General features: G+C 63.2%; 61 protein-coding genes and 6 pseudogenes (2 of these 67 cut by a window edge). 39 read left to right on the top strand and 28 right to left on the bottom strand.

Translation table 11 applies throughout. The features are described from left to right. Positions 1-421, top strand: partial view of an aldehyde dehydrogenase family protein gene (locus ACLLJI_RS11585; RefSeq protein ID WP_434612415.1) — the final stretch only. 1040 nt of this gene lie to the left of the window's left edge; the window shows 421 of its 1461 coding nt (coding positions 1041-1461); the start codon falls outside the window, past its left edge; it ends in the stop codon at positions 419-421. On the opposite strand, the gene ACLLJI_RS11580 is transcribed toward ACLLJI_RS11585, so the two are convergent. After that, a complete protein-coding gene (locus ACLLJI_RS11580) occupies positions 333-1253 on the bottom strand; it encodes a LysR family transcriptional regulator (protein WP_283559277.1) in 921 nt (306 codons plus the stop codon). The two genes, ACLLJI_RS11585 and ACLLJI_RS11580, sit on opposite strands and share 89 nt — an antisense overlap. 527 nt (positions 1254-1780) lie before the next feature. Here ACLLJI_RS11580 and nrdH point away from each other — a divergent pair. The 6 genes from nrdH to ACLLJI_RS11550 all read left to right on the top strand — a co-directional run bounded on the left by nrdH (position 1781) and on the right by ACLLJI_RS11550 (position 6777). After that, positions 1781-2026 (top strand): glutaredoxin-like protein NrdH, encoded by a 246-nt coding sequence (gene nrdH / locus ACLLJI_RS11575; RefSeq protein WP_283559278.1) that lies wholly within the window; start codon positions 1781-1783, stop codon positions 2024-2026. A gap of 91 nt (positions 2027-2117) precedes the next feature. Beyond that, a complete protein-coding gene (gene nrdI, locus ACLLJI_RS11570; protein ID WP_434612412.1) occupies positions 2118-2627 on the top strand; it encodes a class Ib ribonucleoside-diphosphate reductase assembly flavoprotein NrdI in 510 nt (169 codons plus the stop codon). A 47-nt stretch (positions 2628-2674) separates the two neighbouring features. After that, positions 2675-4795 carry a class 1b ribonucleoside-diphosphate reductase subunit alpha gene (gene nrdE / locus ACLLJI_RS11565; RefSeq protein WP_434621476.1) on the top strand — a complete coding sequence of 707 codons (2121 nt, stop codon included), beginning with the start codon at positions 2675-2677 and terminating at the stop codon, positions 4793-4795. Positions 4796-4904: 109 nt separating this feature from the next. Further along, entirely contained in the window at positions 4905-5879 is a 975-nt protein-coding gene (gene nrdF, locus ACLLJI_RS11560) for a class 1b ribonucleoside-diphosphate reductase subunit beta (protein WP_434612410.1), read from the top strand. Between the two features lie 103 nt (positions 5880-5982). Then, positions 5983-6438: a prevent-host-death protein gene (locus ACLLJI_RS11555; protein WP_434612408.1), complete on the top strand. Its 456-nt coding sequence runs from the start codon at positions 5983-5985 to the stop codon at positions 6436-6438. A gap of 3 nt (positions 6439-6441) precedes the next feature. After that, positions 6442-6777, top strand: a complete 336-nt coding sequence (locus ACLLJI_RS11550; RefSeq protein ID WP_434612406.1) for a hypothetical protein — start codon at positions 6442-6444, stop codon at positions 6775-6777. A gap of 92 nt (positions 6778-6869) precedes the next feature. Here ACLLJI_RS11550 and ACLLJI_RS11545 read toward each other — a convergent pair. Beyond that, positions 6870-7031, bottom strand: a pseudogene (locus ACLLJI_RS11545) (IS1380 family transposase); the annotation flags it as partial. A 72-nt stretch (positions 7032-7103) separates the two neighbouring features. Continuing rightward, complete coding sequence (locus tag ACLLJI_RS11540) at positions 7104-7262, bottom strand: hypothetical protein (RefSeq protein WP_434612404.1); 159 nt, start codon at positions 7260-7262, stop codon at positions 7104-7106. On the opposite strand from ACLLJI_RS11540, the gene ACLLJI_RS11535 reads away from it, so the two are divergent. From ACLLJI_RS11535 to ACLLJI_RS11520, 4 genes are all read left to right on the top strand, one after another. Further along, positions 7261-7752, top strand: coding sequence for an alpha/beta fold hydrolase (locus ACLLJI_RS11535; RefSeq protein ID WP_434612402.1), 492 nt, complete (start codon positions 7261-7263; stop codon positions 7750-7752). The genes ACLLJI_RS11540 and ACLLJI_RS11535 overlap by 2 nt on opposite strands. Further along, positions 7638-8030 carry a hypothetical protein gene (locus ACLLJI_RS11530; RefSeq protein WP_434621750.1) on the top strand — a complete coding sequence of 131 codons (393 nt, stop codon included), beginning with the start codon at positions 7638-7640 and terminating at the stop codon, positions 8028-8030. Before ACLLJI_RS11535 ends, ACLLJI_RS11530 begins: the two co-directional genes overlap by 115 nt. Positions 8031-8251: 221 nt before the next feature. Beyond that, positions 8252-8470, top strand: coding sequence for a type II toxin-antitoxin system VapB family antitoxin (gene vapB, locus ACLLJI_RS11525; protein ID WP_434612400.1), 219 nt, complete (start codon positions 8252-8254; stop codon positions 8468-8470). Then, complete coding sequence (locus tag ACLLJI_RS11520) at positions 8461-8871, top strand: PIN domain nuclease (protein ID WP_434612398.1); 411 nt, start codon at positions 8461-8463, stop codon at positions 8869-8871. The genes vapB and ACLLJI_RS11520 overlap by 10 nt, the downstream gene beginning before the upstream one ends. Positions 8872-8971: 100 nt before the next feature. Here ACLLJI_RS11520 and arfB read toward each other — a convergent pair whose 3' ends face one another. Genes arfB through ACLLJI_RS11505 form a run of 3 tightly spaced genes read right to left on the bottom strand, consistent with a single transcriptional unit; the run spans position 8972 to position 10992 of the window. Next, positions 8972-9394 (bottom strand): alternative ribosome rescue aminoacyl-tRNA hydrolase ArfB, encoded by a 423-nt coding sequence (gene arfB, locus ACLLJI_RS11515; RefSeq protein WP_434612396.1) that lies wholly within the window; start codon positions 9392-9394, stop codon positions 8972-8974. Positions 9395-9404: 10 nt separating this feature from the next. After that, entirely contained in the window at positions 9405-10310 is a 906-nt protein-coding gene (locus tag ACLLJI_RS11510; protein ID WP_434612394.1) for a ribonuclease Z, read from the bottom strand. A 10-nt stretch (positions 10311-10320) separates the two neighbouring features. Further along, positions 10321-10992 (bottom strand): endonuclease/exonuclease/phosphatase family protein, encoded by a 672-nt coding sequence (locus ACLLJI_RS11505; RefSeq protein WP_434621474.1) that lies wholly within the window; start codon positions 10990-10992, stop codon positions 10321-10323. A 132-nt stretch (positions 10993-11124) separates the two neighbouring features. Here ACLLJI_RS11505 and ACLLJI_RS11500 point away from each other — a divergent pair, with 132 nt between their 5' ends. From ACLLJI_RS11500 to ACLLJI_RS11490, 3 genes are all read left to right on the top strand, one after another. Continuing rightward, positions 11125-11688 (top strand): 3-hydroxyacyl-CoA dehydrogenase NAD-binding domain-containing protein, encoded by a 564-nt coding sequence (locus ACLLJI_RS11500; RefSeq protein WP_434612392.1) that lies wholly within the window; start codon positions 11125-11127, stop codon positions 11686-11688. A gap of 13 nt (positions 11689-11701) precedes the next feature. After that, the gene (locus ACLLJI_RS11495; RefSeq protein WP_434612390.1) at positions 11702-11830 is read left to right on the top strand and encodes a hypothetical protein; all 129 of its coding nucleotides are present in this window, start codon (positions 11702-11704) and stop codon (positions 11828-11830) included. A gap of 376 nt (positions 11831-12206) precedes the next feature. Further along, entirely contained in the window at positions 12207-12383 is a 177-nt protein-coding gene (locus tag ACLLJI_RS11490) for an AMP-binding protein (protein ID WP_434621471.1), read from the top strand. 758 nt (positions 12384-13141) lie between these two features. Here the strand turns inward: ACLLJI_RS11490 and ACLLJI_RS11485 are convergent. The 3 genes and pseudogenes from ACLLJI_RS11485 to ACLLJI_RS11475 all read right to left on the bottom strand — a co-directional run. Next, positions 13142-16308 (bottom strand): annotated as a pseudogene (locus ACLLJI_RS11485) (type I restriction endonuclease subunit R); the annotation flags it as partial. An 80-nt stretch (positions 16309-16388) separates the two neighbouring features. Further along, on the bottom strand, positions 16389-16658 hold the full coding sequence (locus ACLLJI_RS11480) for a PDDEXK nuclease domain-containing protein (protein ID WP_434612388.1): 270 nt from the start codon (positions 16656-16658) through the stop codon (positions 16389-16391). Next, positions 16582-16887 carry a DUF1016 N-terminal domain-containing protein gene (locus ACLLJI_RS11475; protein WP_434612386.1) on the bottom strand — a complete coding sequence of 102 codons (306 nt, stop codon included), beginning with the start codon at positions 16885-16887 and terminating at the stop codon, positions 16582-16584. The genes ACLLJI_RS11480 and ACLLJI_RS11475 overlap by 77 nt, the downstream gene beginning before the upstream one ends. Before the next feature lie 170 nt (positions 16888-17057). Here ACLLJI_RS11475 and ACLLJI_RS11470 point away from each other — a divergent pair, with 170 nt between their 5' ends. Continuing rightward, the gene (locus ACLLJI_RS11470; protein WP_434621468.1) at positions 17058-18368 is read left to right on the top strand and encodes an ISL3 family transposase; all 1311 of its coding nucleotides are present in this window, start codon (positions 17058-17060) and stop codon (positions 18366-18368) included. Here ACLLJI_RS11470 and ACLLJI_RS11465 read toward each other — a convergent pair. The 3 genes from ACLLJI_RS11465 to ACLLJI_RS11455 all read right to left on the bottom strand — a co-directional run bounded on the left by ACLLJI_RS11465 (position 18365) and on the right by ACLLJI_RS11455 (position 19068). Then, positions 18365-18622: a DUF1016 N-terminal domain-containing protein gene (locus ACLLJI_RS11465; RefSeq protein WP_434612384.1), complete on the bottom strand. Its 258-nt coding sequence runs from the start codon at positions 18620-18622 to the stop codon at positions 18365-18367. The genes ACLLJI_RS11470 and ACLLJI_RS11465 overlap by 4 nt on opposite strands. Before the next feature lie 62 nt (positions 18623-18684). Next, positions 18685-18810 (bottom strand): hypothetical protein, encoded by a 126-nt coding sequence (locus tag ACLLJI_RS11460; protein WP_434612382.1) that lies wholly within the window; start codon positions 18808-18810, stop codon positions 18685-18687. Between the two features lie 114 nt (positions 18811-18924). Continuing rightward, positions 18925-19068 (bottom strand): hypothetical protein, encoded by a 144-nt coding sequence (locus ACLLJI_RS11455; RefSeq protein ID WP_434612380.1) that lies wholly within the window; start codon positions 19066-19068, stop codon positions 18925-18927. Positions 19069-19200: 132 nt separating this feature from the next. On the opposite strand from ACLLJI_RS11455, the gene ACLLJI_RS11450 reads away from it, so the two are divergent. Together ACLLJI_RS11450 and ACLLJI_RS11445 are read left to right on the top strand one after the other, a co-directional pair. Further along, positions 19201-19356 (top strand): hypothetical protein, encoded by a 156-nt coding sequence (locus tag ACLLJI_RS11450; protein WP_434612378.1) that lies wholly within the window; start codon positions 19201-19203, stop codon positions 19354-19356. A 110-nt stretch (positions 19357-19466) separates the two neighbouring features. Then, positions 19467-20174, top strand: coding sequence for a DUF998 domain-containing protein (locus tag ACLLJI_RS11445; RefSeq protein WP_434612376.1), 708 nt, complete (start codon positions 19467-19469; stop codon positions 20172-20174). On the opposite strand, the gene ACLLJI_RS11440 is transcribed toward ACLLJI_RS11445, so the two are convergent. Both ACLLJI_RS11440 and ACLLJI_RS11435 read right to left on the bottom strand, forming a co-directional pair. Next, positions 20139-21386, bottom strand: coding sequence for a CynX/NimT family MFS transporter (locus ACLLJI_RS11440; RefSeq protein WP_434612374.1), 1248 nt, complete (start codon positions 21384-21386; stop codon positions 20139-20141). The genes ACLLJI_RS11445 and ACLLJI_RS11440 overlap by 36 nt on opposite strands. Before the next feature lie 10 nt (positions 21387-21396). Beyond that, positions 21397-22230, bottom strand: a complete 834-nt coding sequence (locus tag ACLLJI_RS11435) for a formate/nitrite transporter family protein (protein ID WP_434612372.1) — start codon at positions 22228-22230, stop codon at positions 21397-21399. Positions 22231-22378: 148 nt separating this feature from the next. Between ACLLJI_RS11435 and ACLLJI_RS11430 the strand changes: the two genes are divergently transcribed. Further along, on the top strand, positions 22379-24262 hold the full coding sequence (locus ACLLJI_RS11430; RefSeq protein WP_434612370.1) for a plasmid pRiA4b ORF-3 family protein: 1884 nt from the start codon (positions 22379-22381) through the stop codon (positions 24260-24262). A gap of 713 nt (positions 24263-24975) precedes the next feature. Here ACLLJI_RS11430 and ACLLJI_RS11425 read toward each other — a convergent pair. Then, positions 24976-25311 (bottom strand): annotated as a pseudogene (locus tag ACLLJI_RS11425) (AAA family ATPase); the annotation flags it as partial. 89 nt (positions 25312-25400) lie between these two features. Beyond that, complete coding sequence (locus ACLLJI_RS11420; protein ID WP_434612368.1) at positions 25401-25856, bottom strand: hypothetical protein; 456 nt, start codon at positions 25854-25856, stop codon at positions 25401-25403. A gap of 489 nt (positions 25857-26345) precedes the next feature. On the opposite strand from ACLLJI_RS11420, the pseudogene ACLLJI_RS11415 reads away from it, so the two are divergent. Then, a pseudogene (locus ACLLJI_RS11415) lies at positions 26346-26850 on the top strand (L-histidine N(alpha)-methyltransferase). 395 nt (positions 26851-27245) lie between these two features. Here ACLLJI_RS11415 and ACLLJI_RS11410 read toward each other — a convergent pair. Further along, positions 27246-27413 carry a hypothetical protein gene (locus ACLLJI_RS11410; RefSeq protein ID WP_434612366.1) on the bottom strand — a complete coding sequence of 56 codons (168 nt, stop codon included), beginning with the start codon at positions 27411-27413 and terminating at the stop codon, positions 27246-27248. A 906-nt stretch (positions 27414-28319) separates the two neighbouring features. On the opposite strand from ACLLJI_RS11410, the gene ACLLJI_RS11405 reads away from it, so the two are divergent. Continuing rightward, positions 28320-28790 (top strand): trehalase-like domain-containing protein, encoded by a 471-nt coding sequence (locus ACLLJI_RS11405; protein ID WP_434612364.1) that lies wholly within the window; start codon positions 28320-28322, stop codon positions 28788-28790. After that, positions 28691-29521: a glycoside hydrolase family 15 protein gene (locus ACLLJI_RS11400; RefSeq protein WP_434612362.1), complete on the top strand. Its 831-nt coding sequence runs from the start codon at positions 28691-28693 to the stop codon at positions 29519-29521. Before ACLLJI_RS11405 ends, ACLLJI_RS11400 begins: the two co-directional genes overlap by 100 nt. Here ACLLJI_RS11400 and ACLLJI_RS11395 read toward each other — a convergent pair. Both ACLLJI_RS11395 and ACLLJI_RS11390 read right to left on the bottom strand, forming a co-directional pair. Beyond that, positions 29462-30543 (bottom strand): annotated as a pseudogene (locus ACLLJI_RS11395) (IS630 family transposase). The gene ACLLJI_RS11400 and the pseudogene ACLLJI_RS11395 overlap by 60 nt on opposite strands. A gap of 73 nt (positions 30544-30616) precedes the next feature. Next, positions 30617-31540 (bottom strand): IS982 family transposase, encoded by a 924-nt coding sequence (locus ACLLJI_RS11390; RefSeq protein WP_434612360.1) that lies wholly within the window; start codon positions 31538-31540, stop codon positions 30617-30619. Positions 31541-31590: 50 nt separating this feature from the next. On the opposite strand from ACLLJI_RS11390, the gene ACLLJI_RS11385 reads away from it, so the two are divergent. After that, positions 31591-32358 carry a glycoside hydrolase family 15 protein gene (locus ACLLJI_RS11385; protein ID WP_434612358.1) on the top strand — a complete coding sequence of 256 codons (768 nt, stop codon included), beginning with the start codon at positions 31591-31593 and terminating at the stop codon, positions 32356-32358. 42 nt (positions 32359-32400) lie between these two features. Next, positions 32401-32748: pseudogene (locus ACLLJI_RS11380) on the top strand (SDR family NAD(P)-dependent oxidoreductase); the annotation flags it as partial. Positions 32749-32782: 34 nt separating this feature from the next. Here ACLLJI_RS11380 and ACLLJI_RS11375 read toward each other — a convergent pair. From ACLLJI_RS11375 to ACLLJI_RS11360, 4 genes are all read right to left on the bottom strand, one after another. Further along, on the bottom strand, positions 32783-33079 hold the full coding sequence (locus ACLLJI_RS11375) for a cytochrome c oxidase assembly protein (protein WP_434612356.1): 297 nt from the start codon (positions 33077-33079) through the stop codon (positions 32783-32785). 68 nt (positions 33080-33147) lie between these two features. Then, positions 33148-33609 carry a DUF2243 domain-containing protein gene (locus ACLLJI_RS11370; protein ID WP_434612354.1) on the bottom strand — a complete coding sequence of 154 codons (462 nt, stop codon included), beginning with the start codon at positions 33607-33609 and terminating at the stop codon, positions 33148-33150. Between the two features lie 216 nt (positions 33610-33825). Then, positions 33826-34083 (bottom strand): hypothetical protein, encoded by a 258-nt coding sequence (locus tag ACLLJI_RS11365; RefSeq protein WP_434612352.1) that lies wholly within the window; start codon positions 34081-34083, stop codon positions 33826-33828. 30 nt (positions 34084-34113) lie between these two features. Further along, entirely contained in the window at positions 34114-34545 is a 432-nt protein-coding gene (locus tag ACLLJI_RS11360) for a hypothetical protein (RefSeq protein WP_434612350.1), read from the bottom strand. 253 nt (positions 34546-34798) lie between these two features. Here ACLLJI_RS11360 and ACLLJI_RS11355 point away from each other — a divergent pair, with 253 nt between their 5' ends. The 6 genes from ACLLJI_RS11355 to ACLLJI_RS11330 all read left to right on the top strand — a co-directional run bounded on the left by ACLLJI_RS11355 (position 34799) and on the right by ACLLJI_RS11330 (position 38777). Next, complete coding sequence (locus ACLLJI_RS11355; protein ID WP_434612348.1) at positions 34799-35290, top strand: hypothetical protein; 492 nt, start codon at positions 34799-34801, stop codon at positions 35288-35290. A gap of 79 nt (positions 35291-35369) precedes the next feature. Further along, positions 35370-36044, top strand: coding sequence for a DUF4352 domain-containing protein (locus ACLLJI_RS11350; RefSeq protein WP_434612346.1), 675 nt, complete (start codon positions 35370-35372; stop codon positions 36042-36044). Between the two features lie 23 nt (positions 36045-36067). Continuing rightward, on the top strand, positions 36068-36310 hold the full coding sequence (locus tag ACLLJI_RS11345) for a DUF898 family protein (protein ID WP_434612344.1): 243 nt from the start codon (positions 36068-36070) through the stop codon (positions 36308-36310). 145 nt (positions 36311-36455) lie between these two features. After that, the gene (locus ACLLJI_RS11340) at positions 36456-36815 is read left to right on the top strand and encodes an SPW repeat domain-containing protein (protein ID WP_434612342.1); all 360 of its coding nucleotides are present in this window, start codon (positions 36456-36458) and stop codon (positions 36813-36815) included. A gap of 381 nt (positions 36816-37196) precedes the next feature. Further along, positions 37197-38021 carry a thioesterase family protein gene (locus ACLLJI_RS11335; protein WP_434621465.1) on the top strand — a complete coding sequence of 275 codons (825 nt, stop codon included), beginning with the start codon at positions 37197-37199 and terminating at the stop codon, positions 38019-38021. After that, positions 38022-38777: a lipoate--protein ligase family protein gene (locus ACLLJI_RS11330; RefSeq protein ID WP_434612340.1), complete on the top strand. Its 756-nt coding sequence runs from the start codon at positions 38022-38024 to the stop codon at positions 38775-38777. An 88-nt stretch (positions 38778-38865) separates the two neighbouring features. On the opposite strand, the gene ACLLJI_RS11325 is transcribed toward ACLLJI_RS11330, so the two are convergent. The 3 genes from ACLLJI_RS11325 to ACLLJI_RS11315 form a co-directional block, all read right to left on the bottom strand. Beyond that, positions 38866-39495 carry an MBL fold metallo-hydrolase gene (locus ACLLJI_RS11325; protein ID WP_434612338.1) on the bottom strand — a complete coding sequence of 210 codons (630 nt, stop codon included), beginning with the start codon at positions 39493-39495 and terminating at the stop codon, positions 38866-38868. Beyond that, positions 39495-40580, bottom strand: a complete 1086-nt coding sequence (locus ACLLJI_RS11320; RefSeq protein WP_434612336.1) for an S-(hydroxymethyl)mycothiol dehydrogenase — start codon at positions 40578-40580, stop codon at positions 39495-39497. Before ACLLJI_RS11320 ends, ACLLJI_RS11325 begins: the two co-directional genes overlap by 1 nt. 252 nt (positions 40581-40832) lie before the next feature. Beyond that, the gene (locus tag ACLLJI_RS11315) at positions 40833-41090 is read right to left on the bottom strand and encodes a mycoredoxin (protein ID WP_283559320.1); all 258 of its coding nucleotides are present in this window, start codon (positions 41088-41090) and stop codon (positions 40833-40835) included. A 450-nt stretch (positions 41091-41540) separates the two neighbouring features. On the opposite strand from ACLLJI_RS11315, the gene ACLLJI_RS11310 reads away from it, so the two are divergent. Next, positions 41541-41798, top strand: coding sequence for a hypothetical protein (locus tag ACLLJI_RS11310; RefSeq protein ID WP_434612334.1), 258 nt, complete (start codon positions 41541-41543; stop codon positions 41796-41798). Positions 41799-42307: 509 nt separating this feature from the next. Here ACLLJI_RS11310 and ACLLJI_RS11305 read toward each other — a convergent pair. Then, positions 42308-43024, bottom strand: coding sequence for an SOS response-associated peptidase (locus ACLLJI_RS11305; RefSeq protein ID WP_283559391.1), 717 nt, complete (start codon positions 43022-43024; stop codon positions 42308-42310). A gap of 163 nt (positions 43025-43187) precedes the next feature. On the opposite strand from ACLLJI_RS11305, the gene ACLLJI_RS11300 reads away from it, so the two are divergent. The 3 genes from ACLLJI_RS11300 to ACLLJI_RS11290 all read left to right on the top strand — a co-directional run bounded on the left by ACLLJI_RS11300 (position 43188) and on the right by ACLLJI_RS11290 (position 45157). Beyond that, positions 43188-43751 (top strand): dihydrofolate reductase family protein, encoded by a 564-nt coding sequence (locus ACLLJI_RS11300; protein ID WP_434612331.1) that lies wholly within the window; start codon positions 43188-43190, stop codon positions 43749-43751. Positions 43752-44072: 321 nt separating this feature from the next. After that, positions 44073-44744 (top strand): DNA-3-methyladenine glycosylase I, encoded by a 672-nt coding sequence (locus tag ACLLJI_RS11295; protein WP_434612329.1) that lies wholly within the window; start codon positions 44073-44075, stop codon positions 44742-44744. 107 nt (positions 44745-44851) lie between these two features. Beyond that, a complete protein-coding gene (locus ACLLJI_RS11290) occupies positions 44852-45157 on the top strand; it encodes a chorismate mutase (RefSeq protein WP_283559322.1) in 306 nt (101 codons plus the stop codon). 53 nt (positions 45158-45210) lie between these two features. Here ACLLJI_RS11290 and ACLLJI_RS11285 read toward each other — a convergent pair whose 3' ends face one another. Then, a complete protein-coding gene (locus tag ACLLJI_RS11285) occupies positions 45211-45783 on the bottom strand; it encodes a GNAT family N-acetyltransferase (RefSeq protein WP_434612326.1) in 573 nt (190 codons plus the stop codon). A 302-nt stretch (positions 45784-46085) separates the two neighbouring features. On the opposite strand from ACLLJI_RS11285, the gene ACLLJI_RS11280 reads away from it, so the two are divergent. From ACLLJI_RS11280 to pdxS, 6 genes are all read left to right on the top strand, one after another. Then, complete coding sequence (locus ACLLJI_RS11280; RefSeq protein WP_434621462.1) at positions 46086-46400, top strand: DUF6504 family protein; 315 nt, start codon at positions 46086-46088, stop codon at positions 46398-46400. Between the two features lie 104 nt (positions 46401-46504). Beyond that, complete coding sequence (locus ACLLJI_RS11275) at positions 46505-50203, top strand: DNA polymerase III subunit alpha (protein ID WP_434612324.1); 3699 nt, start codon at positions 46505-46507, stop codon at positions 50201-50203. 176 nt (positions 50204-50379) lie between these two features. After that, the gene (gene thrS, locus ACLLJI_RS11270) at positions 50380-52413 is read left to right on the top strand and encodes a threonine--tRNA ligase (protein ID WP_434612322.1); all 2034 of its coding nucleotides are present in this window, start codon (positions 50380-50382) and stop codon (positions 52411-52413) included. Positions 52414-52484: 71 nt separating this feature from the next. Next, positions 52485-53033 carry an HIT family protein gene (locus tag ACLLJI_RS11265; RefSeq protein ID WP_434621459.1) on the top strand — a complete coding sequence of 183 codons (549 nt, stop codon included), beginning with the start codon at positions 52485-52487 and terminating at the stop codon, positions 53031-53033. After that, complete coding sequence (gene pgsA, locus ACLLJI_RS11260; RefSeq protein WP_434612320.1) at positions 53023-53697, top strand: phosphatidylinositol phosphate synthase; 675 nt, start codon at positions 53023-53025, stop codon at positions 53695-53697. Before ACLLJI_RS11265 ends, pgsA begins: the two co-directional genes overlap by 11 nt. A gap of 223 nt (positions 53698-53920) precedes the next feature. After that, positions 53921-54665: the 5' portion of a pyridoxal 5'-phosphate synthase lyase subunit PdxS gene (gene pdxS, locus ACLLJI_RS11255; protein WP_434621456.1), read on the top strand. Its footprint extends 170 nt past the window's final position; the window shows 745 of its 915 coding nt (coding positions 1-745); its start codon is at positions 53921-53923; its stop codon lies off the right edge, out of view.

Below are 54665 nucleotides of genomic sequence, written 5' to 3'. Positions count from 1 at the left end.
GGATGAGGCCATCCGCTTCATCAATGAGCGGGACAAACCGCTCTCCCTCTATGTCTTCACCGAACGCGCGGAGATCAAGGTCCGGTTCACGGAGCAGACGTCATCGGGCGCGCTCTGTTTCGGCATTCCCGCGGCGCATCTGCTGGTGCCCGGACTGCCGTTTGGCGGCATCGGGGCCAGCGGAATGGGCGGTTATCACGGGCGCTTCTCCGTGGATACGTTTTCGCACCGGAAGGCCGTCCTGGATAAGCCGCTGAAGCCGGACACGATGAGGCTTGTCTACCCGCCGTTCAATGCGCTGAAGAATTTGGCCATCCGGAAAGTCGTCGCGCCTAATGCTGCGGTATGCGGCCCAGCCGGTGCAAAATTCCGGAGAGCAGATCCACGAAAACCCCGACCTGAGCGGTCTGCTTCTCGTTGATCAGCAGCGCAAAGATGTTCCGGGCGAGCCGGATTTCCGGAACATCCAGCACAACGATGCCCGGCGGCCGCTCACGCAGGGCCAACTCCGGCACCAGCGCAGCACCGAGACCGGCCGCGGCGAGCTCAAGGCTGGCATTGAAGTCGTCGCTGTACACCGCCACCGTGGGGTACAGATTGCAGCTGGCAAAGAGCCGTTCGATCACCGATGCGTCGCTGGTCCCCGGATGGTGCATGATCCAGGGCATATCTGAAAGCTGCGCCGCGGCAACGACCGCCCCGGTTCGGATTCCCCAGGCTTTGGGAAGCACCACGCGGAAGTTGTCGTCGCCGATCCATTGCCGGTTGACCGTGTGCGGCCAGGCGAGACCGCCCTGGCCCACCTGGTAGATCAACGCGACATCGAGTTCGCCCCCGGTCCGCAGCCCGGCGATGGTCTGCGCCGGCTCGGCCACCGATACCTTCAGGTTGATGCCTAGATCGTGCCAGGCAGGGTCCGCCAGCAGCTTGGGCAGGACGTGACTCGCCAGCGAAGGGAAGATGCCTAACCGCAGTTCCTGGGTGGTGGTCGCATGCGTTCGGGCGGTAGCCGCCAGCAGCGCGTCGATGTCGGTTAGTACCTTGGCCGCGTGCCTGGTCATGACGATGGCGGCTTCGGTGGGAAGGACGCTCCGGGCGGAGCGTTCAAACAATATGACGCCGGTATCCCGTTCCAGGGCCGACATCTGCTGCGATACCGCCGACGCGGTGTACCCCAGCCGTCCGGCCGCGGCGGCGAACGAGCCCAGGCGCGTGACCTCGAGAAGAGTCCGGAGGTGAATCGGATTGACCATAAGAGTTCCCTTTCTCGGAGCGTCGCCAGCGCCAGCAAGACTACACCACGCCGACGGGGTGAATCGTCCGCGTTCTGCTGACGCAGGACATCGCTACCCATCATTCAAGGCGCCCCCGACACGCCGACCCGCGCAACACGCCCGTGGATTTATGTGGCTAACTACTCCACAGGCTGTGGATAGCGGGGCCTTTATCGGCGGGATTCCGCTGATTTTCCGGGCCGGTCCTGTGGACTACCGGTGCATAAAATGACATACTTGTAATACATCATGTTGGGGTCACTTCCAGCGGCGCGCACTACATGTAGTATTGAAGTACAGAATCAAGCACCCCGGGTTTAAGCTACCGGGACGCTGGCGAGACCGATCTTCAGTCCTCACCGCCGCACCGGCTGCCGCCGGCGAACTGCATCAGGCAGGCAGTGGAAACGGACGGATTGGGCCCGTCATCAGAGGGTTTGCCGGAAACGGTCAGGCCGCTACATCAGGTACCGAGAGGTGCCGCCAAGTAATAAGGGGACAGGGAAATGACCGTTACGGTCTACACCAAGCCGGCCTGCGTTCAGTGCAACGCCACCTACCGGGCATTGGATAAAAAGGGAATCACCTACCAGAGCGTCGATATCTCCCAGGACCCGGACGCACTGGAGCGCCTTCGTGCTCTGGGCTACCTCCAGGCCCCTGTCGTGGTCACCGATCAGGACCACTGGTCCGGCTTCCGCCCGGACAAGATCGCCGAGCTGGCGCTGGCGACCGCTTCGGTGGCCTCCTAATACTTTGCGGATGGCAGTCCGGACGGGCCGCCCGGCGCGGATGGACTGCCGGGACCAACGACCGGGGAACAATGGAGCACGAGGCGGCGCAATGCAGGCTCTGGCACTAGCACAGACAAAGCGTTCGACGACGGCGGAACTGACGGCGCCGCCGTCGTCCGCCTCAGCCGGCGCGGGCAGCACCGCCAGCAACGTCATCTACTTTTCGTCCGTCTCGGATAACACGCACAGGTTTGTCCGGAAGCTCGACGTGGATTCGGCCCGGCTTCCGCTCTACACTTCCGAAGAGACGTTGCTTGCGCTGAAGCCCTTTGTGCTGATTTTGCCCACTTACGGCGGCGAAACAGGTCACGGGGCGGTGCCCAAGCAGGTCATTAAGTTTTTGAATGTCGGGCAGAACCGGGCACTCATCCGCGGCGTGATCGGCGCCGGGAACACAAACTTCGGCGAAACCTACTGCCTTGCCGGCGATGTCATCGCCGCCAAATGCAGGGTTCCGCTTCTTTACCGCTTCGAGCTCATGGGGACGTCCGTGGACGTTGACCGGGTTAATCAAGGATTGGATACGTTTTGGACACGACTGTTGCAGCACCGGCCGTAACCGGCACCCACACGGGAACCAAGGACACGGCCACCAAGGACGCGGGCATGCCGGCCGCCTATAAGGGGCTCGGCTATCACGAGCTCAACGCCATGCTGAACCTGTATGGTCCCAACGGCGAGATCCAGTTTGACGCGGACCGCGAGGCGGCCCACCAGTACTTCCTGCAGCACGTGAACAACAACACCGTGTTCTTCCACGACCTGGAGGAGAAGCTGGATTACCTGGTCAAGAACGAGTACTACGAGCGCGAGACGCTTGACCAGTACACGATGAACTTCATCCGCGAGCTGTATCAGCGCGCCTACAAAAAGAAGTTCCGCTTCGAGACGTTTCTCGGCGCCTTCAAGTTCTACACCTCCTATACGCTCAAAACCTTCGACGGCAAGCGGTTCCTGGAGCGCTACGAGGACCGGGTCTGCATGGTTGCCCTGCACCTGGCCCGCGGCGACGAAGAGCTGGCCACCAAGCTGATGGACGAGATCATCGAAGGCCGGTTCCAGCCCGCCACCCCGACCTTCCTCAACGCCGGCAAGGCCCAGCGCGGCGAGCTGGTCTCCTGCTTCCTGCTGCGCATCGAAGACAACATGGAGTCGATCGGCAGGTCCATCAACTCCGCCCTGCAGCTGTCTAAGCGCGGCGGCGGCGTGGCCTTCGCGCTGACCAACATCCGCGAGGTGGGCGCACCGATCAAGCAGATCGAGAACCAGTCCTCCGGCGTTATCCCCGTGATGAAGCTGCTCGAGGACAGCTTCTCCTACGCCAACCAGCTGGGCGCCCGGCAGGGTGCCGGTGCGGTCTACCTGCACGCCCACCACCCGGACATTAACCGTTTCTTGGACACCAAGCGCGAGAACGCCGATGAGAAGATCCGGATCAAGACGCTCTCCCTGGGTGTGGTGGTCCCGGATATCACCTTCGAGCTGGCCAAGCGCGACGAGGACATGTACCTGTTCTCCCCGTACGACGTCGAAAACGTCTACGGCATGCCCTTCTCCGACATTAACGTCACCGAGAAGTACTACGAAATGGTCGATGACGCCCGGATCAAGAAGACCAAGATCAAGGCCCGCGAATTCTTCCAGACCCTCGCCGAGATCCAGTTCGAGTCCGGATACCCGTACATCATGTTCGAGGACACGGTGAACCGGGCCAACCCGATCGACGGCAAGATCATCATGAGCAACCTCTGCTCCGAGATCCTGCAGGTCTCCGCTCCCACGGTTTACAACGATGACCTCTCCTACGCCGAGACCGGCAAGGACATCTCCTGCAACCTCGGCTCGCTGAACATCGCCAAAACCATGGACTCCCCGGACTTCGGCAGCACCATCGAAACCTCCATTCGGGCCCTGTCCGCCGTGTCCGTAATGTCCAACATCACCTCCGTGCCGTCCATCGCCAAGGGCAACGAGCAGTCCCACGCCATCGGCCTGGGCCAGATGAACCTGCACGGCTACCTGGCCCGGGAGCGCGTGCACTACGGCTCCGCAGAAGGCCTGGACTTCACCAACATCTACTTCTACACCGTGGTCTACCACGCCATCCGCGCCTCCAACCTGCTGGCCATCGAAACCGGCGAGACCTTCGGCGGCTTCGAGAGGTCCAAGTACGCCTCCGGGGAATTCTTCGACAAATACGTCAACGAGGAATGGGTGCCGAAGACGGCCCGCGTGGCCGAACTCTTCGACGGCACCCACATCCCCACCCAGGATGACTGGCGCGAGCTGAAGGCCTCCGTGATGGCGCACGGCATCTTCAACCAGAACCTGCAGGCCGTCCCGCCCACCGGGTCGATCAGCTACATCAACAACTCCACCTCCTCGATCCACCCGGTGGCCTCCAAGATCGAGATCCGCAAGGAAGGCAAGATCGGCCGCGTCTACTACCCGGCTCCTTACCTGACCAACGACAACCTGGAGTACTACCAGGACGCCTACGAACTCGGCTATGAGAAGATCGTCGATACCTACGCCGCCGCCACCCAGCACGTGGATCAGGGCCTGTCGCTGACGTTGTTCTTCAAGGACACCGCCACCACCCGCGACATCAATAAGGCGCAGATCTACGCTTGGCGCAAGGGCATCAAGACCATCTACTACATCCGTCTGCGCCAGCTGGCCCTCGAAGGGACTGAGGTGGAGGGCTGTGTTTCATGTGCCCTATGACAGCCGATATAGGTTGATTTAGTAACACTGGGATGAACGACGACGGCGGCACCTGACTGCCGTCGTCGTCCTCCTTGCATGAACCAAAAGTTTGTAGAGAGAAGGAACGATGACGGACAAGCTCAAGCTGCTCAGCCATGTTGAGGCGATCAACTGGAACCGGATTCAGGACGATAAGGACGTTGAAGTCTGGAACCGCCTGACCAACAACTTCTGGCTGCCGGAGAAGGTGCCGCTGTCCAACGACATCCAGTCCTGGGCCACCCTGACGCCGGACGAGCAGCAGCTCACCATGCGCGTGTTCACCGGGCTGACCCTGCTGGACACCATCCAGGGCACAGTGGGCGCAGTCAGCCTGATTCCGGATGCGATCACCCCGCACGAGGAAGCCGTCTACACGAACATCGCGTTCATGGAATCCGTACACGCCAAGAGCTATTCGTCCATCTTCTCCACGCTCTGCTCCACCAAAGAAATTGACGACGCCTTCCGTTGGTCCACCGAGAATGAGTACCTGCAGAAGAAGGCTCACATCGTCATGGATTACTACGCAGGAGATGACCCGCTCAAACGCAAGGTGGCCAGCACCCTGCTGGAATCCTTTTTGTTCTACTCCGGCTTCTACCTGCCGATGTACTGGTCCTCCCGGGCCAAGCTGACCAACACCGCGGACATGATCCGGCTGATCATCCGCGACGAGGCCGTGCACGGGTACTACATCGGCTACAAGTTCCAGCGCGGGCTGGAGAAGGTCTCCGCGGAGAAGCGTCAGGAGCTCAAGGATTACACGTTCGAGCTGATGTACGAGCTGTACGAAAACGAAGTCCACTACACGCACGATCTGTATGACGCGGTGGGCCTGGCCGAGGACGTCAAGAAGTTCCTGCATTACAACGCCAATAAGGCGCTGATGAACCTGGGTTACGAGGCCATGTTCCCGGCCGCTGTCACCGACGTGAACCCGGCGATCCTCTCCGCGCTGTCCCCGAATGCGGACGAGAACCACGACTTCTTCTCCGGGTCCGGATCCTCCTACGTGATCGGCAAGGCAGTGAACACCGAGGACGACGACTGGGACTTCTAAGTGCGCTGTGCCGTTGATGGGGCGCGGTGGGGGAGCAATAACCCTCGTGCAGCAGAACATTAGGGGCTGGAACTCAGAACATAGTCTGAAGTAAAATGTCAGTATGTCCACCATCCTTCCCCGCCGCGTCTTCCAGTCGTCAGAACTCTCCCGGCAGCCTGCGCCGCTGTTCAGCGCTGCTGAAGAGTCGCCGATCGAGGTGACTCGGCGCGACGGTGATGCCCTTGTGCTCATGTCGGTCAAGGAAAATGATGCGCGCGACCGACTCCTCGAGCTTGCAGCTCAGATCATCGCCATTACCGTCGACGATGCCGGCCGCTCGCTCGGCGACCGGTTCGCTGACCGATTCGATTGGATGCTGGCCCTCGACGCTCAGGATCGCGAAGTTTGTGCACGCGATCTACTTCGGTCGGCCCGCGCATCATTCTCTACCGGTAGAGCCCACCTTGCAATAACGGAGATGGCCATGTGGCGCTCCACGGCCACAGCGATCGCCGAAGGGCTCCACTCGAGCGAACTGACGTGGTTTGACCAGCCGGTCCCGATCTCTCGTCCTTAACTCATGCCGAAGGGAAAACGCGTCGAGCGGCCCGTCAAATCGACGGAGTACGCGATTCAATTTGGAACCTGCGAAGCCGAGCGCGGTTGGGGTGACCTTCTGGCCGTGCAGCGTAATGTGTTGACGGCAGCGTGGGACGCTCTCGCGCGTGATCCGAACGAGGTCACGCCGACTATGCACCCGCTCAAGGGGAAGCTCGCGACGTTCACGCACGATGGCGGCGTTCGAGAGCGCTGGCAATACGAGCTGTCCGGTGGGGCTCGAATCTGGTATTACGTTTCGGGCCGAACGGTGGTGCTGGAGCAAGTGCACACCCGCCATCCGAACCAGACGAAGTGACCCGACGCTTTTCTTACGGACCAATAATGTGGCCATCTCCCCCCGCTCGGCACAAGCAAACTCAATCCGGGCGGGGAAGCCTCTGCGGGACCCGCGGCATAGCGGTGCCCGTCGATGTCGGTGATCGGCAGCTGCGCCCCAACGTGCGGGACTCCCCTGCGGACAATGACCCTCCTCCCGGCCGGCCACGACGAGAGATCCAGCATTCCGGTGAAGTCGGCGACCCCGGCGCCATCGCGCTCAAACCCGGCACTGGCGTGGACGTTGGGGTGCGCCATAGCCGCAGGGCTTCTTGGCTATCAGGTCGTGCACTCCTAAGACATCGGCTACACGTTCCAGCGCGGGCTGAAAAAGTTCACGCCGTGGGCCTGGCCGCGGACGTTAAGAATTTCCTGGTACCCCTTGAAGATCCGGCCACTTGCGGGTAAAAGTGGATTGGCCAGGTCGCAGTGCCAGGCCGCGCCAATCACACTGGAGAACTTCATGGTCGAAAAGGTCCAATCCACTGACGGGACAACTATTGCCTACGAGACAGCCGGGAGCGGCCCCCCGCTCATTCTGGTCGGCGGGGCGCTGAACACCCGTAAGTCGCCCGGGGGCCTGGTGCCGCTGCTCGTGGAAGATTTCACTGTCGTCACCTACGACCGCCGCGGCCGCGGCGAGAGTACGGATACGCCGCCGTACGCCGTCGAGCGTGAGGTCGAGGATTTCAGCGCACTGGTGGCAGCCGTTGGCGGGTCTGCGGGGGTGTACGGCCATTCGTCCGGCGGCATCCTGGCTCTTGAGGCGGCCGCCGCCGGGGTGGGGATCAGCAGGCTGGCCGCGTATGAGCGCCCTATCTCACGACCCCGGGAGGAGACGTGCTCTGGCAGGTTTTTGTTGACAAGGTGCAGGCGCTGGTGGACGAGGGACATCCGGATCTGGCGGTGGAGGAATTCATCCGGCACACGGGTGCCGACTTCGATGCGGGAATGAAGCAATCGCCTTGGTGGCCGTCGCTGGTGGCTCTGGCGCGGACCCTGCCCTACGATCTGACGCTCACCGGGGACAATATTGTTCCCGTGCAGCGGCTGGGCCGCATTTCCGCACCGACTTTGGCGTTGTACGGCGGTGCGAGCGCTGCATGGGCTCAGGCTTCTGCGTCGGCAGTGGCGATGGCGGTCCAGAACGGGAGGCAGGACGTCATCGAAGGGCAGGAGCATGCGGTGGCGCCGGAGACGGTGGCGCCGACGCTGTTGGAATTCTTCCGCTGAGATTAGCAGAACCGCTGGGTGCAGGAGTTTAGGAACGGCGCCCAGCAGGGCCAGAAAGAGATCCGCGGTTGCAAGGCCCGGGATTTCAACACCGTTCTATGCGTCTTGCTGGTTAGCGTATCGCTGGCGGCACACTTCTTCTCGAGGTGTAGAACTACCGGGGAAATGTCCCTCCGCATCCGCTCTTCCGTACGATATCGTGGGATACCAGGGAGGTGCATATGAGCGATATTTTGATCCGGGATGTCCCAGGGCCAGTACTGGCTGCCATCGACATAAGAGCGACGCGAATGGGCCTTTCGCGCACCGAGTATCTACGTCGACGGCTGGCGCAGGACGCTGTTAGTGGGGACACTGTGTCGGCCACGCAGCTGGAGGTCTTCGGCAAATTGTATGCTGACTTGAGTAACGACGCGGTCATGACCGGTGCTTGGGATTGACGTCGTGGCTGGTAGACAAGTCTGCTCTCGTTAGACTCGGCACTAGCCCCGACGTTGAGGAGTGGGCCGCCCGGATAGAGCGCGGTTTGATGCGGATTAGCACTGTCACCCGCTTGGAAGTGGGCTTCTCGGCGCGATCTGGAGACCAAGCCAGGAACGCGTTTCGAGGAGTGCCCCTCAGGCTTGTTCCAGTTGAGTATCTGACGCCGTTAATAGAGGACCGAGCGCTCGCTATTCAACTACTTCTTGCCGACCGTGGACAACATCGTGCGCCTTCGATCCCCGATCTGCTCATAGCTTCATGCGCTGAGCTTTCCGGGCTCACCGTTCTTCACCTGGACAAGGACTTCGAGCTGATACGCGGAATTACAGGGCAGGCAATGGAGAGACTTCGGGTTTGAGTAGCCTCATTAGCGGGTGACCGGCCGAAGCCGCCGTGCTCCGCACTCCCTTGACGCGGTCCAGCAGGCCTGAGGGCTGAAAGTTGTCGCCGGGATGAAGCTACTCGGCGGACGGTCGTTGGCGTTGCCGTTTTGTTGCTGACCGCTGTTGCTTTGCCGCGAGGTGCCGCCGCCGCGAGCTCCGGGTGGGTTTCGTCGGACGGCGGTGGGCCATATCGGGAGCAAGACCTGTGCTGACGAGTTCGGCGAGTTTGCCCAGGGCGATCTCGCGATTGCGGAGTTGAGAGCGCCGCTCGGAAGCGGTCACGGTGATTACTCCGGCGATGAGACGGCCTCCCAGACGGCTAACTAACGTCAGCCGTTGTGCATCGGAGAGCACAGCCGAATCGGAGATGTTCCAGGAGAGTTCGACGCGACTGTCCGACGTGTTCACATGCTGACCGCCGGGCCCGGACGAACGCGAGAACCTCCAGCCGAGTTCCGAGGCGGGAATCGTGAGCGCGGGGGAGACGACCAGATCCATGCAATAAGTGTTACACGATGAGGCAGGGTGAGCTTGGCCGCCGTTTGGGGAAGGCGATCCGGTCAAGGTCTTGTGCAGCTGTCACGGTGGCTCCGCCGGCGCGGGCGCGGGCCTGGTCGGCGAGTGGGGCTACGTCGACGTAGCGGGACGAAAAATGCGTCAGGACCAAGGTACCGACGGCGCCGCCGGCCGCCAAGGCACCTGCCTGCCCCGCGGTGAGGTGGCGGTACTGCCCCGCAAGGTCGGCGTCGTCGTCGCTGAAGGTGGATTCTGCCACAAGTAGATCGGCGCCATCTGCGAGCTGCTCGGCGCCCGGACACGGGGCTGTATCCATGACGAAGGCGAAGCGCTGGCCGGGCCGCGGCACGCTGACGTCCTCGAGGCGGACACCGTAGAGTGTTCCCTCGCTCTGCAGGCGGCCGACGTCGGGGCCGGCAATGCCGACTGCCGCGAGCCGGTCCGGCAGGAGGGTGCGGTCGTCGGGCTCAACGAGCCGGTAGCCGTAAGTCTCGATCCGGTGATGCAAAGGCTGGACTGCTAAGCCCGGGGCGATCGGCCCGGCTTCCCCATGCGGGTGCAACCGCAGATCAATACCGGGGGTGGCAACGGATATCAGCGCCCCGACCACGTCCACGCCGGAAGCGGGGTAATGCAGGGGCACCGGGTGCGCCACGCCGTCCAGGGCCATCCGCGAGAGCACGCCGGGCAGGCCGAAGCAGTGGTCGCCATGGACGTGGGTGAGACAGATGCGCGTGATGTTTCGGACCGAGACGCCGGCGTAGATCATCTGCCGTTGTGTGCCCTCGCCCGGGTCGAAGAGCAGGCCTTCGCCGTCCCAGCGGAGCAGGTAACCGTTGTGGTTGCGCGCTCGCGTCGGGACCTGCGAGGCGGTGCCGAGAACGACGAGTTCACGCATGCTGAAGAGCTTAGAGGTATTCGGCGGAGATCAGGATCGGCATATGGTCGGATTTTCCTCGCGGCAGGGTTTCCACGTTTGTGATGTCCAGCCCCAGGGAAGTGGCGAAGTCGAAGTGGCCTTTGAACATCTTGTATCGCGTGTACGTTCGGCTGTCACTCATCGTGAGGTCGTAGCCGGTCTTGTTCATGTGTTCCGTGAGGTTTTTCCTGAAAAAGGGGTAGTTGAAATCCCCCACCATAAGGGTGACGAGCTCACCACCCATGCTGAGCATTTCCACGTGCGCTGCGTGGATCTGCTTGCGCCGCAGTGAATTGGACGCGGTCAACGGCGCAGCGTGGAATGAGGCGATGGCTAGATTGCGATTGGTTTCACGGTCGATCAGCCGGGTAGCGATCAGTCGTTCGTGGGCCGGCGCGAGCATGCGGTCGTGCATGGATTTCTTGAGCGCGAAGGCCTTTGTCTCAAGTGCGGTGAATCGGTCTTGGCGGTAGTACATCGCCAAGCCGAGCCTGTTGCCCTTGGTTGAATCCGCCAAGTGCAGGTGTCCCACGGTGTCTGGGAGTTCCGCGGCGTCACACTCCTGCAGACACAGCATGTCGATTTCGGAGTCTTGTGCCAGGTCGACGAGTTCATCGCTCGCGTGGTTCTTGCGGAGGTTGTAACTGATGACTCGTAACAGGGGAATACCTCTTCCGGTTCGTGGGCGGGGGTACCGTCTTCAGCCCAGTTTAGCAACGGCGATGAGCGCGCGGGCGTGGTGAATCGCCGGACGCGGCCGGCCCTCCTTGAACTGGAAACAATTTGCAGATAAGTGCAAATTGTTTCCGAACGTGCCGATGGGCTCGTCGACGCCGTCATTGAGGATCCTGCCGGCGAGGAAGGACTGCAGTGGGCAGCCGAGTTTGCGCAGCAGGACGGTACGCACTCGCAGACGCGGGAGCGTCGGGACAAGATCGCCGAAGCGCACGGCGCACCCGGAACCGTCGCACAGCTGGCGGCAGGCCCGTTGCACAAGGCCAAAGATCCCTACGCAGCTCAGGCCGCCGTCGACGCCATGGCCGCCGGCATCGAAGTGTCCTTCGAGACCGGGGCGCAGGTGGAGCGGGAAAAGATTGACGAGCGGCGCCAAAGCCCCGAGCCGGCGGCCCAGCGTTACCTGTTCGCGGCGGAACGCGCGGCCCGCAAGCCCAGGAACCTTAACATCGGGGCCGCCAGGAGCGTGGCCCGGGCCGGCGTCGTCGGCGCCGGAACCATGGGCGGCGGTATTGCCATGGCACTGGCAGCCGCGGGAATCCCCGTCACCATCGTCGAGGCGGAGCAGGACGCGCTGGACTGCGGCCGGCACGGTCCGGCAGCAGCTGGACCGGCAGGATGAAGCCTTCGGGTCCTTGGAACCCGGCCTTGAGCTGCCTGAACGGATCGAGCGCTACTGCCAGCAGCGCGCCGTGCTGCTCGAATGGGTGGCGCCGCTGGCACGCGCGGCAGATCTCCAGCGCCCCTTTTCCCGGGCACTGTAGGAGAACCTGCAGGAGAACCTGCGCCGCATCCGTGTTGCCTTCGAAGCACTCTTCGCGGCCGAGCTCGCTCCGTTAGAGCCGGGGGACCGTGAACGGTTAACCCTCGCTGCCTGTGCCGCAGCGGACTGGGCCAGCTGGCAATTGCTGCGGGACCAGCTGGGGCCGAGCGTGGTGCAGGTGAGCAACGTGTTGCAGTTGACCCTGACCGCCCTGCTGAGCCGCCCTACAGAGCAGGTACGGCTGGGCTGCTCTTGCACAGTTGCCCCGGCTGAGCCGTCCGGGCTGATCGCGTCGTCTGCAGACAACCGACAACGCCGGGACAACGAAAAGGAACAGTCAACATGAGCGTTTTATCACTGGCCGCAATCCTGGCTGAATCGGCTTCAAATACCCGCAGAAGACGGCCGTCGTCGACGCCAGCGTGCATTTTTCCTACGCCGCGCTTTGGCAGCAGGCACGAAGCTACGCCGCGCAACTGAAGGATGCCGGCCTGGCACCCGGGGACGTTGCGGGCATTATGTCTCCCAACGTAGTGGAATTCCCCCGGGCCTAGCTGGTTGGAAGACGCTTGAGCAGCGCAGGCCACTGACGGCAACGCTCTAACTCAGCGCAGAAGCACAGATGCCGGTGCCTTGGATCAGCGACGGTTAGCCGATCAACGGTCTCAGTGGTGGACACGGGCGCAGTGGGCTCTCGATGCGTCCTTATCAGATGACTTGCATCGGCAGGAGATCGGATTGGGGATACTCGACTTGCTTGCGCAAAGTGATCTCGCCGGGGAAGAGGAAGTCGCGCTCATCAGTATCGCATGGGCACAACCGTTGAGGCTGCCCGTGGAGGAGACCGAATCCGTGGGGAACTATGGAACTATATATGGTCCAACGAGCGAGGAGGCTAACTGTGAGCACGACGATGCCGACGAGCCAAAGCGCTAAATCCCCTGGTCGAAGTGCCGAATCAACCGTGGATCGAGAAAACTATCAGGAACGGGTACGCGTTCGTGCGGCGCGGCTGAGGGTGACCACCGATACCAAACTGAACAAGGAAACTCCCGAGTGGGTCCGCGAGTTGGCTAAGCGGCCTCTGTAGATTTCATCGAGACGCGTTTCTGCGAGCTAAGCCCCGCGCACTTCCGGAGACGAAGCGGAGCTAAAGGGTTGCCGTGATCAAGCTGGAGCTGCGGAGCACGTACTCGCAGTCGGCGTAGACGCAATCGGCCACGGCACCGGCCGTCGACCAGGAATGGTGCCGTTTTCGTAAGCTCTCTTGTTCTAAAGAGGTCGCGTCGCTATCCGCGCGCCTGCGCGAAGCGGGGGCCATGGATTCCATCTGCTCCATCACCAGCTTGATCGCGTCGGGCTGTTGTCCGGCGGATAACCGAACTTGACCAGCAGCCGTTTGATGGAGGAGCGCAGCTTGGCGCGGACATCGTCGCGGACGGTCCAGTCGGTGCGGACGTCCCGGCGCATGACGGAAACCAGCTCGCGGGCGATGTCCGCCAGAATTCCTTCGCCCTGCACCTGAACGGCGGATTCGTTGTGCGCCACGGCATCATAAAACGCGAGTTCGTCGGAATTGAGCGGGGGAGTGAAATGTTCGCCGCGCTGGGACTCGGCGGCAACTTCACGTGCCAGCGCCACCAGCTCGGCGATGACTTCGGCGGATGTGAGCTGGGCGTTGGTGTATTTTTTCATCAGCTCGGTGATCCGCTCGGAGAAGGCACGCTGGCGGATTACGTTGTTCCTTGTGGACGCGGCGGTCTCGTCGGCGATGAGTTTGCGCAGCGCCTCGATGGCCAGTTGCGGGTTTCGCGCCCGCTGGGTTTTGGCGATGAACTCGGGCGTGAGGTCATCCAGCGACGGTTTGGGCATGCCGGCGGCATCGTAAATGTCCAGTACTTCGCCGGAGGACGTTGCCGTGGCGATGAGTTCGCCCAGCAGCCGCTGGATCTCCTCTGGCACGGGTTCCCCGCTGGCCTGCCTGTCAGCGGCATCGTACTTTGCCATCCAAATGCGGATTTCCTCGTAGACCTGAATGTCAGGACGGAGGGCGGCCAGCGTCTCGGAGCCGGAGCAGAGCGCCCATGCGCGGGACAGTTGGCTGGAGAACCGGCGGTACTTGGCGGCCGAGGTATCTTCTCCGGCGGCCGGCTGGTTTCCGGGGGTGGCAGGATCGCGCAGGTAGGCGGTGGCGCCGCTGACGGCGTTGAGGAAGGGCCGTTTGCCGCCGGCGTTGAGCACCCTCCGCCAGTCGTAGCCGGCCAGCAGCGCCGCAAGGGTGTCCACCAGGGACACGGTCAGGGCCACGGCCTCATCGATGTTCTTTCCCACCGGCTTGTTCGCCTGGTCGCCGGCGGTGTATTCGCCCAGCGCCTTGGACAGGTTCTCGGCCAGCGGGGCATAGGCCACCAGCAGCCCGTCCTCCTTGCCGCGGAACGTCCGGTTGACCCGCGCCAGGGTCTGCATCAGCAGCGCGCCCTTGAGGGGCCGGTCCAGATACAGGGTGTGCAGGGGAGGGGAGTCGTACCCGGTAAGCATCATGTCCTTGACGATCACGATTTCCAGTTCGTCATCGACGTCCTTGAGCCGCTCCTTGATCGCGGCGTTGGCGGAATCCCGGCGCACATGCCCGGACACGGGCGGCAGATCTGACGCCGAGCCGGAATACACCACCTTGATCCGCCCCTTGTCCAAATCCGGCGAGTGCCAGTCCGGCCGCAGCCCCACGAGCGCGCTGTAAAGCTTGGCGCAGATCTCCCGCGTCCCGCCCACAATCATCGCCTTGCCGGGGGCATTGATGAACTTGTGCATCCGCGCCCGCCGGTTTTCCCAGTGCTCCACCAGATCCGCTGCCAGGGCAGCGATGCGTTCCGGCGCGCCATAGACGGCATTGACGACGGCGACACTCGCCTCAAGGCGCGCACGTTCCGTATCGTCGAGCCCCAGCGTCGCCTCGTCGGCAGCGACGTCCAGAATTTCCTCGGTGATGTTCTCCGCCAGCCCTACTTTAATCAAGCGCGGCTCGAAGTACACGGGCACCGTGGCGCCGTCGTCGACCGCCCTGGAGAGGTCGTAAATGTCGATGTAATCGCCGAAAACGTCGCGGGTATTGCGGTCGTCGAAGGAGATCGGCGTGCCGGTGAACGCAATCAGCGTCGCGTGCGGGAGGGCGTCGCGCAGGTGCCGTGCGTACCCGTCGAGGTCGTCGTAGTGGCTGCGGTGCGCTTCGTCGACGACGACGATGATGTTCCGTCGGGCGCTGAGCAGCGGATGGTCCGTGCCCGCGTCCTTCTCGGACTGGCTGCGGCCGAACTTCTGCAAGGTGGTGAAATAGATGCCGCCGGTGGTCCGGTTGCTTAGCTCTCCGCGCAGCTCGGAGCGCCGGCGGATCTGCCGGGGGGCCTCCGGCAGCAGCAGACTCTGCTTAAACGTCTCGTAGAGCTGGCCGTCGAGTTCGTTGCGGTCGGTAATGACGACGACGGTCGGGTTCAGCAGCTTGGGGTGCCGGATCACCTGGTTGGTGTAGAGCTCCATTTCCATGGATTTGCCCGAGCCCTGGGTGTGCCAGACGACGCCGGCTTTGCCGTTGCTCTGGACCGCCTGCACGGTGCTGCCCACGGCGCGCGTGACCGCGAAGTACTGGTGCGGTTTCGCGATCCGCTTGGTCAGGCCGGCGGAGCCCTCGTCGAAGGCGGTGAAGTTCCGCAGCAGCTGCAGAAAGCGGGTCAGGTTGTACAGGCCGTCCAGAGCGGTCTGCATCGGGGTGACGGCTTCCCCGTCCAGGAGGAATCCCGGCGGAACCGGGACGCCGTCGTCGTCCACGTTCCACGGCGAAAAGTGGTTCAGCGGCGTAAACGGCGTACCGTATTTGGCCAGAATTCCATCCGAGGCGAGCGTAAAGATGCAGAACCGGAACGCCATCGGGAATTCGCGCAGGTATGTCTGCAGCTGCGCATGCGCGCCGGCAACGTCCGCGTGCTGGCTGCCGGCCTTCTTCAGTTCCACGATGCTTACCGGCATGCCGTTGCAGTACAGCACTAGATCGAAGCGGCGACGATAATCGCCCCGCACAACGGTCAGCTGGCTGACGGCGAGCCAGTCGTTGGCGTCCTCGTCCGCGCTGAGCAGCCGCAGCGTCGGGTTGGCCTCGCTGCCGTCGGCGTCGATGAAGCTGATCCCGCGGAAGCCGTCCACCAGGTAGCTGTGCATCCGATGATTTTCAGTGATCGCATCCTGCGACTTCGGCACGGCGATCTCCGACGCGGCCTGCTGCAGGTACTGTTCCGGGACGGACGGATTGAACTTCCTTAGCGCATTCAGCAGCCGCGGACGGATCAGCAGCTCGTCCCACGACTCGCGTTCACCGGTACCGGGCGCGATGTCCTCGCCGTGCTTGGGCCGCCAGCCAAGCTCAGCCAGCTGCTCGAGAGCAAGGCCTTCCCAATCGGCCTCGGAGAACGCGGTCGCCGTTTGTGTCATGTTTTGTCTTCCCCCAGATAGTTATTCCTCCAGCGTATCCTCCGGCAGCCCTGCCAGCTCCGCTTCAATGTCCGCCACGCTCAGCAGACTTGACGCAAATTCTTCCGGCAGAGCAGGAGACCGATGGCCGGCTCGTCGCTTGCGTGTGCCAGCAGATCGTCAACAGCGGCGTCCAGATAGATGCCCGGCTGCCCAACGTAGCCGGGATCAAACTTCGTAGCCTTGAGCTCTACCACCACAAAGCGACGCAGCCTCAGGGGGTAAAAGAGCAGGTCAGCGAAGAATTCGTCCCCACCGATGACAAGGCGCACCTGCCGGCCGACGAAGGCAAACCCCTGGCCCAGTTCCAACAGGAAAGTTGGACGTCGCCTTCCCCGCTCGTTCGTGGAGACGCGTATCGATCTGGTGGACCAGGACGTTCCGCGACCATCCCTCTGCAAGGGTTCTCGAGGCATACCAGAGGCGTGTCGCGGGATCATCTACGTTCTGCATGAGGGCGATGTGGTGATACCACGGCAATTGGGCAAGCGGCGCTTGCCCAATTGTGTCGGCGTCCCAACTTGCGGAAAAGGTGCGCATATAAGGGGCTCTTCGCATTTGAGCATGGTTAGGGCGGCCTAAGAATTGGGATTTGTGGGATGTTCTCCGGCCTGCGCGGCGTGGCGTGAGGCGGAACGAGGTCAGGGTCTCCTTGAATTGGTAGCGACCAAGCTTCCAATCATAAAAGAGACCCTGACTTGTCTAATTCTATGTCCTGCCCGAATGGGCGCTGGTGCGAACGGGCAGACACGATGTTCGCCGTCGACGGCGTGCACGTCATCTCTGCCGCGAATGCTGCCAGCAGACTCCTCCTTCATGTCGAAACCGATCAGAACACCACCGGTTGCCCGGACTGCGGGGTTGTGGCGATCGGCCACGGCCGCCGTAAAGTCCGCCTGCACGACGCACCGTCGTTGGGGCGGCCGGTGTCCCTGGTCTGGGTTAAGCGGGTATGGCGGTGTCCGGACACCGGCTGCCCCAGAGGCACCTTCACCGAGGAACACGCCCTGGCCGGTCGTCGGGCGAAACTCACGACCCGGGCCGTGCACTGGGCCGTGGACGCACTGGAACGCTTCGATACCTCCGTCTCGGCCCTGGCACACCAGCTCGGCGTGGCGTGGCGGACCGTCTGGGACGGAATCGAAGCCGAAGCACTCCGGCGGCTCGCGGACAAGGTCCGGCTGACCGGGGTGGACGCCCTCGGCGTTGACGAGCATGTCTGGTCCCATACCGGCTTCCCCGGCACGGGCATGGTCACCGGGATCGTGGACCACACCCGCGATGAGAAGGGCCGTGTTCATGCCCGGCTGCTGGATCTTATGCCGGGACGGTCGGGGAAGGTCTACGCGGACTGGATCAAGGCCCAGGGCAAGGACTTCGCCGAGGGGATCAAGGTCGCAACACTGGATCCATTCCGTGGTTACGCCAACGCCGTCCGTGATGAGCTACCCGAAGCAATCACCGTCGTTGACGCATTCCACGTCGTAAAGCTTGGTGGTGCTGCTCTGGACGATGTCCGCCGCCGCGTCCAACAAAGCACCCTGGGACACCGCGGACGTAAAGGGGACCCGCTCTTTGGGATCCGCCGCACCCTGCAGATCGGTGCCGAACACCTCAACGACAAACAGGCCAAACGGCTGGAGGACAAACTCATCGCCGGAGATCCCGGCCATGAAGTCACGCTGGCCTGGCAGTGCTACCAGAAGCTCCGGGATGTATACCACTCCAACCCGGCCAGAGGCCGGGATCTGGTGACCGGGATACTCACTTCTTTCCCGTCCTGTCCGATCCCGGAGATCGCCAGACTCGGCAGGACCCTACGGCAATGGAAGAGCGCGATCCTCGCGTACTTCGAGACACACGGGGCCTCCAACGGACCGACCGAAGCGATCAACGGTGTTATCGAGACCACACGGCGGATCGCCCGCGGATTCCGGAACTTCGACCACTACAGACTCAGATGCCTACTCGCAGCCGGCGGCCATCGCCCATACCGGAAAAAAGCGGCAAACCATGCCTAAATGCGAAGAGCCATATAACGAAGATTTTGAGGAGAGAATCCTCGCGAGCTAGGGAACTGAGAGCGTAAGTCGCCTGACAGCCGCGCGATAACTTTCGTTCCCCATCCTTCTTCTCCTTGGCGGGCAACAATATCCTGGCCGATGGCCCAATAAGTTGCCACGAGTTCCTGGTTGACCGTCGCGACAACTCGAGCGCGGACAGTCGTTACCCGGGCTGCCACGGTTACCAAGAACTCTGGGTACCACTCGGGCATCGAGCCGCGCCGGCGTTGATGGAAACGAGGCCCCGCTCGTCTCCAAGCTCGATTGGGCATCTTCATTCGGGGTCTTCATCAGAGTTCTCCTTCCACAACGGTTTGGTCCAGTCAATGTCGAGTCCGGCAATCCGCGTCGCGTGCGCACCGACCCGCAGCACGAGCAGACCAAAGGCTTTCCTGTCCAAGGTCCTCCGACCCAGCGGCTCCGATACGCCGCCGTGCACCCGAGAACGGGGGTGCCCCACGACACCGGGGCCGGGCAGCACCGTTCTCGTGGGCGCGCCCCGTTGTCAGCGGCGCTACGACTCCTCCAGGTGCGCCACTGCCGAAAACGAGCAGCGCGGCATCTCGGCGGCAGCGACGTCGTCGTCAATAACGCCGGTATTGCCTCCCGGCACCATCGCCGACAACGACGACGATGAATGGCACCGCGTGCTGGACATCAACGTTCCGGCCTGGTCCGGCAGGCCAGGGCTCACGGCCGAACGAGGACGGGGCGGCCCCGCGACACCGGTGCTGCGCCCCTCCGCTCTCACGGGCCAGACCCTTCCTCGCGGGCCGGTACCGTTAATGCCATGCCTTCTCCATATCCACCGCTGATCGACATCAAGGTCATCCGCGAATTGTTCGGTCCTACGTCGTACACGCGGGACACGGCCAATGCCCGGAAGCAGTCGGTCCAAGAGGGGCACGACAAAGTCATTTCCTGGCGATCATCATTGCGCGCATAGGGACTGGGCGGGCGGCTAACGTACGGGCGCCGGATAATGTGGGGAACACCAGCGACCAGCCCGTCGCTCCAATCTGAGGTGCCACCCTGAAAATCCTGCAATGCGTCCCGGTGTCACCACTCCAGGCTGCAACGATCCAAACTGCCGCCATCCGCGCACGGCGACGATATTGCGCGGCGGCGATGGCAGGTGTCGTCACGTATATAGGGGTGGACGCAGTACTGCAGCGGTTGCCGCCGCATTACAGCGCGATCCGAGAGGCAGAGAGCAATCTGGCGGTGGGACCGTACGGCTGGGTGATGAATCTGAATTTTTTGGGCCGCGCGGTCACGACGTTCGCCGTGGCGCGTGCCGTGCTGCGGACCGGCCCCTCGTCACGAATGAAGACCACGGGCGCCACCCTTTTGGGCCTCGGGGGAGTGTCGTCCGGCGTGCTGGCCTTTTTCCCCACCGACATCCAAGCCGTTGGAGTCCCGACCGCAGGAATCACGGGCGTTCCATCCCCGGCCGCTGGAATCACGGCGGCTACGCCCGGCGGTATTGTGCACCTAGTCGTAGCGGGGACGGGGTTTGTCGGCGCCTTGGCCGGAATCGCCGTGCTGACGCAATGGCTTCGGAGCTACCCGCCGCTGCGGCGCACGTCCCGGGCGGCCACCGTATGTGCCGGCGTCGGCGCCGTCGGCCTCGTTTCCCTGGGGTTGTCCATCAGATTCTTCCCGGCCGTCCTCGGGCTTGCGGAGCGGGTGGCGCTGGCCGGAATTCTCGGCTGGGCCTTTAGCGTGTCAGCGGGAATCCGCTCCCTGTCGCGGACCCGATGACCCGGTCGCGGACCCGATGACCCGGTCGCGGCCGGAGTACACGGCGGCGACGCACAGGGCTGTCATACCCGCAGCGATAACGGTCAGGGGCAGGGTCCAGCCTCCGGTCCAGTCGTGCAGCGCGCCAAAAAGGACGGGGCCGGCCGCTCCCACGGCGTACCCCACCGACTGGGCCATCCCGGACAGGGCTGCGGCCTGTGAATGATGCACCGTGCGCAGGCTGAACAACGACAGGGCGACGACGATGAGGCTTCCGCAGCCGAGGGCACCAAAGATGATCCAGAGCAGCATCAAGCCAGGCGCCGCGGCCATCCCCGCATAGGCGATGAACACGAGGATGCTGCTGAGCAGAGCGACGAGGCGTTGATCGGGAAATCTATGCAGCACGGCCCCGGCGGCGAAGCTGGTCACGACGTTGATCAGCAGAAAAAGTGACAGATGTGCTCCGGCCGCAGCTTCGGAAACTCCCTGGCTGTGTTCAATGCTGGGCAGCCAGGCCATGAAGACGTAAAACGAGACAGACTGCAGCCCCATGAAGGCGGTGACCTGCCAGCCGAGAACCGATTTCCACGGCGAGAAATATGCGGCTCGGCGCTGGCCGGAATCCCGCTCCAATGCCGGGCGGCGCCGGAGGAAGGGCAGCAGGAACCCCATCGCCACCAGAACGAGCCCGACCCAGATACCCAAGGCCAGCCTCCAGCCACCCGGAGAGGATTGTGCGATCGGCACCACGAGCGCTGTACCGATGGCTGCCGCGGCCGCCTGCACGGCCGTGTAGCTTCCCGTCACCTGGCTGACACGCGCGGGGAAGTCCCGCTTCACCAGGGAGGGCACCAGCACATTGAGGAACGCGATGCCCACTCCCACCAGCCCCGTCCCGATCCACACGAAGCCGATAATCGGCACCGAGCGAAGCACAATCCCGGCGGCGAGGATCAGCAAGGAAGCCCACAGTGCGCGGTCCAACCCGAGCCAGCGCGCGAAAGCCGGCGCAACAGGAGAGAAGAGGGCGAAGACGATCAACGGCAGACCGGTCAAGAGCCCCGCAACTGTACTGGACAGGCCCAGGTCGGTACTAATGTCATTCAGCAGCGGCCCGACGCTGACAAAGGAAACCCGCAGGTTCACCGCTATCAATATGACGCCGATAAAGGCAAAGCCGAAGCGGACGCTTCGTCCGGTCTTCGGGTTCCTCTCAGCTGCGACGGGCATTTCTTTCCCCTTACCGTGGCTCATCCGGGTCCTTCGGTGAGTTTCGGCGCCGGTCCGCAATCAGGTCCTTGCTGCGCAGCAGGCGCAGCGCGGTCACCAGCAGCAGGCCGCCGGCCATGTTGAAGACTAGGGTGTAGCCGAACCAGCCCAGCCACTGGAGGTACGTGATGGGCGCCCCGGCGTGAAGCGCGCCGAAGATCAGCAGCGAATCCAGAATCGAGTGGAACAGCGGCAGTCCGGAGAGCAGGAAGCCGCCGGCTATGGCCGCGACTATCTTGGCGACGTCGGAATCCGTGCCATGCTGCATCCGGGTCATCAGCGTGATGGTGCTGCCGCCCAGAACGGCCAGGCAGATGTTCTGCACGGACATCGGCGTGCCGACAAAATGCTGCGCAGACTCCGTGACCGTCCCGGTCCATTCCGGGAAGGCACGCAGGACCAGCCACATGAAGGCCCAGCCGCTGACCAGGTTGGCAACGAGCGTACCCGCCCACAACTTTGCCAGCTTTCCGATGCTTGCCTCGCGGGCGGCCACGGCGGCGATCGGCACCAGGAAGCCCTCGGTGAAGAGCTCGCTCTTAGCCAGCAGAAGGGCAATGAAGCCGATGCTGAAGGCCACGCCGGCCAACAGCGAGCTGCCGGTTTCATGCTTTACCGCAAGGTATGCCATGATCCCGGCGCTGATTTCCAGGCCACCGAAGGTCCCGGTTATGAGGACAGTCGCCCAGGTGCGGTTGAGCCGCTGGGCTCCCTCATCCACGATCCGGCTAAACGAGTCCTGGATTTCGTCTTCGACCGGGGCATCGCTTTTGCCCAGTTGTTTACGCCGCGCCTCATTACTCATCCGGTGGAAGCCTTTCATCGCGGGAACTGGCTTTTTATCCTAGTAGGAGCGGTGCCCACAACGTGGAATTTAGATGACGAACTGGCATCGCGGCCGCCCGGAACGTACCGTCGTTATAGGGCCAATTCCGCAAACAGGCAGGGATGCGATGAGCAGGAACAGCAGAAACCGGCATAAAGCCATAGACACCGCGGCCCGGAAGGGCAGCAAAGGTGCCGCTGGTTCGGCGTCGACCTCGATGAGCACGTTCCGCGCGGGCCGCGCCATTGACGCACTCACGCCGGCATTTGTGCAGTGGTTCGACGACGGTTCAGCCGGCGCGGCCACGGCGGCTCTGGACTACCTGGCGGAAGTCAAAGCTGTCATCGGCCGATACATGGAAGGCATGGCCACAGCTGAGGTGACGGTCTTCGAACCCATACCGCTGGCGATAGCCACCACCGATGTTCTGGTGTCCACAGACGAGGAAACGGACGCCATGTTCATCGTCGACGCCGTGCACGCGTACGTCGATTTCCTCACCGAAACGGGCAGGTGGACAGGCTCGGCGGAGCAGCTGGCCCAGGTCATGGACTTCTTGAAAACGGTTGAGGAAGACGACGACGACCAACTTGGCCTGATCGAGATACCGGATCTGGTCGAGGATGAAGCCCTGGAGGTGTTAGCCGGCCTGCCGCTCATCCAGCGGACAACGGCCCTGCTGCGGTGGATCGGCGACGGCAGGCCCGTCACCGGCGCGGGAGCCCTGCGCCTGAAGGACCTGGAAGCGGCGGCCGCGTGCGTCGGGGTGTCGGTCCGCGGCGCCGTCAAGGGCGCACAGCCCGACGATGCCATTCCCATCGTCAGATCCATGCAGGACGTGCCGCTGCTGCCCCAGATCTGGGCCGCGATGGAAGCCGCCGAGCTGATTGAAATCAAGGCCACGAAGGTGGTGCCGTTCGAGGACGCCGACGGCTTCCTGTCCGGCAGTACGGCCCAGCGGCTGGAGGAATACAGCTACTACACCACGCGGTTCCTGGAGCAGACCGTGCTGGGCATGAACCCGGCCTTTCCCGACATGTCGGCGACCCTGGTCGGGCTGGAGGTGTCGCTCCTGATCGCTGCGTCGACTCCTGAGCCTCCGTCGGTGGAACGCGTCCTCGCCCTGGCTGACAGGGTGCCGGAAGAGGAGAAGATGATTACGGATATCCTCGGCCGCATGACGGTGGGCCGGCTGGAAAGGCTCGCTGAACTGGGCCTGCTGACCATCGATACGCATTTCCGCGTGCCACCGGCGTTGATCGGCTGTGTGTTGGATGCCTTTGACGATGACGTGATTGATCGCCTGCAACTCGGGGAAGCCGTGGACGACGCGATGGCAGATGACGACGCCGCGCTCGCCGAGAAGGAGACCGCCGCGAAGGAGACCATTCCCGCCCAAAAGGCCGAGTCAGCCACGAAGCGTTCTGCCACCTCACCGACCCTGCAGCTGAAGATCCAACTCAAAAATGCCAAACCACCCATCTGGCGACGCGTCCTGGTCCCGGTCGACATGCCGCTGGACCAGTTGCACGGTGTCATTCAGACCGTGTTCGGGTGGCTGGATTACCACCTGCACAACTTCCAGACCGGTGGCTTCCGCGGCCCCAGCTACGCCCCGGTGGATCTGGATGACACGTTCGACTCCTTGGGCGAATCCTCCCTGGACGAGTCCAAGGTCAAGGTCGGCGAACTGCTTCCGGAGCCGGGCAGCAAAATGGTCTACACCTATGACTTCGGCGACGACTGGGAGCACGCCATCACCGTGGAAAAGGTCCTGACGGACGACGGCGGCGGGCAGCTTCCGCGGTGCACCGGCGGCAGGGGCGCTGCGCCGGCGGAGGACAGCGGCGGAACCTGGGGCTGGGCCAACATTGTTCTGGCCGTCAACGACCCGGGCCGTGAGGAGCACGAGGAGTACCGGGAATGGCTGGGCCTGCAGCCCGGGGAGACTTTGGACCCCAAGGCCTTCGATGTGGAGCAGGCCAACGACGACCTGTCCGATATCTTCTGACCCTGGCGATATTGAACGTTTCATGGCCAGGGCGAATTCTTGGACTCTTCCAACAGTCGTTGGCGTGCTTGGGGGCGCTTCAGGAAACGGAAAAAATCGTACGCTGTGGTAGGTGTTGGAGAGGCTGTAATTGGTAGATCCACTGGATCCGCACGCCGGTGGTCATCACGGTTCCCGGTACGAGCACCGGGTCCGCCCCGGCTGTGTTGGCGCAGATGTATCGCCGGACTAGGATGAGCACCCGGGGGACGCAGCACGGAGCTAGAGCGACCAGAGTGCACGGGAGGCCCAACCCCGGACAGTGCACGAAGGCCAGGAGAACTCATGGTGGAACCGGGCAGGAGCACGAAGCCCATAGTTGTCACGCTGATGCGCAGCACGGACCCGGTCAAGGTTGTATCGGCAGGACTCCGAGGAAGGAAAGCGATAGCCGCTGCGGTGCGTCCAGCCCGGTTCTGACTATCCCTGCACCGCAGGGGTGCAGGGATAGGAATCAGGGGCCGGTGCGACAGCCAGGCGTATCTGCTCTTGCACGTTTCCGACATCAATCGATGTCCCATATAGCTCAGCGTGAGCAGTGCGCAAGCGCTCCAGATGCAGCGCGGGAGAACGCACTTTCCCTTCCCTGACCTGCATCGCTGTGAAATGTCTACAATTCACCGTGGCCAGATAGGCGAGACCGTCACTGCTTTCCGCAGCTCGGTTTGGCGGTTTTAGCTGATTCCGATGACGAGGGTTGAGCGAGCGGCCTCGATGACGTCGGCGGTGATTGTGCTGAGTTCGTTGATTTTCATGACCCGTTCGATCTGGGTGAAGAGCCGGTCGATGAGGCGGAAGTTGCCTCGGGTAATCCGCGCGACCGCAGCGATGGCCTAGGCATCGGTGAAATCTTCCGGGTCCAGGGTCTGACCGAGTTTGTGCCCTCGGCGCTCCAGCACGGAATTCAGTTCTTCCTGGGCGAGTGGGCGATATTCGTGGGCGAGGCCGACCCTGCTGTAGAGCTGTGCGTAGCGGCTGAACCATTTTTCAATCCCAGGCATGCCGATAACTCAACGACTCTGGCGGCGGACTACCTGGGCACGAGGTATTCTTTTTTCAGCGCACGTAATGAGTTTCGTACTTTCATGGGAACCGTTGTTCAGGCCTGAGGGGCTTTGGTTGGTTGGAAGACGTGATCGTAGAGCACACCGGTCGCTGCGGCCTGGACGAACTTATCGACCACATCCACTGCCCACTCTTTCGCGGTCCAGGTGCCGGGCTTATATAGTCCGAGGGCAGCGTTGAGTACGACATCGCCGGTGTAGACGACGGGAAACACGACGGCGGTGGCCTTGGCTCCGTGCAGGCCGGTGTGGGCGGCGACGCCATAGGCCGAACCCCACATGGTTCCCAGTGCGAAGTGGATGACCCAGTTCAGCTGATCGCGCCCCTGCTGGGTCGTTGGATGGATGGGCAGGATCCGTTCGGCGAAGTCCGCGGGTGCGTAACTGGTTTCGCGCCCGGTCAGAGGCATTTCAACGAATTTCTGGAAGGCCGTCATCACTACGGTTCCGGCGACACCTGCCGCCATGCCGCGAACGATCGATCCCATCATGGATGTCTTCTCTTTAGTAAGCATGCTGTCGATTATTGTCTCGTTAAGCAGTATCCGCAACCACTGCAAAAGTCAGTGTGACCATCATTGATTGATGTCCCGTGGAACTTCGGGAGGTGATACCGGGTAAACCGCTCTCCCCGAGGGATAGCCTTCACTGGCAGCTCTGTAACGGCCGGTGTTCATCGGAAGCGTTCCATTGTGCGCAGGAGAATTTCGGTCGTTACGCCGAGCACGACATGGGCGATCGGCCGCGTGCGTGTGCCTGCCAGGGATACCGGTCCGGCGCGGAGGCCATCCCGGTCAGCGGTGCGGCGGTCCCGTCCGTGACTACAAACAACAACGCCAGGCCGTACAGGACTCCGGATCCGGCGCACACCGACGGCCGTGTCCGGCGTACTGCTCGTAGAGGATTCCGGGCAGCATTCCAACGGCATAGTGGAACACGGTTGCGCCCAGTTCCGGCTGTTGGTCGGTCGGGGGCGGCGCATGGTCGCTTTCCTGGGCGGCACCATCGGCAACCTCCTGCCAGCCGAACGGGCGCGCTTTTTCGGCCAGGTGCGGCAGCTGCTCGGACCGGACGGTGGATCGTTGCTGCTGGGCACGGGACTGGTTCAGCCGCCCGAGGTGCTGGTCCCGGCCTACGACGACGCCGCTGGTGTCACAGGCGAGTTCAACCGCAACGTGCTGCGGGTGCTCAACACCGAGCTGGCCGCGGTCTTCGACGTCGCGGCTTTTGAGCACATCGCGGTGTGGGACGAGGACGAGGAGTGGATCGAGATGAGGCTGCGCGCCACCCACCCTATGCGTCCGGCTGCCCGGAGCCGACCTCGAGATCGCTTTTGAGGAGGGCGAGGAGCTGCGCACGGAGATCTCGGCGAAGTTCCGTCCGGCTGGCATCGCCGCGGAGCTGGAGACGGCGGGCCTGTCCGTCGTGGGGCAGTGGACGGACGCCCAGCACCGCTTCGCACTGACCCTGGCCGAACCCGCCTGACCGGTGCTCAGCGCTGGGCCCGTGCCCCGGTGCCGATGACGCGTGGAAGGATCGTGACGTAGGCGACCACGCCGATGTGTTCGACCAGGGTCTGGATGACCACGACGAGGCCTGCCACCGCCAGGGTGCCGGCAGCGCCAGCGCCAGGGGCAGCACCACCAGGGAGTTGCGGGTGGCACCGCTGAAGACCACTGACATAGTGCCCCGGGAATCCATCCGGGCCGCCCGTGCGACAAGGACTCCCAGAGGAACCATGATCAGTAGGAACGCCGTGTTGAGGGGGATCACCGCCAGCAGGGACGTGATCTCTCGCCCGATCCCGGCGATCTGTGATCCGACCACCACGGCAGGCGTCAACATCATCAAGGGCACCATCAGCCCCTGCATCACCGCTATCACGCGCTGGCCTGCCGGCGCCCGCCCGGCCCATCGCTGGTCGCGGCAGCCATAACCAGGGGAATGATGATCAGGACGACGAGTGCTTCGAAGAACGGTTCCGGGTCGATCACTCCCACGATGTCCGGGCCGACGAAGAGCAGCAGATACGCGGGGAGCATCACCATCTGGGCCAGCATCAGGACCGGCGCAGCCGACAGCAAACGGCACTGGCCCCATCGGCCCCGAAAACACGATCACATGGTCGATGCACGGGATCAGCAAAACCAGCAGCACGCTGATCAGCGGAGCCTGATCGTCGGCGACGAAACGGGAAAGACCGAGGACGATGGCCGGGACCACTAGGAAGTGCAGCACCAGGATCGCCGCCATGAACTGCAGATCCCGTACGGCGCGGCCCATCACCGAGAACGGAATGCCCAGGAATGTGGCGAACAGTAACAGGCCCAGCACCGGATTGATCGTATGCTCCAGCGGCAAGGACGCCTTGGGAAGCAGTAGGTCGAAGACCCCGCCGACACTGATCGCCAGCAGATACAGGCCGATCTGCTGGCGTTCCATGATCTCAACCAGATGCCCCACCCCTGCACCCCACCCGGCCTCCATGATGCCGCGGACCGCGCGGGGCGACGGGTTCGTTTCACGCCCATCCCATGGTGAAGGCCAGGGGCGAGTCGGTCCCGGGCCCGGGTGCCCAGGACCGCCCGGAGCGCGACGTCGAGGCCCGTGCCAGCGGCGCGGCTACGGGCCGGCCCTCCCGTTCTATGGATGGGCGGGAGGCCTCTGTCCTGGGCAGTTGCACCGGAGTCCGCGGGTGCGGTTCGTGGTCAGGCGGGTCCGTACTGGTTACAAGATCAGCTCGGATCTCCTTGGGTTCTTCGTGTTCAGCGGCTCTCGGCTGCCGTGGTCCCGGCCAAGCATTGACTCCGACCTTGGGGCAGGGTCTATGTTGGGGAACACATGGGTATACGTGCGGTGCCCCTGATGGTGCTTGAACGAGGTGGGAGCTAGTTAAGGATTCAGCGGTGGAAGGGCTTTCCGCTGGATTCCGATCACGGGACGGAGGACAGTTCATGAGCGCCGATTCTTCCGGCAAGGAAACGGAGCACATGGTGGGGTCGGGCACTCCTAGTATGGAGCGCCCGACCGCGGCGATCTCCGACTACGGCCTGCTGGGGGACTGCCACGGGGCGGCCCTGGTTTCGCGCGATGGGTCCGTCGACTGGTGGTGTCCGCCTCGTTTCGACGCACCCAGCGTCTTTGGCCGGCTGCTCGACCCCCGGGCGGGACACTGGTCCATCCGCCCGGCCACCGGATATTCGGTGGAGCGCCGGTACGTCGAGGGGTCGATGGTCGTCGAGACCGACTTCCGGTGCGACAGTGGAGTGCTGCGGGTCTCCGACGGTCTCCTGCTCGGGGCCGGGGAGCGGGGCCACGAGATCGGGTGCGGCTCCCCCCCCGCGTGCTCGTGCGTCAGGTGCAGGTGCTGCAGGGGCAAGTGGAGGTGGAGGTGGAATTGGTGCCCCGGCCCGAGTACGGGCTGATCACCCCGACGTTCGCCTCGACGGCAGCGGGGGTTGAGATCATCGGCGGCGCGGACCGGCTCTTGCTCACCGGCGACCGCGGACTGGAGATCGAGGGCGACCGTGCCACCGGCAGGTTCGCGCTCTCAGCGGACGAACGCGCGACGTTCGCCCTGCACCACCGCAGCTCCACCGATCCGCCATCCGCGTCCCTGGACGGGTCCGCGGCGCTGTCTGACACTGTCAGGGCGTGGCAGTCCTGGAGTGCCTTGCACCAGGGATACCAGGGGCCCTATCGGGACCGGGTCCGCCGCAGCGCCCTGGTCCTCCAGGCCCTGACCTACCGGCCCACTGGAGCAGTGGTCGCGGCACCGACGACGTCCTTGCCCGAGGAGATCGGTGGCACCGCAAACTGGGACTACCGGTTCGGGTGGCTGCGCGATGGGAGTCTTACGCTGAAGGCCCTGTGGGTGGCGGCCTGCCCGGACGAGGCGCAACGGTTTTTCGACTGGATCACCGCCTCAGCCGGGCCGGCCGACGACGCGCCCCTACAGATCATGTTCGGGGTCGGCGGGGAGCACGACCTCACCGAGCACACCCTCGACCACCTGGCCGGGTACGCCGGCAGCCGACCGGTGAGGATCGGCAACGACGCGTGGACGCAGAAGCAACTCGACGTGCTCGGCGAGGTCCTAGTGTTCCGTGTTAATGGTTTGTTTGCGTTTCATCTTGCCCAGGAGATACTCCGCTGACTTGGTCCAGGTGAATGGTTTGGCGTCCTGGTTGTAGTTCTCGATGTAGCGTTCCATGGTTTCCTCCAGCTCTTTCACGGAGCTGAATGCTCCGCGTTTGAGGCACTGGCGGGTGATGATCCCGAAGAAGATCTCCACCATGTTCAGCCAGGAACAGCTGGTCGGGGTGAAATGCAGGCTCACGCGCGGGTTTTCGGCCAGCCAGTCCTTCACGTTCTGGTGCTTATGGGTCGCATAGTTGTCGCAGATGACATGCAGCTCAACCCCGGGGTGGGCGTGGGCGACCCGGCCCAGGAAATCGACGAACTCGATGTTGGTGTGCTTTGGGTAGAAGGCGTTCGCGCTGAGTTTGCCGGTGAGAACCTCCAAGGCGGCGAACAAGGTGGTGGTGCCGTTGCGCTTGTAGTCGTGCGTCTGCTGCAGCGGGTGGGTCGGGACAGCGGCTGGTCCGGGCCGGTGCGGGACGGTGCCTGGATTTGGGTCTTCTCATCAATGCTCACCACCACCGCGTTTTCCGGCGGGGACATGTACAGGCCCACCACGTCCCGGAGCTTGGACTCCAGGGCCGGGTCGGTGGAGAATTTAAACGTCTCGATCCGATGCGGCTGGATCTTCCAACGGCGCCAGATTCGGGCCACGGACGAAAAAGAGATTCCGTGGCGTTCGGCCATGATGCGCGCGGACCAGTGCGAGATCCCCAGCTCCGCCGGCGGGTTCCCGTCATTGGTCAGGGTGTCGGCAATCAGGGCGAGTTCGTCGATCTCCCGCTCCCGGCCCGGGCGCTGGACATCGGACAGGGCCTCGATCCCGCCCTCGGCATAGCGGTTGCGCCACTTCAAAACCGTGGGCGCCGAAAACCCGGTGATCTTCTCAATCTGGACATTCGGCATCCCGTCAGCAGCCAACAAAACCGTGCGCGCCCGCAACGCCAACGTCGCAGTGGAAGAATTCCCACGAGTCAACGCTTCCAGGGCGCCCCGGTCCCCGTCGCGCAACTGAAGTGCCTTTGCCAGATAAACCATGGATCAAGTCTGACAAACAATCAGACCCAAAGGAATCAACGACACGCTACACTAGATGAGTAAGTCCAAGGGGTTAGTGGTCGTAGGCGGTGAGTGAGCGGCGGATGGTTTGGCCGGTTTGGTCGTTGTGCCAGATCGCTGCTGTCATGGCGAGGAGGCGTTGGACGACGCGGGCGATGACGCCGGCAGGGGTTCGTCCGCCGTGTTGCTCGAGGTCGAGTTGGCCTTTGAGGGTGTCGTTGATGGACTCGATGATTTGGCGTAGGGGCTTGAAGAACCGGGCCCCGGGACGTGTTTTCTCGCCCTTGCGGGCAGGGCGCAGCAAGTCAATGCCGGCCTGGTCCACCGTCTCTTCAAATTCGGCGCCGAAGTAGTTCTTGTCCCCGATCATGATCTGGCGGTGACCACCAGCCTGGAGCCGGTTCATGGCCGGGGTGTTAGCGAGGATGTCCAGACAAGTTTGGCGTTCATCGGCCTTCGCCCCGGTCAGCGCCCAACCGACCGGGAGACCGTGGAGGGTGCAGACCAGATGCAGGCGCAACCCCCAAAAGTAGCGTGAATGGGAGGCGCAGTACCCGTACTCGGCCCACCCGGCGGGGTCCGAGCGGCGGACAGTTTCCCTGGACTTTGCGCATTCGATGGGAGTGGAATCAACCACCCACACATCGTCGCAGCAGATGTCGTTGCGTTCCGCCAGGACGGCGATGAGCCAGTTCATGCATTCACCGAGCCTGCGCAGGCGCTTGTTGTAGCCTGACTGGCCCGGCAGATACGGAAACATTCTTCCGTACCGTTCCCGGGCGTGGCGCAACCACCTGGCCTCGGAGGTGAGACCCAGCAGGGCCTGCATCAACGCCAAAGTCATCACTTCGGCGTCACTGATTCTGGGGCTGATCCCGATCCGGGGCCGGTAAGGAACCCGTTCCGGATGGGCCTTCAATAAATCATCGGCAGCGACATAGAATGCTGTGGCAAGGGTGTCCAGATCGGCGTCCACGTGAGCCTCCAAGTTCGACGTTGGGTTGATACCGCCGATTCTGGGCACCCTTGCCCCAAAAACGCTTACACCACGCCGTACACCTTGGAATTACTCATCTAGAGTGCGCGTGGATCCTGCGCGATCAGCTCGGCGACCTCCCGCCGACCACGGCGGACTTCCTGATTTCCGCGGCCGACCGGGCCGCGGCGACGTGGCGGGAGCCCGACGCTGGCATCTGGGAAGGGCGCGAGGGAGACCGGGACTACCTGACCTCGAAGCTCATGTGCTGGGTGGCCCTGGACCGGGCCGTGAAGCTCGCGACGCAGATGGACGCCCCGGGTGAGAAGGTGCAGCGGTGGGAGACCGTGCGCGATGAGGTCCGCGCCGCGATCCTGTACCGCGGCTGGAGCGACTCGGCCGGGGCGTTCACGGGGGCGTTCGGCTCCGACCACCTTGATGCCAGCGTTCTGCTGGTGCCAGTCATGGGCTTCCTCCCCGCCGACGACGAGCGAATCCTCGCCACCATGGATGCCGTGGAACAGGAGCTGTCCACGGACGGGTTGGTCCAGCGCTGGACCGGGGCCGGCGACGAGGGAGCGTTCGTGATCTGCTCGTACTGGCTGGCCACGGGCCGTGCCATGGCCGGGCAGGTCGAAAGGGCGCGGGAGATCTTCGAGGCCGTTACCGGGCACGCCAACGACCTGGGACTGCTCTCCGAGGAGATCAACATTCGTGAGCGGACCCTGATCGGGAACTTCCCGCAGGGTCTTTCTCACATCGGTCTTGTGGACGCTGCCTGGGCGATCGCCCAGGCCGAGGATGCCGAGCATCACTGACCAACCACATCGGAAGCAGCACATCAAGAGAAGTAGAAGGACATGGGAAAGCTCACCGACAAGATCGCCCTCATCACCGGATCAGACTCCGGCATCGGGCAGGCCGCAGCAATCGAGTTCGCGAAAGAGGGCGCCGACGTAGTCGTGCACTACCTGGAGGACACGGACGGGGCCAACGCCACCAGGGAACAGGTCGAGGCACAGGGACGCCGGGCGATCGTGGTCCACGGTGATCACGGCGACGAGGCCACGGTCCGGGAGTGGTTCCGGACGGCGCTCGAGGCGTTCGGACGGATCTACATTCTCATGAACAACGCCAGCGTCGATGCCTCGGGAACCTACGTCGCAGATCTGGAGATCGCCGACTTCGAGGCCACGATGCGCAGCAACCTCATCGGCCAGCTGATCTGCTGCAAGCACTTGATCAACCACCGCAAGCAGACCGGAGGCGGGGGGCGATCATCACCACCACCTCGGTGCGCCAGGAGCAGGCCAGTGCCAGGGATACCGGTGCCGCGGAGACCAGCAGCAGCGGGGCGATCATGCCGACGAGCAGGTGCCCGGCCATGTGAGCCGTGAATTCGGTATGCGCGTCCTCTGCCAGGGGCCCGGTCACGGCGGCGGCCGCCGCGACGGTCCCGGCCAGCCAGCACCGTCCTGCATACCGGCCAGTCCCGCGCTGGCGGGTTGAGGCGACCGCGATCAGGTACGCGTCGGCCATGAACGCGAACGGCAGCAGGGGTCAGGATCTCCGTCGGCACGGCGTGGCGGGCTGCCATCCCGCCGTGGTCATCCACCGGCTGGCGTCGGGGCCGGGCGGGTCAGGTGAGCCGGACGGGTAAGCACGAGCAGAACAATGCCGATGGCGATCATGATGCAGGCCAGGATGTTCCACGTCAGGTCATAGGGCAGCAGGTTCACGTCGTAGCGGATCTGGTGCAGGCCGAGGAGCTTGTGCTGGATCGTCCCGTCGTAGAGCTGGAACCCGCCGGCACCGACCAGCACGGCCCCCCACCAGCGGGCCATCCGCAGGCCCCCGCGGCGGCGGATATCGGCGAAGAGGAACAGGGCCGCAATCGCGGCGAACCAGCCGAACGCGTGGAAGAGCCCGTCCGAAACCAGGCTTACCTCCGGGGTGGATTTGTCGTAGAAGTGGTGCCAGTGCAGCAGTTGGTGGAACACCGTCTCATCAATAAAGCCGGCGACCCCGATGCCGAACAGCACCCCGGAGAGCACCGTCCGCCCCGACATCTGCGCCTGCTCCCTAGTCCCCGAGTTCCTCGCAACGCGTCCTCCCAGTCTACTGTTGCTCAATCCGACCTCTCGCTTCCTTCATCGGTTCCGTGACCGACCAGCGCGACCACACGTCATGTCTCGACGCTCCCACCATCCGGGGGACAGCGTCAAGGACATCGACCCGATGGCACGGGTTAGTCGAGCAGCTGGGATAACGCCAGGTTCTGAACATCACCCGCAGGCCAGCTCCAAACTGTCCACAGTGGCGGATCGCTGAATGCTCGGTGCCGACAGTAGTTCCCTGAGACATGGACTAGAGCCGCCCCGGAGACCCAACGAAATTAGGCGACGCATTCCTTCGCACTTGAAAAGTGCAGAGAAGCCGCGAAGCGCGTATTCGGCCACCACATTGTTCGTCGACTTGCACAGCAGCAGACCGATGGCTGGTTGGTCCTCGGCGTGTGCCAGAAGGTCCTCCACCGCCGACATGTACATGCCCAACTGGCCCAGGTACCGGGATCAAACTTGGTGGCCTTGAGCTCGACGACGACGAACCGGCGAAGCCTGAAGTCGTAGAAGAGCAGATCGGCAAAAGAATTCATCCACTCCGATCACCAGCTGAGCTTCAAGATCGCGCTCATTGTGCTGGTCAGTCATCGAGACAAAGTCGAAGACGTAGGGATCCTTGGTCAGTTGCTGGACCAAGTCGGAGTCCGACGGCGGCAGGGTCGCCTTGAAGTTGGTGATGGCTTTACCTGAGCACTCGTGCAGCCGAATGTCGATCTGATGCTCCAGCAGTCTCGACCGATGGCCCAGTAAGTGGCAACCAGTTCTTGATTGGCGGCCGCTACGGCGCGACGGCGGACAGCCGCGACCCGTTCCACGACAGAGGCCAACAGATCCGGATACCATTCCGGCATCGTGGAACGCGCAGGCGTCGAAGGGAACCAAGGGCCCGCGTCCCTCTCTTCATCTTCTTTGTTGCCGTCCTTCGCTCGTTGCTTTTCACTGTGCCGCCTCCAAGGCTCCCGCATCCCTGACCCGCAGATTTCCGAACGTCAGTTGTGGCAGCAGCGTATCGCCCGCCTCGGACATTAAGGAGCACCAGGGCGGCAAAGAGCCGGGACAGGGGAAAGTCAAATGGACCGCAGGCGTTGCGGTGGCCATGCTTTTGCTCGCCGGCGGCGCAGCCGCGGGGTCTACGATGCCTGATCCGAAAACCAGCGTAGCCTACCTTTCGCTGGATAAGGAAAAGTCCGCCGTTGAGCAGGACCGGGATTCGGCGCGGGCCGATCACGGACGAGTCAACGCCCTGTACAGCGCCCTGCTGAAGGGTGTTCCCGACCGCGAGGCCAAAGTCACGGCCCGGGAAACTGTTGTCGGGGCGGGCCAAGCAGCCCTCAGGGATGCCCAGGTTGCCGTGAAGAGGCGTGAAGACGCCGTCGCGGGGGCCGAAAAGCAAAAGGTCGCCAATACTATCCGGGACGGAACCTGGGTTGTCGGCACGGATATTGAGCCGGGGACGTACCGGGCCGCCGCCGTGCAGTCCGGATGTTACTGGGGGATCTACCAGAGCGGAAGCAACGGCAGCCAGATCATCGAGAATGACATCCCGGGCGGGGGCAGGCCCAGCGTTCTGCTAGCCGCCGGCCAGGACTTCAAGGCCAGCCGCTGCGGTAGCTGGGAAAAGCAGTAACCACGAACGCCAATTCACACTTGCTCCACTGATTCTTCGGCAACTTCTTCAGCCACGTTTGACCTATGAAAGGCACACCATGCGCTCCACACTTCACCACCTCTCCTATTCGTCCGCCGCACCGCAGCAGAAGTTACTTCCGCAGAAGCCACCGGCCCGCACGGCGATCCGTTGCCGGACCCTCCTGGTTCCCGCGGCCGTGCTCCTGCTCGGCCTCACGCTGAGCTCCTGCTCCGGCGCCACGGCAAAGCCCGATGCGGCTGCCGCGGCAGCAGCGCAGGCCAAACCGGCGGCAGCAGCGGAAACCAAACCCGCCGCCGGTCCGGCAGCCAAACCCGCGGCGGCGCCGGCAGCGACTCCCGCCACCCCGACCGTCGGGACGCCCTTCACCGTCAACATGCGCAACGGCAATACCGCCAAGATCACCATCGTCTCCGCCACGCGAACGGAGAGTGTGGGCGACCCAGCCTTCTCCGTGCCCGCCAAGAACGGCGGATTCCTCGTCCTGGACATCCTGTGGGAGACGGAGAAGGGGAAAACAAGCTCCAACCCGTTCTATGTCTCCGCCAAGGACGCCGAAGGCCGCAAGGCGGATCAGAGTCTCTTCGTGGCGAACCCTTTGGGAGCCGGCGACGTACTTCCGGGCGATAAAGCCCGAGGCTCGGTGGCCTTTGACATTGCCCCGGGCACGGCGACAGTGATGATCTCGGATCCGCTGATGCAAGAGGCGGCACGCGTGCAGATCGACCAATAGCGCCAGGCACTCAGCTTCTCGGGGTGCTGATTACGGTCTGTACCCTCGGTATTTGCTACCCGTTCGCCGTCGTTCTGGTAGAGCGCTGGCGGGCGACTAATACATACCTGCATGGCCGGCAGCTGCGCTTCGTGGGGACCGGCATGGGCATCTTCGGCCACTGGATCAAGTGGCTCTTGCTGAGCGTGATCACCCTCGGTGTCTATACCTTCTGGGTGTATCCGCGGCTGATGCAGTGGAAGGTCGAAAAAACCGTTTATGCCTAAGTCCGGTGGTGGAGCCGGGGTGGAAAAACCACTGGACAGCCGGCCCGCTGAGGAGTTGACTGGAAGTGGAGCCCGGCCCCTGTTTGGAGCTGGACCTGTCGAGACTCCCACACCCGGGAGCCAAGTCTCAAGGAGATGGGTTCTAATGAAGAAATGGACGCGCTGGCAGGATTGGGTTGCCATCGTGGTCGGTCTGTACGCGGTCCTCGCAACGATGTGGACGACTCATGCTGGAGCCTCCGTGACGTTGATGATCATCTTCGGCGGCCTGCTGGTAATCGCAGGACTGGTGAATCTGGCGATGCCGGGGATGCAGGCCATGGAGTGGGCACAAGCCGTTGTGGCCGCGCTGCTGTTTATCTCCCCCTGGATCGGTTCCTACACCGGAGCGTCGGGCGCGGCCTGGACGTCCTGGATTGCCGGCGCCATCGGGGTCATCGTTACCGCGGCGGCCATCAAGCCGAGTACGGCTGAGCACCACCACCGGACAGTGCCTTTGCACTAATCGAACGCAACGCAAATCGGGGGTAGCCGTTACGGCTACCCCCGATTCGTTTGCCCTACACCAATACGGATGGGTCTCCTATGCTGAGGGGCACGATGTGTGGCCTCATCTGAAACTGATGCTGTTGCACCAAGAGCCAGGACACAGCTGCGATGACGTCATGGACCGACGATGAGGGCCGTATTGACGGTGCCCGTCATGTTAACGCCGATTTGCCGCCCCAAGAATGCTGGAATTTGACCGGCCGCAGGGTTTACCTAAGCTAGGCGGCAATTCCAGAGCCGCCGCCCCGAATCAGAGGGTCCTAATCAAAGGGGCGGGCATGGTGCAGGTAGAGTCTTTGGCATGCAGAGTGAGAAAACCGGCGCCGACGGATCGGTCATGTTCAGGGAGCCCGGCGACGTGCCGTCCGGATCTGAACGGCAGGACTATTTTTACCGGTCCTTGGGCGATGGCAGTTACGAATCCAGCATCCATACGCAGGGCGCCTGGAACCCGCACGAGCAGCACATGGCGCCCGTTTCGGGGATCATGACCCGTGGGCTGGAGCTTCACCAGCCGCGACCCGAGCTGCGGATGGCCCGGATCAGCTTCGATATTCTGGGCATCATTCCAGCCGGGAAGTTCCGGATTGAGACCAAGGTGATACGGCCCGGCAGGACCATCGAGTTGCTGCAGGCCGAGCTGATCGCCGATGAGCGGGTGGCCGTCCGCGCCACCGCCTGGCGGCTTCAGCGCGGTGAGACTGCAGACGTCGCCGCCGTTGAGGACGAGGCGATGCCGGGGGTGGAAGAGGCCGGCTCGTGGCACGACCTCGATCAGTGGCCCGGCGGCTACATTGCCTCCCTAAAGGCCAAGGTGGTCCCCGGTCACCGCCCCGGACGCGGTCAGGTGTGGGTCCGCAGCCCGTATCCAATGGTTGAGGGGGAGCCGACGACCGACCTGGTGCGGTTGATGGGCTTGGTGGACACCGCCAACGGCATCGCCTCCCGCGTTCCTCCCGGGCCGGGCAGCTACATGTTCCCGAACGTGGATCTGTCCATCCACCTGCATCGGGAGCCGGTGGGGGAATGGCTGGGACTGGACACCAGCGTGACGTTTGGGACCGACGGGATCGGGGTGACGAATTCCGTGCTCAATGACGCGCACGGACCGTTCGGCGTGGCATCCCAGATCCTCACGGTACGTCAGCTTCCGGCAGCCTGAATGAGCGCTGATCTGGTGAGCATGGCCCCTGCCCTTTCCGTGCTGCGGCAGGAGACCTCCCTCGGTGCTGCGGCGGATCTTGACCACGGACTAAGCCTGCTGGCGGCGGCGCGGGCGGGGGAGATCGGCCCCACGCTGCGGCTGTACCGTCCAAAGCCAACGATGGCCTTCGGGCAACGCGATGCCAACCTTCCCGGTTTTGCCGCTGCCGGCGCTGCGGCGGCGGCTCAGGGATTCGAACCCTTGATCCGCAAGGCGGGTGGCCGGGCTGCGGCCTACCACCCGGGCTGCCTGATTGTGGACCATATTGAGCCGCTGCCGGACGCAATGGTGCACGCGAAGCCGCGGTTCAGGTACTTCGGGGATCTTTTTGCCGAGGCGCTGCAGAACCTAGGTGTGGACGCCGGTGTGGGGGAGATTCCCCGGGAATACTGCCCAGGGGAGTACACGGTATTCGGTCGGGGTGCCGCGGGAACAGACCTTGGCGACGGGTCCTGGGACGGGCGGATCAAGCTGGTGGGCACCGCGCAGCGCGTCGTGTCGGGCGCCTGGCTGTTCAGCTCGGTCATCGTGGTGGAGAATTCCGCCCCGCTGCGCTCGGTGCTGACGGACTGTTACGGTGCGCTCGGGCTGGACTGGAATCCACTGACGGCCGGCGGCGCGGCGGACCTTGTGCATGGACTGACGGTCGACGACGTTGCGGCGGCCGTGCTGGGCGTCTACGCCGCCCGCACGGAACTGAACGTCATCAACTGACCCGCCCGGCCGCCGTCGTACTTAAACCGCTTCAACTCAGACCGCACATTGACGACCGCCGTACCCCATCTGTGCCCAAGGTGGCCGCCTACTGGCCGCGGTCGATCCAGTCCTGCAGGGCAGGAGATTCCGCGCCCACCGTCGTCGAATCCCCGTGCCCGGTCCGGACTACGGTCTCCGCGGGAAGGACGAACAGCTTACTCCGGATGGACTCGATGATGATGGGAAAATCGCTGAAGGAACGTCCTGTGGCCCCCGGCCCGCCGTTGAAAAGCGTATCGCCGGTGAATACGGTGCCCTCGGCAGGCAGGTAATAGCAGACCGAGCCGGGGGAATGGCCCGGAGTGTGCAGGGCCGTGAGGGTGGCGCCGGCGACGTCGAAGGTGTCGCCGTCGTGGACTTCGTGGCCGGGGCCGAAGCCGGGATACACGGCGTCCCAGAGCATCCGGTCAGCGGGGTGCAGGTAAATCGGGGCGCGGGCGTCTTCGGCCAGCCGCTCCGCCGCACCGATGTGGTCATTATGGGCGTGCGTCAGCAGCAGCGCCTTGACCCGGCGGCCGTCGAGCTGGTCAATGATCGCCTGGGCGTCGTGGGGGGCGTCGATGATGACGCACTCCTGATCATCGCCCACGATCCAGACATTGTTGTCCACATCCCAGGTGCCGCCGTCGAGCGAAAAAGTGCCCGAGGTGATCAGCCGCTCAATCCGCAGGCCCATCAGAGCTCCACCACCGAACGCAGCACGGTGCCCTCACGCATCTTGTCGAAGGCTTCCTCGATCTGGCCGATGCCGATCCGCTCCGTGACGAAGGCGTCCAGATCCAGCCGGCCCTGACGGTAGAGGCTGACCAGCATCGGGAAGTCCCGGGACGGCAGGCAGTCGCCATACCACGATGATTTGAGCGACCCACCGCGGCCAAAGACGTCCAGCAGCGGCAGTTCCAGCGTCATCTCCGGCGAGGGCACACCCACCAGCACCACGGTCCCGGCGAGGTCGCGGGCGTAGAACGCCTGGGTGTAGGTTTCCGGACGGCCGACGGCGTCAATCACCACGTCTGCGCCGAAGCCGCCGGTGAGGGCGCGGATGGCCTCGATGGGATCCGCCGCGGACGAGTTGACCGTGTTGGTGGCACCAATGGTGGCGGCGCGGTCAAGCATTTTCTGATCGATGTCCACGGCAATGATTGTGGTGGCGCCGGCCAGTGCCGCGCCGGCGATGGCTGCGGAGCCGACGCCGCCGCAGCCGATCACGGCCACAGAGTCGCCGCGCTTTACTCCGCCGGTGTTGATGGCGGCACCGAGCCCGGCCATGACGCCGCAGCCGAGCAGGCCGACGGCGGCAGGATCGGCTTCCGGGTCGACCTTGGTGCACTGACCGGCGGCGACCAGGGTTTTTTCGGCAAATGCTCCGATTCCCAGGGCCGGTGTCAGCTCGGTACCGTCTTCAAGGGTCATCTTCTGGGTAGCGTTATGCGTATTGAAGCAATACTGGGCCTGGCCCCGCTTGCACGCGCGGCATTCGCCGCAGACGGCCCGCCAGTTCAGAATCACGCGGTCGCCCGGGGCGACTTCGGTGACATCCGGCCCCACGGCGTTGACGACGCCGGTGGCCTCATGACCTAAGAGGAAGGGGAAATCGTCGCTGATTCCGCCGAGCTTGTAATGCAAATCCGTATGGCAGACGCCGCTGGTGATGATATCCACCAGGGCTTCGCCGGGGCCCGGGTCGGGTACCAGAATGGTTTCCAGTGTGACAGGGGCTCCCTTGGTCAGCGCAACAACGCCCTGAACTTTATGCACCACTATGAGCTCTCTCCTTCAGCTGGGAAATCAGCAGGCGGCTGCCCGCTCTGTCTTGTGTCTGTCTATCACAGCCTGTCCGGCCCTCGTTGTCCACTCTGGGCCGATTCCTGCCGGAATGAGTCGCAGGGACGGATAACCGCCGTCAACGGGAGGTCAGCGGCGGCCGTCCGACCGGCGTCGCACGGTTTCATGCGGCTTCATGTGGCTTCTGCGGCGCAGCCGGCGGGACAGCCGGCGGGAAACCTTGTTGGCTCAGGCGGCCAGCTTGGTCTGCACGTCGCGCAGCGACGGGTTGGTGGCCGAGGACCCGTCCGGGAAGATGACGGTAGGGACAGTCTGGTTGCCGCCGTTGAGCTTCTCGACCAATTCAGCGGTGCCGGGAACATCCTCGATGTTGATTTCGGTATAGCCGATTCCCTGAGCCTCCAGCTGGCTCTTGAGCCGGCGGCAGTATCCACACCAGGACGTTGAAAACATCGTAATGGTGCCGGTTTCGGGCGTGTAGTCCACGGGTGCTCCTCGGGTTTTTTTTGAACGCGTGCTTGGCGGTGATGCCTTCGCCGGCGTGCGGACCGCATGGTCCATGATTTCAACGTTAGCGGGGGCCGCTGATATTCCGCAGCGGCGCTCCGGCACCGCACCCGACGCGCCCAAGCGGGACGGCCGCCGTCGTCCGTGCACACCTCCCGCCAAGTTCGCAGGCATCACCGCTCACTCACCCCTCCCTCTTGACGGCCTCAATCACACAGTAGTCTGTAACTATTCGCTTCTAGAACGACATGGTTATATTGTGGAAGATCAGCTCACGAACGTCTTTGCGGCTTTTGCGGACCCGACCAGGCGTGCCATCCTCCCGGCTCAGCCAAGGTGACGCCAACGTCGCCAAACTCGCCGAGCCGGGCCGCAACCGCCCGCTTCAGCCATCTCGAAGCAGGGCCCCTCAGGGAGGCGACCGAGTACATGGAAAAGTTTCGCCGCTTCTGGAACGGCAGCTTCGACCATCTGGATGAAGCCCTCGCCATATCAGAGTGCGATGACGCGAGAGAAGGATTCCTCGACAACGAGATCCTGCGCCTTCAGTTCCACGATCACGGCGGGAAGACCCGCATCACCCTGCAGCAGGGCCCCTTCACACCACGGCTCCGCGATATGAACCGTGACGGCTGGAACGAGTCGTTCATTAAGCTCGACGCCGTCCTCGCGGGGGTGGAAGCATGAGCCGGGACAGCAGGAGAGAGGACAGCGCCATGACGATTCCCAAACGGTCCAGTCTGCAGACGCGACGGCGATCGCCTACGAAATGGTTGGCTCAGGCCCCGCGCTCGTGCTCGTGGACGGCGCCCTTGCCGCCGGGAATTCGGGCCGAGCCGCAGCCTCGCGAATCACCCCGCGGACCGGTTTCCCGTGTATTCCAAGATCGCCAGGGACGTGGCCACAGCGGAAACACGGAGGCGTATGCGGCCGAGCGCGGTCAACATGACCGGGCCGACCCCGCCTCAGGCTGAGCCTTGGCTGGTCTGGTCGCCCGCATACCCAGTCCGCAGCTTAGGTCGAACACTCGCTGCCCGGCGGTCACGGCGCGGTTGATCAACGGGGCGCCCGTTCGGAGATACATGCATGGCAAAAGCGCGCCCAAAGTAAAGCCCATGAGAATGTCTACGGCCAGTTCACAACTCACCAAGATTCCGGTGTCCTCACGCTGTCTGCTCCTCGCGGAGTCCATCCGCTCAGTCGATGCCGGGAGCTGTTGCGATCAGATGGGGTCCGTTATTTCGAACGCTGTTAACTTCGGTGCTGACAACACGGGGCACCAGCCTAGGTTCGGGAATCGCGTCAAGCAGGTGGTCCACTTCAGCCGCATTGGTAGTTGCCGGATCCAGCCAATCGGCGTAGAGATCGGGTGGAACGATCAGCGGTGTCCTGTCGTGAATATGGCCAAGTGAGTCCGCCGCGGCCGTAGTGATGATTGTGCATGTCCGCAGCCACTTGTCCGGATGATCGTCTGGCAGCGCCGGATCGGGCCAATATTCAAAGAGTCCGGCGAAGGCGAGAATTTCTTCGTCTTTACCGTGTAGGTAGGTCGGTATTTTTCCGTCCGGGGTCTTCTGCCATTCAAAGTACCCATCGGCAATCAGTAGCCCCCGCCTCTTGGCGGCGGCTTGGCGGAACGACGGTTTTTCGGTCACAGTTTCCATCCGGGCGTTGATGAGGCGCGCACCCGATTTGGAGTCTTTCGACCATGAAGGGACGAGGCCCCAACGCGCGGTGGTCAGCTTCCGGGATAGTTCATTAGCTCCGGACGGCTTGCGCGCGATGACGAGGGGGACCTCGTCGGTCGGTGCGATGTTGTAGGACGGCCGAATGTTCCCTACGGAGGACTCTGCGACATCGAAGGATGCAACAAGGTCTCCGGTGCTGCGCGCCATAACGTATCTGCCACACATGTATTCATTATGGGGCAGCGCTACGGCGTGTCTCCAAATGCGCTCAGCCAGAGTGTGATGGCTCGACAAAGCCCCCCGTGTCGCGGGGAAGGTCCGTCGCGTGCTGATGGGGCACGGTTGATCGTGGTGTGCACGCTCACTGCCCCATCGGTACGCTTGCGTAATGCGACCCCTTAGGTATTCCATCAACGTCACATTGGATGGGTGCTGCGATCATCGTGCGATGGTCGCGGACGAAGACCTGCATCGTCATGCGGTCGAGAACCTCGTCCAGGCCGATGCCCTCCTCTTTGGCCGTGTGACTTACGAGATGATGGAGGCAGCGTGGCGGGCGCCGGCGCCGACGGGAGCGGCGCCGACGGGAGCGAGGCCCGATTGGATGGAACCGTTCGCCCGGACGATCGACGCGGCAAAGAAGTACGTCGTGTCGAGCACCCTGGACCGGGTCGATTGGAACGCGGAGCTCGTGCGCGGGGATCTGGGAAAGGCCGTTCAGCAGCTCAAGCGAGAGCCGGGTAAGGGACTGTTCGTGGGCGGCGTGAAGCTTCCGCAGGCGCTGGCGGAGCTGGGATTGATCGATGAGTACGAGTTCGTGGTGCAGCCCAGGCTCGCGGGCCACGGGCCGACGTTGTTCGCGGGGCTATCGAGGCATGTCGATTTGAGGCTCGTGAGCCGGCTGGAGTTCGGCTCGGGGGCGGTGGCGATGCGGTATGAGCCGAAAAGATAGGGCGTGTTTCCTAATGTCCGCGTAGCCGGTATGTCTCGTACTGCAGTTTTGACTGATGACCAGTGGTCCCGGATCGAGTCATTGATGCCGAGCTCGGAACCGCTTGGACGGCGTCGGCTGGCATGCCACTGCCGCATCATGGCTGAAGGGGGCCCACCGCCTCACCCGGTAATCACACCGCTAAAATGGGGATGCATCAGGACAAGGACGAAACCGGCGGCGGGCCGGTGTAATCCGCTGAGTATCGGCGGCACGAGCTGCTGTCGGTAGGCAGCACCCAGACCCGGACAAAAGGCAGACCCCTCGATGGAAAGTATATTGATGACCACGACCCCCGAGCTGTCCTCGATCACCGTTGAAGGAGGCCCCGGTACCATCACGCCTGGCCCCCGGTCCGTCAATGCTGTGGTGGTCGGGGAGGACGGGCTGGCGCGCCCGGCCTGGGCTGCCGTCGATCCGATGCTGCGGGAGTACTACGATACGGAATGGGGCATGCCGGTCCGTGACGAGCAGGGGATCTACGAGCGCATCAGCCTGGAGGCATTCCAGGCTGGCCTGTCCTGGGCCACGATCCTGCGTAAGCGTCCGGCCTTCCGCCGCGCCTTCGCTGAGTTCCACCCGGAAACCGTCGCAGCGTACACCGAGGCCGATGTCGAGCGGCTGCTCGGTGATGCCGGCATCGTCCGCAACAAGCTCAAGGTCCGGGCCGCGATCACGAACGCGAAGGCCACCATCGCGTTGCGTGGAGACGGTGGACTGGTGAACTTTGTGTGGTCCTTCCAACCGGCAGCAACACCGGCGCCGCTTAGCCTCGGAGACATCCCGACGCGCAGTCCCGAGTCGGTGGCCCTGTCCAAGGCACTGCGGAAGAAAGGATTCGCCTTCGTAGGCCCGACCACCATGTACGCACTGATGGAAGCCATCGGAATCCTCGACACCCACTTGTTGGACAGCCACCGCCGGAGCAGCTCAGGAGTATGGCCGCACACCTGAGCAGCGTCGTCGACCTCGTGTCCACCCCGCCGTTCGCGGTGGGGCCGGCGGCTACCTCGCACCGTGTTGGATGGACCCACGGTTGCAAGGCTCGTTAGGCTAATAAAATGGACCGAAAAGGTGAAAAGACTCAGAAAGCCCAACTCTCGGCTGTCCGCATCGCCATCAACGAAGTGGACGAACAGATGGTGACGCTGATTGCACGCCGAGAGCGCTTGGTCAGGATCGCCGGAACGTTGAAGGCTGACAAGGCGGCCGTGCTGGCACCGGCGCGCGTCGACCAGGTCATCGATCGTGTGCGGCAGCTCGCCGCCGAGAAGAAGGTGGATCCTGAGGTGGCTGAAGCCACCTACCGTGCCATGATCAGCGCGTTTATTGAACTCGAACTTCGGGTGCAGTCACATCGCGCCTAGGGCCCGTGCTGAATTCCGCCGGCAGCGTACCGGCACCCACCCGTTACCCCGGGTCAGTCTTCGTTTTCCTCCGGAGACCAGCGGTGGAAGTCCAGTGAGAGATACAGGGCCAGGGCTGCGGAGTTTTCTTCGTTGACGCGCAGCGCAACTTCCTTGTGGCCGGCGTTGAAGAGTGTGTCCAGGGAGGCGCGCACCAGGTCCTCGGCCAGGCCCTGGCGGCGGTGCTGCCGGTCAGTGAAGAGTTCGATGATGAAGGGTGCGTCCGGGGTGTCCTCCCACGTGGCGCGTTCCACCACCAGGATCGCCGCGATGATCTCACCGGCTTCGTCCACCACGACGTGTGATGCCTCCGGCAGGTAGGTGCCGTATTTGCCTTCGAAGGACGCTTCGACGTCCGCGACGGCGGCTTCCACGTTTTCGCTGGCAACGCCTGGATCGTACGCCGTGAAGTAGAGCTCGCCAAGCTTGCGGATGTCCGTGCTGGTTGCCGGCCGGGATTCCGTTTTGAGGTCTCGTTCGAGGGGTGTGGTCCGTGCGATAAGGGTGACCATGTTGGTCATGGAGCGCTCCTCTTGTGACTCATAGGTTGCGGCGTTGCCAGCGTCGTCGATGGCCTGTACACACATGCTAGACGGCAATTGCCGTGCCAGCTATATTTCGTCACGCACTTGTGACGGGGGGGCTTCCTGTGCGATCGGAGCCCGTTGTGCTTCAGCGGGGCCGGGCGTACACTTGAATCTATTAGAAGATATGTTCGAGTTAATCATATTTGAAACAGTACATATTTGAAACAGCATGTGTTTGAACACTGCGTGTATTTGAAACTGCGCGTATTCACAACCGTAAGTATTTGAAAACCGCGGGTATTGGAATCAGCACGGTGAGCGGCGCCGATAGCCGCCGGGCAAAGGGGAGCGGAGGTGCAGCGATGGGGACGTTCAGCGAACCGGTAGAAGTGATCCGTTCCGCTGCCGGGCTGCCGCTGCGGCTGAACTGGCAGGGGCGCAGTTACATCATTGGGGCGGAACCTCTGCGGTGGTACGAACGACGCAAATGGTGGGCGGAGGAAAGCCGGGCCGAGCGCGGCCATGGCGCTGGGCTGGTGGACCATGAAATCTGGCGGATTCAGGCCAGGCTCGACGGGTGGGGACCGCTGTGCACCTTTGATCTGAGCCACCACCCGGACAGCGGCCGCTGGCGCCTATTGCAGGTCCACGATGCCGTACAGGCGCGCAGCGCCTAAAAAATGCAGCCCGCACCGCCCGCTTGGCCGAGCAACTGGTATGCAGCAGCTGATGACAAGGGCAGGACATCGACCGGTTCGGGAAACAACACTTTGGATTACTTATGAGCTTCACCCATCTGCACGTTTCCACCGCTTTCAGCGCCCATTACGGGGTTTCCTGGCCTGATGATCTGGTTCGGGCCGCCGCCGCTGACGGAGCGGGTGCTTTGGCCTGCACGGACCGGGACGGTCTCTACGGCACAGTAAAACACGTGAAAGCCTGCATGGAGGCGGGAATTGATCCGGTGGTGGGGGTGGACCTTGCGGTTCTGGAGGAGCTCAGCGACCAGTATGACCATCAGGCGGACAAGCAGTACGACGACGGCCAGTACGACGACGGCGCCCATCAGCGTGGACCGGCGAATGGGGGCGCCGGTCACAGCCGGGTTCAAAGCGGCTGGGTTCAAAACAGCCGGGTTCAAAACAGCCGGATTCAAAGCGGCAGGGTCGAAAGCGGCCGGGTGGTGGTTCTGGCCCATGGCGGGACCAGATCCGCGGGATACGGGGCTCTCTGCCGGCTGGTGTCGGATGCGCATGCCAATGCCGGTCCGCGGAGCCCGGTGGGAGTGACCCTGGCCCAGCTTGCCTCACGCTCCTTGGACCCGCAAACACTGGCACCTGTGCTGACGGTACTGGTGGGTCCGTCGTCGGATGTTGGCCGCGCCATGGGCGGGCGTAAGTATCTGATCCCGCGTCGGAAGTTTCAACGCTGGTATCAGCAGATGCCGGCGGGAACCATGGCCGCTGAAATCGTCACCCATTTGAGCGCCCCGGGTGAGGCCTTGAGTACGGCTCAGGCGGTGCGGATGCTCAAACTAGCGCAGGAATGCGGTGTCCCCGCTGTGCTGACCAACGCGGTGCGCTACTGCGAGAGGGACGGCGCTGCTACGGCCGATGTGCTGGACTCCGCCCGGGAATTGAGCCCACTGACGGTGTTATCCGGTGCTGAACGCCGGCTCCAGCCCAACGGGCAGGGGTGGCTGAAATCGGCAGGCCAGATGACGTCGCTGGGCAAGGAAATTATGCACGCAGCAGGCTACGGCGCGTCGGAGCTGGCACAGTTGCTGGCCAATACAGAACAACTGGCGGACCGCTGCCGGATGGATCCGGTTACGGATATGGGCTGGAAGCAGCCGGGGGTGCCGGAGGCCTCGGTGCTCGGTATCGAGCAGGAACCGCAGCTGGAACTAAAACAGCGCTGTGAGGCCGGCATCACGCGCCGGTTCCCGGGCATCACCGGCACGGCCGAACGCCGTGCGCGGGACAGGGTGGAGCAGGAACTGGGTGTGATTGCCATGCTGGGCTTCGCCTCCTACTTCCTGACGGTCGCTGAAGTGTCCCGGATGATCCTTGACATGGGGGTGCGGGCCGCGGCCCGAGGTTCCGGGGCCTCCAGCCTGGTGAATTATCTGCTGGATATCAGCCAGGTTGATCCGCTGCGGCATGATCTGATCTTTGAGCGCTTCCTCTCCGGGAAACGCTCCACCTTGCCGGATATCGATATCGATGTTGAAAGCGCCGAGCGGTACAACGTTTATCACAGGGTTTTTGAGCGGTTCGGCCCCGAACGGGTGACGTTGATGAGTATGCAGAACGGCTACCGCGCGCGGGGGGCGGTGCGCGATGCCGGGCTGGCGCTGGGGATGGATGAGGAGGAGATCGGCACCATTGCCAAACAGCTGTGGCGCTTTTCCGCACGTAATTTCCGCGAAGCTATGGCGGAAAAGCCTGAGCTTCGGGAGTTTGCCGAGCGGGTGGAAGGGCAACGGGCCGGAGCATTTGAACAAAGCCAGCAGCTGGATTTGCTGGTGGATCTGACCGAACGGTTGGACCGGCTGCCCCGGCATATTTCCATGCATCCCTGCGGGGTGATTCTGGGGAACAGTTCGTTGCTGGACCGTACGCCGGTGCAGCCCAGCGGGCTGGGATTGGCGATGAGCCAGTTCGACAAGCACGACATGGACCCGATGGGCATGCTTAAGCTGGATATTCTGGGGGTGCGGATGCAAAGCGCCATGGCCTATGCGATCCGGGAGGTGATCCGGATCCATCCGTCCAAGGCCGAGGTGACAGTGGCCGGAAACCATCCACAGGATGAGCAGGGCAGCGGCCCGGATTATATCTGCGCCAACGGACGCATCGATCTTAATGCCGTGCCGCTGGACGATGAACACACCTTTGAACTGATCCGCAGCACCCATACCCTGGGCTGCTTCCAGATTGAATCCCCGGGACAGCGGGAACTGATCGGCAAGATGGCGCCGCGGGAATTCAATGACTTGATCATTGATATTTCGCTGTTCCGGCCGGGGCCGATGAAGTCCAATATGGTCAAGCCGTATCTGGAAAATCGTCACGGTTTTGCGCCGGAGGTCTACCCGCATCCGCTTCTGAAGCCTGCGCTGGCCGAAACCCATGGGGTCACTGTCTTCCACGAACAGGTGCTGAAGACTTTCGATGTCATGACCGGCTGCGGCCTGGCCCAAGCGGATGAGTACCGCCGGAGTCTGGGTAATGAGCCCGGCGAGTCCCAGGTGGAGGACGCTTTCCGCAGAGAGGCACGAGGGAGGGGTTTCTCCCTTGATGTCATCGACCAGGTCTGGGAAACGTTGAAGGCCTTCGGTAGTTTCGGATTCTGCAAGGCCCACGGTGCCGCTTTTGCAGTGCCCACGTATCAGTCGGCGTGGCTGAAAGCCCATCATCCGGAGGCCTTCCTGGCGGGTCTCTGGGAACACGATCCGGGGATGTATCCGCGCCGGCTGCTGGTCGCGGAGGCGCGCAGAATGGGTATCCCGATTCTGCCGCTGGACATTAACCGGAGCTCGGGGGAGTACCGGGTGGAGTGGGTCGAAGCGCCGGTGGAGACCGGGGCTTTTCCAATCCGGCGGCCGGAAGACCGGACGGGGCAACGGAAGCTGGGCATTCGGATGAGCCTGGCGGGGGTGTACGGGCTTTCCGCCGCCGAGCTTAAACGTATTGTGGCCCACCAGCCCTATGCCTCCTTGGCGGATCTGCGGACGCAGGCCCGGGTGAGCCGTCCGACGATGCAACGGCTCGCTCAGTTGGGGGCATTTGACGCGCTGCACCGGAAAGCCAAGGAAGAGACGGGGTCAACGGCCAGCCGGGCGGATCTGGTTGCCCATCTGCAGAGCCTGCCCACCCGCAGCAAACGGTCGGAACCGATCGAGGGGCAGCTGCAGCTGCCGTTCGGCGATCTGGAGCTCTATAATCTCAAGGATGAGCTGCCGGAGCCAAGCACGGTGGAGAAGATCCGCACGGAGCTTGATCTGCTGGCTTTGGATGTCAGTGGTCATCTGATCTCCAGCTACCGCCCGCTGCTGGCGTCCCTGGGGGTGACGACGGCGGATAAACTGTTGGGGATGCGCAACAATTCGGAGGTGCTGGTCGCGGGCATCCGGGTGGCGACCCAGACCCCACCGATGCGCGGCGGCCGCCGGGTGGTTTTCATCAGCATCGACGACGGCACCGGCTGCGTGGATGCGACGTTCTTCCACGAGGCGCAGGAAAAGTCGGGCCCGCTGCTGTTCGGCACGAGGATGCTGCTGATCCGGGGGCTGACCCGCCGCACGGGGCCGCGGGGGATCAGCCTGCAGGCGCTGGAGGCTTGGGATCTGAGCCGCGTGGAGACTCTCCCACTTCCAAAGGCACAACCCACGGGCGGACACAGCCGCGATCCCGCACCGGAGGACCCCTTGCGGGGGACACGCCGGACCCTGGCCGTCACCGGTCTGGGTGGATAAAGTACCGGGCGGATAGGGTACTGGGCGGATATAGGACCGTGACCGGCCGAACCGCGTGCACCGCAGTTGCGGTGTGTTGGTCGGCGTGGGAAGTTCCCAGTACCATCGGAAGTGGCTCACAGCACCCCTCGTATGTTGCTTAGACGGAGCCACTCAACCGAATTTAGGAGCCAGCAGTGCCAGTGGATACGCAGATCACCCTTAACGTCGACGGCGAAGCGACCACGGTGACGGCGGGCACCACGGGTGCCGAGCTCTTTTTCGAGCGGCGCGAGGTCGTCGTGATGCGCGTGAACGGTGAGCTGCAGGATCTGGACCAGCCGCTTGCGGCCGGCGACGCCGTCGAGCCTGTGACTATTGATTCCCCGGAAGGACTCGACGTGCTCCGGCACTCGACCGCCCATGTGATGGCCCAGGCCGTTCAGCAGCTGCGTCCGCATGCCAAGCTCGGGATCGGGCCATACATCACCGATGGTTTTTACTTTGATTTTGACGTTGAAGAGCCCTTTACTCCTGAAGATCTGAAGCAGCTGGAAAAGATGATGCAGAAGATCATCAACAGCAACCAGAAGTTCGTCCGCCGCGTCGTCACCGAGAACGAGGCCCGCGAGGCGATGAAAGACGAGCCATACAAGCTGGAGCTAATCGGCATCAAGGGCTCCCAAGGGGATGATGCAGCCGCGGCTGGAGCCTCCGTCGACGACGGCTCCAACATTGAGGTGGGCGGTGCGGAGCTGTCCATCTACGACAATGTGGAGCGCAAAGAGGGCGCCACCGTCTGGTGCGATCTGTGCCGCGGCCCGCACCTGCCCAACACCAAGCTGATCTCCAACGCCTTCGCCCTCACCCGCAGCGCCGCGGCCTACTGGCGCGGCAACCAGAACAACAAGCAGCTGCAGCGCATTTACGGCACGGCCTGGCCCACCAAGGATGCGCTGAAGGCGTACCAGGAGCGGATGGCCGAGGCGGAGCGCCGCGACCACCGCAAACTGGGCATCGAGCTTGACCTGTTCTCTTTCCCGGACGAGCTGGGCTCCGGCCTGCCGGTGTTCCACCCCAAGGGCGGCATTATCCGCAAGGCCATGGAGGATTACTCCCGCCAGCGGCATGTGGAGGCGGGCTATGACTTCGTCTACACCCCGCACATCACCAAGGGCCATCTGTATGAGGTCTCCGGGCACTTGGACTGGTACAAGGACGGCATGTTCCCGCCCATGCATGTGGACGCCGAGCTTAACGACGACGGCACGGTCCGCAAACCGGGTGTGGATTACTACCTGAAGCCGATGAACTGCCCGATGCACAGCCTGATCTTCCGTTCGCGCGGGCGCTCCTACCGCGAACTGCCGCTGCGGCTTTTCGAGTTCGGTGCCGTTTACCGCTATGAAAAGTCAGGCGTGATCCACGGTTTGACCCGGGTGCGCGGGATGACCCAAGACGACGCCCACCTCTACTGCACTCGCGGGCAGATGAAGGATGAGCTGACCAAAACGCTGAACTTCGTGCTGGGTCTGCTCAAGGACTACGGCCTGAACGATTTCTACCTGGAACTGTCGACCAAGGATCCGGAAAAGTCCGTCGGCTCCGATGAAGTCTGGGAGGAGGCTACCGCGACGTTGGCTGAAGTGGCCGAAGCTTCCGGCCTGGACCTGGTGCCGGATCCGGGCGGAGCCGCGTTCTACGGTCCCAAGATCTCCGTCCAGGCCAAGGATGCCATCGGCCGCACGTGGCAGATGTCCACGATTCAGCTGGACTTCAACACACCTGAGCGCTTCGAGCTTGAGTACCAGGCCGCGGACGGCACCCGCCAGCGCCCGGTGATGATCCACCGCGCCCTGTTCGGTTCGATTGAGCGCTTCATGGCGGTGCTGACCGAACACTACGCCGGCGCATTCCCCGCGTGGCTTTCACCCGTACAGGTGGTGGCCATTCCCGTGGCCGAGGCGTTCAACGAGTATATGTTCGACGTCGTGGACAAGCTCAAGGCGCAGGGAATCCGCGCCGAAGTGGATGTCTCCTCGGACCGGTTCCCGAAAAAAATCCGCACGGCCAGCAAAGACAAGGTCCCGTTTGTGCTGATTGCGGGCGGCGATGATGTCGATGCCTCGGCGGTGTCCTTCCGTTTCCGGGACGGCAGCCAGGACAATGGTGTTCCGGTTGATGAGGCCGTGACCCGTATCGTCGAGGCAGTCCGGAACCGGACAGCGTAACGGATCGGCGGATTGCTGTGAGCAACGCATCGGACGACGCCGGACCGTCCGGAACCGGACAGGCTGGAACTGTGCGGGCAGGAACCGTGCACGACAATTTTGAGCTTCCCGGGGTCCCCGACGCATTCCAGCGCCTGTGGACCCCACACCGGCTGGCCTATATCCAGGGCGGTCAGGACCAGTTCAAAAACGACGAGTGCCCGTTTTGCGTGGCCCCATCGCGTTCCGATGAGGAGTCCCTGATCGTGCACCGGGGTGAAAGCGTCTACGTGGTGCTGAACCTTTTTCCGTACAATCCCGGCCACCTGCTGGTCTGTCCATACCGGCATATCCCGGACTATACGGACCTCACGGTGGAGGAAACGGCGGAGTTCGCGGCTCTCACTCAGCGTGGCATGCGGGTGCTGCGCAAGGTCTCCAACCCCTCCGGATTCAACCTTGGCATGAACCAGGGCGTCACGGGCGGGGCCGGGATTTCTGCCCACCTGCATCAGCACGTGGTGCCGCGCTGGGGCGGTGACGGCAATTTTTTGCCGATCATTGCCCAGACCAAAGCCATTACCCAGACCCTCGGGGATGTCCGGAGCCAGGTTGCAGAGGCGTGGAACGATGCTCAATAAGTACGCCCGGGCGCTCTTTGCCGCCATCTTCAGCCCAGTGGCCAATTTCCTGGTGCGCTGCCGTGTCTCCCCTGATGCGGTGACCATTGCCGGGACGCTGGGTGTCGCCGCCGGCGCGCTGATCTGGTATCCGTTGGGACAGCTGTTCTGGGGAACCGTGGTCATTACGGTCTTTGTTTTCTCGGACATTATCGACGGTCTGATGGCCCGGGCCTTGGGCCGGTCGGGGCGCTGGGGTGCGTTTCTGGATTCCACGCTGGACCGGGTGGGCGACGGCGCCGTCTTTGCGGGCATCATCGTCTGGTTTTACACCGGCGGCAACAATCACGTGATTGCGGTCATGGCCCTGGTCTGTCTTGTGCTCGGAAGCATCGTCTCGTATGCCAAAGCGCGGGCCGAAGGACTGGGTATGACGGCCAACGTCGGCATTGCCGAGCGTTCGGACCGTCTGGTCTCCGTGCTGGTGGCCACGGGGCTGGTAGGCCTGGGCATCAGCGAAGTTCTGCTGCTGATCGTGCTGATCCTGCTGGCCGCGGCCAGTTTGGTTACGATCTTCCAGCGAATCATGACCGTCCGCCGGCAGGCTTTCAGGCTCGACGGCGGCACTGATAGTGCCGGTGCGGGTGCGGTACGGAGACCCAAATCCGCACGGCAAAAGCGCTGATCCCGCGGCCCCGTCCGGGCGCCCCCGTCCCGTCCGGCGGCACAACAGCCCGGAAGACACCCGGCAGCCATCCGTAATCCGCTGCGTGTCTCAACGTGCCTGGCCCGAATTAAGTCCTGCCGGGCCGTAGGACTACGATTGACCTGTCTAGTGATGCCTTACGCAAGAGGCTCTCATCTACTTTCCCATAGGGGTTTTTGTGTCTACACCTGAGGTAACGCCCGTGTCCGGTCCCGTCAGCGGCGGCGCAACAGTGAACGTGACCGGCAGTAGCCGGGTCAAGCGCGGTATGGCCGAGATGCTCAAGGGCGGCGTCATCATGGACGTCATCAACGTCGAACAGGCCCGCATCGCCGAGGATGCCGGCGCGGTTGCTGTCATGGCGCTGGAGCGTGTTCCCGCCGATATCCGCGCCCAAGGCGGCGTCTCGCGGATGAGTGACCCGGACATGATCGACAAGATCATTGAAGCCGTCTCGGTTCCCGTGATGGCGAAGGCGCGCATAGGTCACTTCGTTGAGGCGCAGGTGCTGCAGTCCCTGGGGGTGGACTATATCGACGAGTCGGAAGTTCTGACGCCGGCGGACTATACCCACCACATTGACAAGTGGAACTTCACGGTTCCCTTCGTCTGTGGGGCCACCAACCTTGGTGAGGCCTTGCGCCGCATCAACGAAGGGGCGGCAATGATCCGTTCCAAGGGTGAGGCGGGCACGGGGGACGTATCCAATGCCACCACCCACATGCGCCAGATCCGCGCCGAAATCCGCCGGCTGTCCACGCTCGCGGAGGATGAACTCTACGTCGCCGCCAAGGAACTCCAGGCTCCGTATGAATTGGTGAAGGAAATTGCGCAGACCGGGAAGCTGCCGGTGGTGCTCTTTACGGCCGGCGGCATCGCCACTCCGTCCGACGCTGCGATGATGATGCAGCTGGGAGCCGACGGCGTCTTCGTCGGCTCGGGCATCT

It is taken from the genome of Arthrobacter sp. A5 (assembly GCF_051131705.1).
Classification (GTDB): domain Bacteria; phylum Actinomycetota; class Actinomycetes; order Actinomycetales; family Micrococcaceae; genus Arthrobacter_M.
This window is presented reverse-complemented; position numbering and strand designations above follow the sequence as displayed.

Excerpts from the sequence above, each read along its gene's own strand:
- ACLLJI_RS11405 (WP_434612364.1), top strand. The coding sequence starts at position 28,320 with ATGAGCGCCGATTCTTCCGGCAAGGAAACGGAGCACATGGTGGGGTCG.
- ACLLJI_RS11375 (WP_434612356.1), bottom strand. The coding sequence starts at position 33,079 with ATGGCCGACGCGTACCTGATCGCGGTCGCCTCAACCCGCCAGCGCGGG.
- ACLLJI_RS11290 (WP_283559322.1), top strand. The coding sequence starts at position 44,852 with ATGGACCGAAAAGGTGAAAAGACTCAGAAAGCCCAACTCTCGGCTGTC.
- nrdH (WP_283559278.1), top strand. The coding sequence starts at position 1,781 with ATGACCGTTACGGTCTACACCAAGCCGGCCTGCGTTCAGTGCAACGCC.
- ACLLJI_RS11280 (WP_434621462.1), top strand. The coding sequence starts at position 46,086 with ATGGGGACGTTCAGCGAACCGGTAGAAGTGATCCGTTCCGCTGCCGGG.
- ACLLJI_RS11305 (WP_283559391.1), bottom strand. The coding sequence starts at position 43,024 with ATGTGTGGCAGATACGTTATGGCGCGCAGCACCGGAGACCTTGTTGCA.
- ACLLJI_RS11550 (WP_434612406.1), top strand. The coding sequence starts at position 6,442 with ATGCCGAAGGGAAAACGCGTCGAGCGGCCCGTCAAATCGACGGAGTAC.
- ACLLJI_RS11455 (WP_434612380.1), bottom strand. The coding sequence starts at position 19,068 with ATGTCCAGCACGCGGTGCCATTCATCGTCGTCGTTGTCGGCGATGGTG.
- ACLLJI_RS11330 (WP_434612340.1), top strand. The coding sequence starts at position 38,022 with ATGAGCGCTGATCTGGTGAGCATGGCCCCTGCCCTTTCCGTGCTGCGG.
- ACLLJI_RS11475 (WP_434612386.1), bottom strand. The coding sequence starts at position 16,887 with ATGCGCACCTTTTCCGCAAGTTGGGACGCCGACACAATTGGGCAAGCG.
- vapB (WP_434612400.1), top strand. The coding sequence starts at position 8,252 with ATGAGCGATATTTTGATCCGGGATGTCCCAGGGCCAGTACTGGCTGCC.
- nrdE (WP_434621476.1), top strand. The coding sequence starts at position 2,675 with ATGCCGGCCGCCTATAAGGGGCTCGGCTATCACGAGCTCAACGCCATG.
- ACLLJI_RS11470 (WP_434621468.1), top strand. The coding sequence starts at position 17,058 with ATGTCCTGCCCGAATGGGCGCTGGTGCGAACGGGCAGACACGATGTTC.
- ACLLJI_RS11275 (WP_434612324.1), top strand. The coding sequence starts at position 46,505 with ATGAGCTTCACCCATCTGCACGTTTCCACCGCTTTCAGCGCCCATTAC.
- ACLLJI_RS11510 (WP_434612394.1), bottom strand. The coding sequence starts at position 10,310 with ATGCGTGAACTCGTCGTTCTCGGCACCGCCTCGCAGGTCCCGACGCGA.
- arfB (WP_434612396.1), bottom strand. The coding sequence starts at position 9,394 with ATGGATCTGGTCGTCTCCCCCGCGCTCACGATTCCCGCCTCGGAACTC.
- ACLLJI_RS11435 (WP_434612372.1), bottom strand. The coding sequence starts at position 22,230 with ATGAGTAATGAGGCGCGGCGTAAACAACTGGGCAAAAGCGATGCCCCG.
- nrdF (WP_434612410.1), top strand. The coding sequence starts at position 4,905 with ATGACGGACAAGCTCAAGCTGCTCAGCCATGTTGAGGCGATCAACTGG.
- ACLLJI_RS11310 (WP_434612334.1), top strand. The coding sequence starts at position 41,541 with ATGGAAAAGTTTCGCCGCTTCTGGAACGGCAGCTTCGACCATCTGGAT.
- ACLLJI_RS11450 (WP_434612378.1), top strand. The coding sequence starts at position 19,201 with ATGCCTTCTCCATATCCACCGCTGATCGACATCAAGGTCATCCGCGAA.
- ACLLJI_RS11420 (WP_434612368.1), bottom strand. The coding sequence starts at position 25,856 with ATGATGGGATCGATCGTTCGCGGCATGGCGGCAGGTGTCGCCGGAACC.
- ACLLJI_RS11410 (WP_434612366.1), bottom strand. The coding sequence starts at position 27,413 with ATGGTGATGCTCCCCGCGTATCTGCTGCTCTTCGTCGGCCCGGACATC.
- ACLLJI_RS11295 (WP_434612329.1), top strand. The coding sequence starts at position 44,073 with ATGACCACGACCCCCGAGCTGTCCTCGATCACCGTTGAAGGAGGCCCC.
- ACLLJI_RS11555 (WP_434612408.1), top strand. The coding sequence starts at position 5,983 with ATGTCCACCATCCTTCCCCGCCGCGTCTTCCAGTCGTCAGAACTCTCC.
- ACLLJI_RS11335 (WP_434621465.1), top strand. The coding sequence starts at position 37,197 with ATGTTCAGGGAGCCCGGCGACGTGCCGTCCGGATCTGAACGGCAGGAC.
- nrdI (WP_434612412.1), top strand. The coding sequence starts at position 2,118 with ATGCAGGCTCTGGCACTAGCACAGACAAAGCGTTCGACGACGGCGGAA.
- ACLLJI_RS11430 (WP_434612370.1), top strand. The coding sequence starts at position 22,379 with ATGAGCAGGAACAGCAGAAACCGGCATAAAGCCATAGACACCGCGGCC.
- ACLLJI_RS11580 (WP_283559277.1), bottom strand. The coding sequence starts at position 1,253 with ATGGTCAATCCGATTCACCTCCGGACTCTTCTCGAGGTCACGCGCCTG.
- ACLLJI_RS11440 (WP_434612374.1), bottom strand. The coding sequence starts at position 21,386 with ATGCCCGTCGCAGCTGAGAGGAACCCGAAGACCGGACGAAGCGTCCGC.
- ACLLJI_RS11350 (WP_434612346.1), top strand. The coding sequence starts at position 35,370 with ATGCGCTCCACACTTCACCACCTCTCCTATTCGTCCGCCGCACCGCAG.
- ACLLJI_RS11370 (WP_434612354.1), bottom strand. The coding sequence starts at position 33,609 with ATGTCGGGGCGGACGGTGCTCTCCGGGGTGCTGTTCGGCATCGGGGTC.
- ACLLJI_RS11465 (WP_434612384.1), bottom strand. The coding sequence starts at position 18,622 with ATGCCCGAGTGGTACCCAGAGTTCTTGGTAACCGTGGCAGCCCGGGTA.
- ACLLJI_RS11540 (WP_434612404.1), bottom strand. The coding sequence starts at position 7,262 with ATGAAGTTCTCCAGTGTGATTGGCGCGGCCTGGCACTGCGACCTGGCC.
- ACLLJI_RS11340 (WP_434612342.1), top strand. The coding sequence starts at position 36,456 with ATGAAGAAATGGACGCGCTGGCAGGATTGGGTTGCCATCGTGGTCGGT.
- pgsA (WP_434612320.1), top strand. The coding sequence starts at position 53,023 with ATGCTCAATAAGTACGCCCGGGCGCTCTTTGCCGCCATCTTCAGCCCA.
- ACLLJI_RS11300 (WP_434612331.1), top strand. The coding sequence starts at position 43,188 with ATGCGACCCCTTAGGTATTCCATCAACGTCACATTGGATGGGTGCTGC.
- ACLLJI_RS11365 (WP_434612352.1), bottom strand. The coding sequence starts at position 34,083 with ATGTCGGCGGTGGAGGACCTTCTGGCACACGCCGAGGACCAACCAGCC.
- ACLLJI_RS11325 (WP_434612338.1), bottom strand. The coding sequence starts at position 39,495 with ATGGGCCTGCGGATTGAGCGGCTGATCACCTCGGGCACTTTTTCGCTC.
- ACLLJI_RS11355 (WP_434612348.1), top strand. The coding sequence starts at position 34,799 with ATGCCTGATCCGAAAACCAGCGTAGCCTACCTTTCGCTGGATAAGGAA.
- ACLLJI_RS11535 (WP_434612402.1), top strand. The coding sequence starts at position 7,261 with ATGGTCGAAAAGGTCCAATCCACTGACGGGACAACTATTGCCTACGAG.
- ACLLJI_RS11285 (WP_434612326.1), bottom strand. The coding sequence starts at position 45,783 with ATGTGTGTACAGGCCATCGACGACGCTGGCAACGCCGCAACCTATGAG.